Annotated in this window: 37 protein-coding genes and 1 pseudogene; 23 read left to right on the forward strand and 15 right to left on the reverse strand. The window is 71.1% G+C overall.

Annotated elements, in window-relative coordinates:
• The first annotated feature begins 188 nt into the window (after positions 1-188).
• The 8 genes from ND747_RS04545 (at position 189) to purH (ending at position 8,854) form a co-directional block, all read left to right on the forward strand.
• Positions 189-536 (forward strand): DUF4190 domain-containing protein, encoded by a 348-nt coding sequence (locus ND747_RS04545; RefSeq protein ID WP_251732020.1) that lies wholly within the window; start codon positions 189-191, stop codon positions 534-536.
• 459 nt (positions 537-995) lie between these two features.
• The gene (sucC, locus tag ND747_RS04550; RefSeq protein WP_251732021.1) at positions 996-2,162 is read left to right on the forward strand and encodes an ADP-forming succinate--CoA ligase subunit beta; all 1,167 of its coding nucleotides are present in this window, start codon (positions 996-998) and stop codon (positions 2,160-2,162) included.
• A gap of 24 nt (positions 2,163-2,186) precedes the next feature.
• Positions 2,187-3,059 (forward strand): succinate--CoA ligase subunit alpha, encoded by an 873-nt coding sequence (gene sucD / locus ND747_RS04555; RefSeq protein WP_251732023.1) that lies wholly within the window; start codon positions 2,187-2,189, stop codon positions 3,057-3,059.
• 183 nt (positions 3,060-3,242) lie between these two features.
• The gene (locus ND747_RS04560) at positions 3,243-4,160 is read left to right on the forward strand and encodes a hypothetical protein (RefSeq protein ID WP_251732025.1); all 918 of its coding nucleotides are present in this window, start codon (positions 3,243-3,245) and stop codon (positions 4,158-4,160) included.
• A gap of 110 nt (positions 4,161-4,270) precedes the next feature.
• Complete coding sequence (locus ND747_RS04565) at positions 4,271-5,593, forward strand: DUF6350 family protein (RefSeq protein WP_251732026.1); 1,323 nt, start codon at positions 4,271-4,273, stop codon at positions 5,591-5,593.
• Between the two features lie 118 nt (positions 5,594-5,711).
• Positions 5,712-6,218: a helix-turn-helix transcriptional regulator gene (locus tag ND747_RS04570; RefSeq protein ID WP_251732028.1), complete on the forward strand. Its 507-nt coding sequence runs from the start codon at positions 5,712-5,714 to the stop codon at positions 6,216-6,218.
• Between the two features lie 354 nt (positions 6,219-6,572).
• Positions 6,573-7,187, forward strand: coding sequence for a phosphoribosylglycinamide formyltransferase (gene purN / locus ND747_RS04575; RefSeq protein ID WP_251732029.1), 615 nt, complete (start codon positions 6,573-6,575; stop codon positions 7,185-7,187).
• Positions 7,184-8,854, forward strand: coding sequence for a bifunctional phosphoribosylaminoimidazolecarboxamide formyltransferase/IMP cyclohydrolase (purH, locus tag ND747_RS04580; protein ID WP_251732030.1), 1,671 nt, complete (start codon positions 7,184-7,186; stop codon positions 8,852-8,854). Before purN ends, purH begins: the two co-directional genes overlap by 4 nt.
• A 74-nt stretch (positions 8,855-8,928) precedes the next feature.
• On the opposite strand, the gene ND747_RS04585 is transcribed toward purH, so the two are convergent.
• From ND747_RS04585 to ND747_RS29180, 3 genes are all read right to left on the reverse strand, one after another.
• Positions 8,929-9,252, reverse strand: a complete 324-nt coding sequence (locus ND747_RS04585) for a hypothetical protein (RefSeq protein ID WP_251732032.1) — start codon at positions 9,250-9,252, stop codon at positions 8,929-8,931.
• 179 nt (positions 9,253-9,431) lie between these two features.
• The gene (locus tag ND747_RS04590) at positions 9,432-10,058 is read right to left on the reverse strand and encodes an FHA domain-containing protein (RefSeq protein WP_251732034.1); all 627 of its coding nucleotides are present in this window, start codon (positions 10,056-10,058) and stop codon (positions 9,432-9,434) included.
• 461 nt (positions 10,059-10,519) lie between these two features.
• Entirely contained in the window at positions 10,520-10,642 is a 123-nt protein-coding gene (locus ND747_RS29180) for a hypothetical protein (protein ID WP_285899987.1), read from the reverse strand.
• A gap of 69 nt (positions 10,643-10,711) precedes the next feature.
• Between ND747_RS29180 and ND747_RS04595 the strand changes: the two genes are divergently transcribed.
• The gene (locus ND747_RS04595) at positions 10,712-10,981 is read left to right on the forward strand and encodes a DUF3017 domain-containing protein (protein ID WP_251732036.1); all 270 of its coding nucleotides are present in this window, start codon (positions 10,712-10,714) and stop codon (positions 10,979-10,981) included.
• A gap of 52 nt (positions 10,982-11,033) precedes the next feature.
• Here ND747_RS04595 and ND747_RS04600 read toward each other — a convergent pair whose 3' ends face one another.
• Positions 11,034-12,275, reverse strand: a complete 1,242-nt coding sequence (locus tag ND747_RS04600) for a geranylgeranyl reductase family protein (protein WP_251732038.1) — start codon at positions 12,273-12,275, stop codon at positions 11,034-11,036.
• Positions 12,276-12,527: 252 nt separating this feature from the next.
• On the opposite strand from ND747_RS04600, the gene ND747_RS04605 reads away from it, so the two are divergent.
• Together ND747_RS04605 and ND747_RS04610 are read left to right on the forward strand one after the other, a co-directional pair.
• Positions 12,528-13,388 (forward strand): serine hydrolase domain-containing protein, encoded by an 861-nt coding sequence (locus tag ND747_RS04605; RefSeq protein WP_251732040.1) that lies wholly within the window; start codon positions 12,528-12,530, stop codon positions 13,386-13,388.
• A 303-nt stretch (positions 13,389-13,691) separates the two neighbouring features.
• Positions 13,692-14,390, forward strand: coding sequence for a 2'-5' RNA ligase family protein (locus ND747_RS04610; RefSeq protein ID WP_251732042.1), 699 nt, complete (start codon positions 13,692-13,694; stop codon positions 14,388-14,390).
• Positions 14,391-14,958: 568 nt separating this feature from the next.
• On the opposite strand, the gene ND747_RS04615 is transcribed toward ND747_RS04610, so the two are convergent.
• Together ND747_RS04615 and ND747_RS04620 are read right to left on the reverse strand one after the other, a co-directional pair.
• Positions 14,959-16,497 carry a D-alanyl-D-alanine carboxypeptidase family protein gene (locus ND747_RS04615; protein WP_251732043.1) on the reverse strand — a complete coding sequence of 513 codons (1,539 nt, stop codon included), beginning with the start codon at positions 16,495-16,497 and terminating at the stop codon, positions 14,959-14,961.
• Between the two features lie 167 nt (positions 16,498-16,664).
• Positions 16,665-17,648, reverse strand: a complete 984-nt coding sequence (locus ND747_RS04620; protein ID WP_251732045.1) for a DUF1003 domain-containing protein — start codon at positions 17,646-17,648, stop codon at positions 16,665-16,667.
• 814 nt (positions 17,649-18,462) lie between these two features.
• Here ND747_RS04620 and ND747_RS04625 point away from each other — a divergent pair.
• Positions 18,463-19,839, forward strand: a complete 1,377-nt coding sequence (locus tag ND747_RS04625; RefSeq protein WP_251732047.1) for a putative zinc-binding metallopeptidase — start codon at positions 18,463-18,465, stop codon at positions 19,837-19,839.
• Here ND747_RS04625 and ND747_RS04630 read toward each other — a convergent pair.
• Entirely contained in the window at positions 19,793-20,332 is a 540-nt protein-coding gene (locus ND747_RS04630; RefSeq protein WP_251732049.1) for a GNAT family N-acetyltransferase, read from the reverse strand. The genes ND747_RS04625 and ND747_RS04630 overlap by 47 nt on opposite strands.
• A gap of 187 nt (positions 20,333-20,519) precedes the next feature.
• Here ND747_RS04630 and ND747_RS04635 point away from each other — a divergent pair, with 187 nt between their 5' ends.
• Complete coding sequence (locus ND747_RS04635) at positions 20,520-21,095, forward strand: hypothetical protein (protein ID WP_251732051.1); 576 nt, start codon at positions 20,520-20,522, stop codon at positions 21,093-21,095.
• Positions 21,096-21,220: 125 nt separating this feature from the next.
• Here ND747_RS04635 and ND747_RS04640 read toward each other — a convergent pair whose 3' ends face one another.
• The 3 genes from ND747_RS04640 to ND747_RS04650 form a co-directional block, all read right to left on the reverse strand.
• Entirely contained in the window at positions 21,221-21,553 is a 333-nt protein-coding gene (locus tag ND747_RS04640) for an SCO4848 family membrane protein (RefSeq protein ID WP_251732076.1), read from the reverse strand.
• A gap of 311 nt (positions 21,554-21,864) precedes the next feature.
• Complete coding sequence (locus tag ND747_RS04645) at positions 21,865-23,841, reverse strand: serine/threonine-protein kinase (protein ID WP_251732053.1); 1,977 nt, start codon at positions 23,839-23,841, stop codon at positions 21,865-21,867.
• Between the two features lie 93 nt (positions 23,842-23,934).
• Positions 23,935-26,838, reverse strand: a complete 2,904-nt coding sequence (locus ND747_RS04650) for a serine/threonine-protein kinase (protein WP_251732054.1) — start codon at positions 26,836-26,838, stop codon at positions 23,935-23,937.
• Positions 26,839-26,971: 133 nt separating this feature from the next.
• Between ND747_RS04650 and ND747_RS04655 the strand changes: the two are divergent.
• From ND747_RS04655 to ND747_RS04670, 4 genes and pseudogenes are all read left to right on the forward strand, one after another.
• Positions 26,972-27,373, forward strand: a pseudogene (locus tag ND747_RS04655) (cytidine deaminase); the annotation flags it as partial.
• A 209-nt stretch (positions 27,374-27,582) separates the two neighbouring features.
• A complete protein-coding gene (locus ND747_RS04660; protein ID WP_251732058.1) occupies positions 27,583-28,890 on the forward strand; it encodes a thymidine phosphorylase in 1,308 nt (435 codons plus the stop codon).
• 909 nt (positions 28,891-29,799) lie between these two features.
• Positions 29,800-30,894 carry an adenosine deaminase gene (locus ND747_RS04665; protein ID WP_374216141.1) on the forward strand — a complete coding sequence of 365 codons (1,095 nt, stop codon included), beginning with the start codon at positions 29,800-29,802 and terminating at the stop codon, positions 30,892-30,894.
• Positions 30,891-31,472 carry a DNA-3-methyladenine glycosylase I gene (locus ND747_RS04670; protein WP_308204556.1) on the forward strand — a complete coding sequence of 194 codons (582 nt, stop codon included), beginning with the start codon at positions 30,891-30,893 and terminating at the stop codon, positions 31,470-31,472. Before ND747_RS04665 ends, ND747_RS04670 begins: the two co-directional genes overlap by 4 nt.
• Before the next feature lie 115 nt (positions 31,473-31,587).
• Here ND747_RS04670 and deoC read toward each other — a convergent pair whose 3' ends face one another.
• Positions 31,588-32,340: a deoxyribose-phosphate aldolase gene (gene deoC / locus ND747_RS04675; RefSeq protein ID WP_374216140.1), complete on the reverse strand. Its 753-nt coding sequence runs from the start codon at positions 32,338-32,340 to the stop codon at positions 31,588-31,590.
• 194 nt (positions 32,341-32,534) lie between these two features.
• Between deoC and upp the strand changes: the two genes are divergently transcribed.
• The gene (upp, locus tag ND747_RS04680; RefSeq protein ID WP_251732062.1) at positions 32,535-33,173 is read left to right on the forward strand and encodes a uracil phosphoribosyltransferase; all 639 of its coding nucleotides are present in this window, start codon (positions 32,535-32,537) and stop codon (positions 33,171-33,173) included.
• Positions 33,174-33,246: 73 nt separating this feature from the next.
• On the opposite strand, the gene ND747_RS29185 is transcribed toward upp, so the two are convergent.
• From ND747_RS29185 to ND747_RS04695, 3 genes are all read right to left on the reverse strand, one after another.
• Entirely contained in the window at positions 33,247-33,624 is a 378-nt protein-coding gene (locus ND747_RS29185; RefSeq protein ID WP_285899990.1) for a ClpX C4-type zinc finger protein, read from the reverse strand.
• A gap of 116 nt (positions 33,625-33,740) precedes the next feature.
• Positions 33,741-35,741: a phospho-sugar mutase gene (locus ND747_RS04690; protein ID WP_251732063.1), complete on the reverse strand. Its 2,001-nt coding sequence runs from the start codon at positions 35,739-35,741 to the stop codon at positions 33,741-33,743.
• Between the two features lie 415 nt (positions 35,742-36,156).
• Positions 36,157-36,921, reverse strand: a complete 765-nt coding sequence (locus ND747_RS04695; RefSeq protein WP_251732081.1) for a purine-nucleoside phosphorylase — start codon at positions 36,919-36,921, stop codon at positions 36,157-36,159.
• Between the two features lie 143 nt (positions 36,922-37,064).
• On the opposite strand from ND747_RS04695, the gene ND747_RS04700 reads away from it, so the two are divergent.
• The 4 genes from ND747_RS04700 to ND747_RS04715 all read left to right on the forward strand — a co-directional run bounded on the left by ND747_RS04700 (position 37,065) and on the right by ND747_RS04715 (position 42,352).
• Positions 37,065-37,454 (forward strand): hypothetical protein, encoded by a 390-nt coding sequence (locus tag ND747_RS04700; RefSeq protein WP_251732065.1) that lies wholly within the window; start codon positions 37,065-37,067, stop codon positions 37,452-37,454.
• Positions 37,455-37,718: 264 nt separating this feature from the next.
• Positions 37,719-39,596, forward strand: a complete 1,878-nt coding sequence (aspS, locus tag ND747_RS04705) for an aspartate--tRNA ligase (protein ID WP_251732067.1) — start codon at positions 37,719-37,721, stop codon at positions 39,594-39,596.
• A gap of 99 nt (positions 39,597-39,695) precedes the next feature.
• Positions 39,696-40,997: a glutamate--cysteine ligase gene (locus tag ND747_RS04710; RefSeq protein ID WP_251732069.1), complete on the forward strand. Its 1,302-nt coding sequence runs from the start codon at positions 39,696-39,698 to the stop codon at positions 40,995-40,997.
• A 137-nt stretch (positions 40,998-41,134) separates the two neighbouring features.
• The gene (locus ND747_RS04715; RefSeq protein ID WP_251732070.1) at positions 41,135-42,352 is read left to right on the forward strand and encodes an amidohydrolase; all 1,218 of its coding nucleotides are present in this window, start codon (positions 41,135-41,137) and stop codon (positions 42,350-42,352) included.
• Positions 42,353-42,369: 17 nt separating this feature from the next.
• Here ND747_RS04715 and ND747_RS04720 read toward each other — a convergent pair whose 3' ends face one another.
• Positions 42,370-42,810: a gamma-glutamylcyclotransferase gene (locus ND747_RS04720; RefSeq protein WP_251732072.1), complete on the reverse strand. Its 441-nt coding sequence runs from the start codon at positions 42,808-42,810 to the stop codon at positions 42,370-42,372.
• A gap of 191 nt (positions 42,811-43,001) precedes the next feature.
• On the opposite strand from ND747_RS04720, the gene ND747_RS04725 reads away from it, so the two are divergent.
• Positions 43,002-44,477, forward strand: coding sequence for an NAD(P)H-quinone dehydrogenase (locus ND747_RS04725; protein ID WP_251732074.1), 1,476 nt, complete (start codon positions 43,002-43,004; stop codon positions 44,475-44,477).
• The last annotated feature ends 500 nt before the right edge of the window (positions 44,478-44,977 follow it).

A 44,977-nucleotide genomic window follows, 5' to 3' on the forward strand; every position in this document is an offset into this window, starting at 1 on the left:
CCGCACCGCCGGGACCGTCAACGCGGCTGCCGGCCCGCGCGCCGACCCGGGCCCCGGCCCCGGCCCGAATCCCGCCACCGGGGGAGATTCGACCGGCGGCGTCGAGACCTGGCTTCGCCGCAGTTCCCAGGCCGGCCCCGCGACCGCTGCCGGCGCCCCCGGTCCGGGCGTCACTGCCGGCACCGTCGATGCCGCCAGCCGAGCCGGCTGCCCACCTCCGGGCCGGCGCGACGGCCGACCACGGCCTGGCCCGACCCGCCGCGGAGATCGCCGAGCCGGTGGCGCGACCGTTCCCGACGACGACGCCGGTCGAGCGGGGACTCAACGGCAGGGCTTTGCTGTCGGTGGTGCTGGGGCTTGGCTGGCTGTTCGGGGTGGGTAGTGTCGCCGCGGTCGTCCTCGGTCGGCTGGCGCGGACCCAGATCCGCCGGCACAACCAACGGGGCGAGCGGCTCGCCACCGTGGGGATCGGGCTGGGCTGGACCGGAATCGGGCTGACGGCAGCCAGTCTGCTGATCGTTCTCGCGTTGCGCTGAACTGCGATGCGGACCGGGATGAACGACCAGAAGGCCGACCACGATCGGTGTTGTTCTGCTGTGATTTCTGGCATACCCCGGGCCGAGATAGTCGTGATGTTGGACACCACAGATTGCCCTTACGGATCCAATGGTCACGCAGAGCTTCTCGATCTTGGTGTGGTGGCAGGTGCGGCGCGACGTCCGGACGGACCGCCGGAGCCGAACTGCCACCTCGTTTGTCCCGTATCGCCGGGCTTGACATGGCCTGGAGCTCGGCGGGGCCGTCCTGTCGGCCGGATGCCGACCGCCCGGACGGGCCAGCCGGCCAGGCCTTGTCGGGCCACCGGGGTGCCGGCGTCGGCGCAGCGCGTGACGCGCGCGGAAACCGGCTCGTCAGTAGGCTCTCAGGCGTTCTGTGCAGCCCCACGCAGCCCTACAAAACCCAACCCAGAACGACCGCATCCGACTGGACGGACCGTGGATCTCTTCGAATACCAGGCGAAGAAGTTGTTCGCCGAGCATGGCGTTCCGGTACCCACCGGGAAGACCGCGACCACTCCCGAGGAGGCACGTGCGATCGCCACCGAACTCGGTGGCAAGGTCGTCGTCAAGGCGCAGGTCAAGGCCGGCGGCCGAGGCAAGGCCGGCGGTGTCAAGGTGGCCGACGGACCGGACGACGCCTTCGCGAAGGCGACGGCGATCCTCGGGATGGACATCAAGGGCCACACGGTCCACTCGGTGCTCGTCGAGGAAGCCAGCAACATCGCGGAGGAGTACTACGCCTCCTTCCTGCTGGACCGGGCCAACCGGACCTTCCTCGCGATGGCCTCCCGTGAGGGTGGCATGGAGATCGAGGAGGTGGCCGCCACCAACCCGGAGGCGCTGGCCCGCATCCTCATCGACCCGCTGACCGGCGTGGACGCGGCCAAGGCGCGGGAGATCGCGGTGGCTGCCAAGCTGCCCGAGGCCGCGCTGGACGGCGCGACCGAGCTGCTGGCGAAGCTGTGGACCGTCTTCGTGAAGTCGGACGCCACCCTCGTCGAGGTCAACCCGCTGATCCTCACCGGGGACGGCAAGGTCATCGCCCTCGACGGCAAGGTGAGCCTCGACGAGAACGCCGACTTCCGTCACCCCGAGAACGAGGCGTTCGTCGACGTCTCCGCGGTCGACCCGCTCGAGCAGAAGGCCAAGGAGAAGGGCCTCAACTACGTCAAGCTCGAGGGCGAGGTCGGGATCATCGGAAACGGTGCCGGCCTGGTCATGTCGACGCTGGACGTGGTGACCTACGCCGGTGAGGAGTTCGGCGGCAAGCGGCCGGCGAACTTCCTCGACATCGGCGGCGGCGCGTCCGCCGAGGTGATGGCGAACGGGTTGTCGATCATCCTCGGTGACCCGTCGGTCAAGAGCGTCTTCGTCAACATCTTCGGTGGCATCACCGCCTGTGACGCGGTCGCCAACGGCATCATCCAGGCCCTCGACATCGTCGGGAACGTGACCACCCCGCTGGTGGTCCGCCTGGACGGCAACAACGCCGAGGAGGGTCGTCGCATCCTCGCCGAGGCGAACCTTCCGGTGGTCAAGCCGGTCGACACGATGGACGGCGCGGCGAAGCTCGCCGCCCAGCTCGCCGCGGCCGCGGCCTGACCTGCGCGAAGGGATTGCAAACCGATGGCTATCTGGCTTGACGAGAACAGCCGGATCGTGGTGCAGGGCATCACCGGCTCCGAGGGCACCAAGCACACCCGGCGGATGCTCGCGTCCGGCGCGAAGGTCGTCGCGGGCGTCAACGCCCGCAAGGCCGGCCAGAAGGTCGACGACGTGCCGGTGTTCGGCTCCGTCACCGACGCGATCGCGCAGACCGGCGCGAACGTCTCGGTGATCTTCGTTCCGCCGAGGTTCACCAAGGACGCGGCGATCGAGGCGGTCGACGCGGCGATCCCGCTCGCGGTGGTCATCACCGAGGGTGTGCCCGTCCACGACACCACCGAGTTCTTCGCGTACAGCAAGTCGAAGGGCACGACCCGGATCATCGGGCCGAACTGTCCGGGCATCGCGAGCCCGGGCGTGTCCAACGCCGGCATCATCCCGGCCGACATCACCCCCGGTGGGCGGATCGGTCTGGTCTCCAAGAGCGGCACGCTGACCTACCAGATGATGTACGAGCTGCGTGAGTTCGGCTTCTCGACCTGTGTCGGCATCGGCGGTGACCCGGTCATCGGGACCACCCACATCGATGCGCTCGACGCGTTCCAGGCCGACCCGGGCACCGACGCCATCGTCATGATCGGTGAGATCGGCGGTGACGCCGAGGAGCGCGCGGCGGCGCACATCGAGGCGCACGTGAGCAAGCCGGTCGTCGGCTACGTCGCCGGCTTCACCGCGCCCGAGGGCAAGACCATGGGCCACGCCGGCGCCATCGTGTCCGGTTCGTCCGGTACGGCGCAGGCCAAGAAGGAAGCCCTGGAGAAGGCCGGCGTGCGGGTGGGCAAGACCCCGTCCGAGACCGCCCGGCTGATGGCTGACATCATGCGGTCGTTGTAGTTCTGACCGTCTGATGGGTTCCGTGTGCGGCACCCGTCGTCGGACGGTCGTGGAGTCGCCAGGTTGTCGGGGATGAGGGACGCGCACCGCTTCCCTCATCCCCGCACTGCTGCGAGACTCCAGACCGGTGTGTCGGCGCGCTGCGTCCCACGCCGACCGACCTGACGAAGTGGGGTTTCCGCCGTGGCACGAATCGGCGGTCGCGAGATCGCGACCAACGACATCGGAGTGATCGCTGCCAGTGCGGTCATGTTCATCGTGAGCTTCCTGCCGTGGTACTCGGTGAAGTTCTCGTTCTTCGGTTCCGGCCGGACGGCGCACGAGAACGCATGGGGGCTCGGCTTCAACTCGTGGTTCCCCGTGCTGCTCGTGCTCGCGGTCGGCGGCGTGCTCGCGGCCCGGCTGTTCGCGGGGCTGCGCGTGCCCGACCTCGGCCCGGTGGCCGTGGTGTGGGTGCTGCCGGCCGTCTCGCTGCTGGCCTTCCTCCTGCTGCTGCTGCGGTGGATCCGCTTCCCGGACGTGCCCGCCGGGGTGGATGCCGGCCCCAGCGTCGGTTTCTTCCTGGCAATCGTGGCCAGCCTGGCACAGACGGTGTTCGGCGTGCTGGCGGCGCTCGCCAGCGGCGCCCCCCTGCCCTGGCGGCCCGGTGGCGGCGGGACCGGGCCTGGCGGCTCGGGCCAGTGGCAGCCGTCGGCCAACCAGCCGCCCTACGGTCAGCCCTACGGCCAGCAGCCGACTCCCGGTGGGTACGGCCAGCAGCCTGGTTACGGTCAGCCCGGCTATGGCCAGCCCCCGCAGGGCTACGGTCAGCCGCCGACCGGTGGTGGGTATGGCCAGCAGCCCCCGCCCGGCTACGGCCAGCAGCCCGGTTACGGTCAGCCGCCGGCCGGTGGTGGGTATGGTCAGCCGCCAGCCGGTGGTGGGTATGGTCAGCAGCCCCCGCCCGGCTACGGTCAGCAGCCCCAGCAGCCCGGTTACGGTCAGCCGCCGGCCGGTGGTGGGTATGGTCAGCAGCCTGCGCCCGGCTACGGCGGTCAGCAGCCCGGCTATGGCCAGCCGCCACAGGACGGCTACGGCCAGCAGTCCGCGCCGAATCGCTGAGTCCGACCTCCGGCTCCGGATCCGGACCAGCCGGGGCGAAGCGCATTTTGTCGGACCGAGGGACGGCGTGTTGGCTCGGCTGACGACTGACCGCATGCGAGCGTCCTGACGTGCCCGCCTTCCATCAGTCACGGTCCCTGCGACCGGATCTGGACCGTCTGTGGCAACGGGCCGGCCGGCCGGCGGTGGCCGCGATCGCGGCGTCGGCGGCCGGGCTGATCTTCATCGAGGTCGTCGTCCTGATCGTGTGGGGCGCCGACACCGGCTCCTCCACCAGCCCGGGTGCCGCGTTGCGGGTGGGGGCGGACCTCTGGCTCGTCGCCCATGGCGCCACGCTGCACCTGTCGGATGGCGTGATCGCCCTGCGCCCGCTCGGGTTGGCGCTGTTTCCGCTGATCGCAGCCCTGAGCGCCGCGCATCGGCACGCCGGTCTGGTCCCCTGGCCGGGGCCGGCGGGTGGTCCGGCGGCGGCTGTCGTCGCCGGACCGGTGCCCTGGCGCCGGGTGGCGGCGGATGCGGTGGAGGTCGTCACCGCCCAGACGCTGTTCGTCGTGCTGATCGCCCTGCTGGTGCAGTCCGGACCGGTGCGGCCGGCGCTGGGCTCGGCGGCGCTGGGCACGGTTGTCGTCGCCCTGCCGGCGGCGCTGCTGGGAGCGCTTGCCGGGCGCCACCGGCTGCGCGCCGCGTGGCGCCGGCTGCCCGGCTGGGTGCGGATCCCGCTGCGGTGCGGTCTGGCCGCCTTCGCGTCGCTGGTCGCGACCGCCGCCTTCGGCGTCGCCCTGGTCATCGCCGCGACGTTGCCCGAGGTGGCCGGCGCCGAACGGGAGCTCGACGTCGGCGTCCTCGGCGGGTTGGGGCTGGCGGTCGCCCAGCTCGCCGTCCTGCCCAACCTGGTGCTGTGGGCGCTGTCGTACGCCCTCGGCCCGGGTTTCCACGTCGGCTCCGGTCTGGTCCGCGCGGACACGGTGCAGGTCACCAACGTGCCGGACCTGCCGGTGCTCGCCTCGTTGCCGCCGAGTGCCCTGCCCCGGGTGGGCTGGCCGCTGCTGATCCTGGTGCCGCTTGTCGCCGGGCTGGTGTGCGCGCTGATGGCACACCGGGCGAGTGCTGGGCGGCGCTCGCGGGACCGGCTCGGCGTGGTGGGGCTGGCAGGGATCATCTGCGGACTGCTGTGCGCGCTGGCCTGCCAGGAGTCGCTCGGGCAGGTCGGCGAAGCCGGGCAGTACGGGCCGGCCGCCGCCTGGGTGTGTGGGCTGCTGGCCGGGGGCGAGATCGGGCTGGTCGGTCTGGTGCTGATCGGCGGCATCGACCTCGCCGCATGGCGGGCCGAGCGCCCGTTCCTGGCCAGGGACGCGGAGCCGTCCTTCTGGCGGCGGCGACTGGCCCCGGCGCGCTCCCGACCGGCGACGTGGACGTCGCGCCGGCCGGACTGACCTGGTGCGGTGCGCACTGATGCGGTGCCGGCCCGGCGCGGGTCGCGGCGGCACCCGAAAACTGTCGGTGCGCTCGGCTATCGTCCAGCGGTAGTGGATCACCGTCATGGAGGTCGTCGTGCCGGTCGCACTTGCCCACGTTCGCGCCGAAGCTCGCCGACTGCGGGTGCTCGGCTGGTCCTATCGTCGCATCGCGCTGCGCCTGCGGGCACGCCACGGCCTGCGCCCGCTGGCGGCCTTTCGCCTCGCCCGCGGGTGGACGCAGGAGGAGGCCGCCCGCCACTGGAACGAACGCTGGCCCGGCTCCGGCCCGGTCAAGACGGGCAAGGCCTGGTCGTACTGGGAAAACTGGCCGGGCCGAGGCGGTCGGGCGCCGTCGGCCGCCGTGCTGTGGCGGCTGGCCGAGCTCTATCAGTGTCGGCCCGGGGAGTTGCTGGACGGGCCGGATTTCGGCCGGTCGGATCCGGCTGCGGATGCGGCGGCCGAGCAGTCCGCGGCTGCCCTTGACGGGCTGCTGCCCGAGGTGGCTGTCCTGGGCGGTGCCACGCAGGACGAGCTGCCGTCGGCCGCGTCGATCGAGGCACTGTTGGCCGGGCTGCTCTCGGGTTGGGTGCCGGCCGCCTAGCCGGCGCCGGCGGCGGCCCTGATCGGTGCTGGCCATCGCGGCCCGGCGGCGCGGCTGCCGCGTGGCCAGCTGCGGAGGCGACCAGGTGCCAGGCGGGGCAGGCCACGCGATGCGGCGCGCGGGAGTGGCGGAAGTCAGTACAGTCGGACGGTCGCGGCATGTCATCGACGGTGGCGGCTGGGCATCCGGGAAGGTCCGTCCTGGTGGCGAGTCGAGGCTCGCGGTCGCGTGCGCCCGCGCGGTGCCCGCCAGGTTGTGGGCCGCTGACGGCTTTCGATGATCCGTGGGTTCCGCGACCCCTGGGTTCCGCGACCCGTGGGTTCCACTGGCCCTGTCTGCGTTACGGAGTGTGTTGTGGCTGCTCGCCTTGTCGTCCTCGCGTCCGGTGCGGGAACCACGCTGCAGGCGATCCTCGACGCGATCGCGCAGCCAGGGTTCGATGCGGCCGTCGTGGCAGTCGGAACCGACCGGCACGACACCGGCGCCCAGCGCCGGGCCGAGGCTGTCGGTGTGCCGGTGTTCACCGTTCGGCTCGAGGATCACGGCGACCGGGCGGCGTTCAACGCGGCCACCGCCGAACGTATCGCCGGGTTCGCCCCGGATCTGCTGGTGCTCGCCGGTTACATGAAGATTCTCGACCGGCAGGTCATCGCTCGCTTCCCGACGGTCAACACCCACCCGTCGCTGCTGCCGGCCTTTCCCGGCGCCCATGCCGTCCGGGATGCGCTCGCGGCCGGAGTGAAGGTGAGCGGTGTGACGGTGCACTGGGTCGACGAGGGGGTCGACACCGGTCCGATCATCGCTCAGCAGGCGGTGCCGGTGGAGCCGGCGGACACCGAGGCGACGCTGCGGGATCGGATCCAGGGGGTCGAACGCGGCCTGTTTGTCACGACGATCGGTGCGATCGTGCGTTCGGGAAACCTGTCGGGTGCTGCGGTGGCCGGGGTTCACGTCCAGGAGGAGTCATGACGTCATCGGGTGCCAGCGTGGCTGGCGGCAGCGGCGCGACCGGCGGGGCCGGGTCGGCCACGGGAGCGGGGACGGCCGAGGTGGTCCCCACCGGGCATCGGCCGTTGCGCCGGGCGCTGGTCAGCGTGTACGACAAGGTCGGGCTGGACGTGCTCGCCGAGGCGTTCCAGGCCGCCGGGGTCGAGGTCGTCTCCACCGGCTCGACGGCACAGGTGCTGGCCCGCCACGGGCTGGCGGTGACGCCGGTGAGCACGGTGACCGGCTTCCCCGAGGTACTCGGTGGGCGGGTGAAGACCCTGCACCCCAGGGTGCACGCCGGCCTGCTGGCGGACCTGCGTAACGCCGAGCACGCGGCCGCTCTGGCCGAACTCGACATCGAGCCGTTCGACCTGGTCGTGGTGAACCTGTATCCGTTCGCGGCCACGGTGGCCGGCGGGGCCACCGAGGACGAGGCGGTCGAGCAGATCGACATCGGCGGCCCGGCGATGATCCGGGCGGCTGCGAAGAACCATGCGTCGGTCGCCGTCGTCGTCTCCCCGGACGACTACGGCGCGCTGGCCGAGGCGGTCCGCGGCGGCGGTTACGACCTGGCGGCCCGCCGCCGGCTGGCGGCCCGCGCGTTCGCCCACACCGCCGCCTACGACGTCGCGGTGTCGTCGTGGTTCGCCAGCGTCGTCGCGCCCGACGAGGTCGCCCGCGAGACCGGCTGGCCCGACGTGCTCTCCGCCCAGTGGCAGCGCTCGGACGTGCTGCGTTACGGCGAGAACCCGCACCAGCGGGCAGCCCTGTACGTCGAGGCCGGCCACGAGGGGGGCGTCGGCGGTGGTCTGGCCGCGGCCCGCCAGCTGCACGGCAAGCAGATGTCGTACAACAACTACACCGACACCGATGCGGCCCGGCGCGCCGTGTACGACTTCACCGAGCCGGCCGTCGCCGTGATCAAGCATGCGAATCCCTGCGGCATCGCCGTCGGCGCCACGATCGCCGAGGCACATCGCAAGGCGCATGCCTGCGACCCGGTGTCCGCCTTCGGCGGGGTGATCGCCACGAACCGGCCGGTCACCGTCGACCTCGCCGAGCAGATCGCCGAGATCTTCACCGAGGTCGTCGTCGCCCCCGGCTACGAGCCCGGCGCGGTGGAGATCCTTGCCCGCAAACCGTCGATCCGGGTGCTGGAGTGCGCCGCTCCGCCGCACCAGCGTGGGGTGGAGCTGCGCCCGATCAGCGGCGGGCTGTTGCTGCAGTCGCGGGACGCGGTCGAGGAACCGGGTGACGAGCCCTCCGGGTGGACGTTGGAAGCCGGCACGCCCGCCGACGACGCGCTGCTCGCCGACCTGCGTTTCGCCTGGCGTGCGGTGCGCGCGGTGAAGTCGAACGCGATCCTGCTGGCCAGTGACGGCGCCACGGTCGGCGTCGGGATGGGCCAGGTCAACCGGGTTGATGCGGCCCGTCTCGCGGTGACCCGGGCGGCCGATCGGGCCAAGGGCGCGGTGGCCGCCAGCGACGCCTTCTTCCCGTTCCCCGACGGCTTCGAGGTGCTGGCCGAGGCCGGGGTGCGGGCGGTCGTCGAACCGGGCGGATCGGTGCGCGACGAACTGGTCATCGCGGCCGCGCGCGAGGCCGGCGTCACGCTCTACTTCAGCGGAGTGCGCCACTTCGCACACTGAGCTGCCGGCGGGAGGGGGCGTGGTGAACCCACCGCCCCCTCCGAACGTCGGCCGCCCAACGTCGCGGGTGCCGGTCAGACGCCGGCGTTCGCCTCGGCGGCGGCCGAACCCCGCCGGCCGCCCGTTCCGCTGCCGTTCGCGGTGGTCGCCGCCGGAGCGGTCGCCGCGGCGGCCCCACCCGGCGTGTCCGTCGTCGGCACGTAGCGCTGGGCGACCCAGTCGAGGGCGTCCCGCCAGCTCGCGCCGTACAGCACCGAGATGCGGTCGGCGGTCTGACGGGCCAGCGCCTGGACGAACACGCGGTCGTCGCTGTCCAGATGCCGGGCATCACCGAAGGTTTCCCAGGCTCGGAACATCAGTTCCTGCAGCTTCTTGCTGTGAGGTGATTCGTCTGCCACGTTGAGCTCCTCCCAAATGGGCACCGCGGCCGGAAGTCTGCCCTAAGCGTGCCGGGTGCCCTTAGGTGGGGGTACTCGTGGTTGTGTGCCCGATGGGTTCGCCTGGGTCAGTGAAAGGCCGGATTAGGGCCATGTGGTAGTGGCGCCACGTGCAGTGGCGGTTAGGAGCAGTGGTGAGGTCAGGGGGAGTCGACCGGCTCCGGGCGGACCAGACCCAGCCGCACCACCTCGTTGGCGAGCCGTCCACGCCGGTTCGATCCGGGGGCGATGTCGAACTTGCGGTACAGCCGCAACAGATGCTGCTTGACGGCACCCTCGGTGACGACCAGATCCTCGGCCATCTGCCGGGTGGACAACGGGATGACGAACGCACCCGGGGTGCCCGCCGGGCGGGACAGCGCTCGTAGCACGTCCCATTCCCGCCGGGTCAGGTCCGGGGGATCCGGCATGGCCAGCTCTGCGGTGTGGTCGCGGTCCCACGGCCCGGCCGCCGTCTCGATGGTGAACTCGATCAGCGCTCGGGCGTTCTGGATCCGCACGCCCGCAGAGCCGAACCGGACGACATCCCCGTCCTGCAGGATGTGCCGGCCGACCGGTCGACCGTTGACCTGGGTGCCGTTGCGGGACAGGCCCTGGTCCCACACATAAAGATGAGGGCCACGCCGGATGATCTCGGCGTGCAGTCGGGACACGCTGGGATCGTCAAGGAGCACGTCGACCCCCGGCCCACGGCCCACCGTGGTTACCTCTGGGCACAGCGCAATGACCTCACCGGTGACCTCGATCCGAACACTCGGCCCGTTCACGTTCTTCGACCTCGCTTCCGTCCGAACGCGATGGTGTTGTTCGCGGACTGCCTTCGACTGCAGATCCCCGGTCAGAGGTCGATAACACACCCGGCGCGTGGATCCGTGCAGGCCGTCCGGTCTGCTGGATCTGCGCCGGGTACGTCGCGAGACAGGGATACCTACCGGCTGCCCTCGCCATCAGTCATGCTGATTGGATAGGTTGCGCCGTCCAGCGACGTCGTGGGCCGGACACCACGTACTGACGTGGTCTGTTCGTCGTCCGGGCGCGTGACGGCATCTGCCGAGCAGGACCGGCGCCGGAGGTGGGTGCGGTGGATCCGGGTGGCCACGACCGCAGCGCTGGCGGTTACCGGGCCCCTGACGGCTCGTTCTCGCCCGGGCGGTCCTGGCCGCCTACCGTCCGCAATAGCCATGACGGTGATGACGGTGATGACGGCGCGACCGCACCGGTGCGCACCTCACGGCGTCGGCCCGCCGCCGGTCCGCCGAGCCCCGCGCAGCCGCCGGACGACCCGCGTGGTCACCGCGGTCCGGTCGGTCCCGGTGGCCAGCACGGCCAGGACGAGCCGGACGATCACCATGGTCCGACAGATCCGGGTGGCCACCGCGGATCCGGTGCTCGGCGGCGGCAGGGCCGTGGCTCCGGACTGGTGGCGTGGCTGCGCCGGGAGGCGGTCTTCGCCGCGGTGCTGGTCGGCGTTGCCGGCGGATTTCTGCTGGTCTCGCAGAACCGGTGGCGGCGCGGCCTGTTGCTGATCGGCATTGTTCTGGTGATGGCGGGCTGCGCCCGGTTGGCGTTGCCGGCTCGGCGGGTGGGACTGCTCGCCGTCCGGGGCCGTGTTTTCGACACCCTGCTGCTGGTGGCGCTTGGTGGGGCGGTGATCGGGCTCACCACCGCGGTGCCCTACCTCGGCCCCTGAGTAGCCCGGCCCTGAGCGGCCCGGCCCTGAGCAGCCCCGGGCCGCTGCCGGCTCAGCGCCGGCCGGCCATCGCACGCCGCACGGCCAGGCGGGTCAGGGTGCTCGCTGGGATCGTTCCGCGGCCCAACCCGAGCTCGACCAGCGAGTCGTACAGCTCGGTGCGGGTCCGGGCGGCCCGGGCGGCCGCGTCCATCATCGTGCTGCTGCGACCGACGAGCCCGGCGAGCAACGTGGTGTGTCGCAGATGGCGACCGAGTTCGGCGTCCAGCGAACGCCGGTACAGACGGCCCGCGCCGGCGGGTTGGGCCGCACCGACCGCGGCCTGCCCGGCGAGCAGGCCGGACAGCAGTGCGTAGTAGATCCCCTCACCGGTCAGCGGGTTGATCAGGGAGGCGGCGTCGCCGGCGAGCAGCACCGGGCCGGCCGGCTGGCGTGGCCGGTGGGTGGACAGCGGCAGGTGGTGGGCCCGCAGTGTGCCCGGTTCGGCCGGGGCGTGCGGGAGCATCCGTTCCAGGGTGCGGTGCAGCACGGTTTTCGCGCTGGCCCCGTCGTCCGCGGCGGCGAGCCGGGAGCGCAGCATGCCGTAGCCGATGTTCGCCCGTCCGTCGCCGATCGGGAACGACCAGGCGTAGGCCGGCCAGCCCTCGTCGGTCATGTGGATGAACAGCTCCGCCGGGGCGTCCGCGGCGGGCAGCGGGGCGTAGGCGCGCACGGCGATCGCCATCGACTCCGGCGGGTTGGCGGCCAGCCCCAGGCCGCGGCGCACCACCGAGTTCGCGCCGTCGGCACCGATGACGACCCGCGCGGCCAGCGAGCCGTTGACGACCACGACGGGTTCACGGCCCCGGCCGTCGGGCCGTGGCCGGTCGGCGAACTCCAGGGTGCGCACCCGTCGGCGGATCAACGCCGCGCCGCGTGCCCGGGCCGCGGCCATCAGCCGCGCGTCGAAGACCTGCCGGGGCACGACATAACTCGCCCGGCTCGACGGCGTGGCGACCTCGGCACCGCCCGGAGTGCGTAGACGCATCCGCTCCACCGGTCGGTAGCCGGCAACCGCGTCGGTCACACCCAGCTCACGCAGAACATCGAGGCCGTGCGGTGCGATGCCGTCCCCGCAGGTCTTGTCCCGGGGGAACGCGGCGGTGTCGGCCAGGACGACGCTTGCGCCGGGACGTTCCCGCAGGGCCGCCAGCGCTGCCGCGCATCCGGCCGGACCGCCGCCGACGATCAGCACGTCGACTGTGCCAGCCGGGACGTCCTCGGGTTCGTCGACGCGCACGATCGGCGTGGCCACGGTGATCGTATCGGCGTCCTTCGCCGGTCCGGCCGGTCCGGCCGGGCCCGTCGGACGGATCGCCGTTGCCTCGAACACATCAGGTGAAGCAGACGAACTGGGCGGGCTGGGCGGGCTCGGTGAGCCGGACGGGCTTGCCGGCGACGGCGGGATCTGCACGATCGCCAGTCTCGCAGCCGGCCCCGAGGTACACCGCGAGCGCCCCACGACACCCGCCCGGCGCCGGCCCGGAAACCTCGTACAGTGCGGGATGTGGACGCACTGGAACAGGTGACACGATGGCCGGTCGAGACGGCCGCGGTCTGCGTGCTGCGTCGCGAGCCTGACGGGGCCGGGGGAATCGGGGTTCGGGAGCTCGGGCAGGTGGGCCCGGCGGACCACCCCTTCCGGTTGGCCTCGGTGTCGAAACTGCTGGCCGCCTACGCGGTGCTCATCGCCGTGGAGGAGGGCGCGATCGGCCTGTCGGATCCGGCCGGGCCGCCATCGTCGACCGTGGCGCATCTGCTGGCGCACGCGTCCGGACTCGAGTTCGGCGGTGAACGGGTGTTCGCGGCGCCCGGGACCCGCCGCATCTACTCGAACACCGGGATCGAGCGGCTCGGCGACGTCGTCACCGCGGCCACCGGGATCACGTTCGCCGACTACCTGGCCGAGGCGGTGTTCGCCCCGTTGGGGATGGCCGGTGCCCGGCTGACCGGCTCGCCGGCCCACGGCGTGCGGGCAACCCTCGACGACCTGCGCCGGTTCGCCGCGGAGCTGTTGGTTCCCAGCCTGCTCTCGCCGGCGATGGTGGCCACCGCGACCTCCGTGGCCTTCCCCGGACTGTCCGGAGTGCTACCGGGCTTCGGTCGCCAGGATCCGAACGACTGGGGTCTCGGGTTCGAGATCCGCGGCCACAAGGATCCGCACTGGACCGGGCGCACCAACACGCCCGCGACGTTCGGTCACTTCGGCCAGGCCGGCTCCTTCCTGTGGGTGGATCCGGTGGCCGGCCTGAGCTGTGTTGCTCTGAGTGACCGAGATTTCGGGGAGTGGGCTCGCGACGCGTGGCCACCCCTGTCGGATGACATCGTCGCCGCAGGCCGTCCGTCGGTGGTGGATCCGGCGTTGTGACCGTCCGCGATGGCGGGTGGGGGGCGCCGTCCACCGGGGGACGTACGGGACGTCCGGTGCGTTCGGCCGTTTCAGGATGGACGTGTTGCCCGTTTTTCGGGTGTTCCGAGCGGGTCGGTTCCTCGGTCTGGCGGTCCGCGGGTGACGGAGCGCCTCGGTGGGCCATGATGTCGGCATGCAACCTTGCCGACACCGATCCCGACGGCCGGCCATCAATCCCAGGTCGACGCGCGTAGCTACACGGAGGGTGACGACCCTCGGGGGGCAACGTGGCGGGACCGACCGTGGCGTGCTGTCGGCCGCATGAACGGACACAGCGAGGGCGAACCGTCGTACGGCGCGGATGTGACGTTCGCCGGCCGACCGGCGATCAACGCCACCGTTCGGGCGGCGGACCCGTTCCGCACGTCCGAGGTGGCGGGCCTGGTCGACATCGGCGTGGCGATCGGCATCCCGGAGCCGTACCGAGCCCAGTTGCAGGGATGGCGTGAACAGCTCGGAGATCCCAACGCCGCGTTGATCGTCCCGCATGTGACGCTGCTCGGCCCGACCACGGTCCGCCTCGTCGACCTGCCGGCGATCGAAACCCATCTGGCCCGGGCCGCCGAGCCGCACGATCCGTTCACGATCCGGCTGTCCGGTTCGGGAACGTTCCGCCCGTTGTCGCCGGTGGTGTTCGTCGAGGTGGCCGTGGGTGCGGCGCGGTGCGCAGGCCTGGCGGCCGCGGTGCGGTCCGGCCCGCTGGAGCGACCGCTGGCCTTCGCCTACCATCCGCACGTCACGGTCGCGCACGACATCCCTGCGGAGGGGCTTGACCGCGCCTACGTGGCGCTCGCCGACTACCAGGCCCGGTTCGACGTCGGCGGGTTCGGCCTGTATCAGCGGGGAGCCGACCTGCGCTGGCGGGAGCTGCGCTTCTTCCCGTTCGGTGCGGCCGGGGCGCGACCGCGCGCCGCGGGGGACGGCGGTCGCACGGCCGAGCCGGCCACTCCTGGCAACTAGGGTGCCGTCCATGAACGTTTCCGGTTGTGGCCGAGGTACCGGGGTGGCGGGGTGCCGCGTGCCGGGGTGGCTGCGGGCGCACCATCCGGGGCCGGAGGCAGCCACCCGTCACCGATGACCAGCACTCGGCGACCGATATAACGCACCGTGATCAAAACGGCTCCGCAGGTCGGGACAATCTCGGGCGTGTCGATCTTTGTAGTCCTTCTACAGGGTTCGCGGCATCATTTTGTCCGTTTCATCCCTGTAGAAGGACCCACCCGCCCCGCCAGTCCGCCGACGTCGATAACGGCCGTGACGGCGGCGAGGTCGGCCGTCGGGACCAGACACCCGCGGAACCACATGACATCGGACGGTGCCCGGACAATCCCCGGAGAGCACCGACGGATCGTGGTGGACGCCAGCCAGCGACGGCCTGGCCAGCCAGCCATGACCATTGCCAGCCATGACCATCGGCCAGCCATGACCATTGCCAGCCACAGCCCGACGGCCACCGGTGCGCTGCCCGTGAACATGCACGGACAGCGCACCGGGGCCCTTTCCGCCGACGCCACCCATCGCGGTGCGTTCAGGTACGCCGGCGGGGAGGGACCTCGTAGGGCAGCTCGGGCGGGAGCTCGTAGTAGAGCTCGTCGGTGTAAGCGTCGACGCCCCGGTTGGAAGACCGGCCATACCCGTCGGCGTAGTCGTCGTCGACGAGGTCGGCATACGGCTGGCCGGCGGCCCGTTCCGGCCCGGGCCGCGGCGACCGCTCGGGCCAGTGGCGGGTTGTGTCCCGGCCGGGATCAGGGTGCGTGGGTAGCCGGCGGACCGGGGCGGTGACCGGCTCGGTCCGCCGGCCGGGCGAGGCGGGTCCGCTGCGGCGGTCCGCACTCGGGCGGGCAGCCCGGGACCCGGGCCGGGCCGGGCGCTGTTCGCGTACCGGTACTGGTTCCGGTCGGGCCGGCCGGTCGGCCCGACCGGGGCCCGTCCGGGTGAATCGGGTGCGCATCGCCGCGGATCGGACCGCCCGGGCCCGCCGGGCCCGCCGCCCCACCCGCCGGGTGACCACGGTGACCAGGCAGGCGGCAGCGGTCAGGCCCAGTGCGATCCAGGTGGTTGGGCCGATGCCGGTGAGGATGCCACCATGCTCGCCCACCCGGGGGGCTGGCAGGGCGGCGGCACTCGGCGCGGTGCGTCCCGCACTGGCCGGCGCCGCACCGTCCGCCGCGGTGGCGCCGTCCGCCCCCTGCCCGGCGGCGTTCGGCAGATAGCCCACCGGCGTGATCTGACCGTCGTGGGCGAAGCCCCAGTCGAGCAGGGCACGCGCGTCGCGGTCGAACTCGGGCGCCGTGCGCAGCAGCGCGACGACGAGGGTGCGGCCCGCGCGGGTGGCGGCGCCGACGAAGGTCGCCCCGGCGGCAACCGTGTAGCCGTTCTTCACACCGATGGTGCCGTCGTACCGGCCCAGCAGAAGATTGTGGTTCTGGATCTCGAAGCGCTGGTCCCCACGGCCGGGCAGGGACGCCCGCCGGATGGTCAGGTACTGGCGCACGTTCGGCTCGTGGATCGCGGCCCGTCCGAAGACGGCCAGGTCGTGCACGCTGGTCAGCTGGCCGGGGCTGTCCAGGCCGGTCGGGTCCCCGGCCACCGTGTCGCGAGCGCCGAGCGAGACGGCCAGGGCGTTCATCCGTTGCAGTACCGCCGCGGAGCCACCGCTGGCGTCGACGAGGGTCACCGTCGCGTCGTTGCCGCTGGCGATCAGCATCGCCGTGGCCAGGTCGCGTACCGGGTAGCCGACTCCCGGCACCAGGCCCACCTTCGTGCCATCCACGCGGGAGGCATCCTCGCCGACGGTCACGATCTGGCTCTGCGGAAGGCTCGGCAGAATCGTCAGCGCGGTCAGGATCTTCATGGTGCTGGCGGGCATGTCCTGGTCGTGCAGGTGCGACGCCGCGAGGATCGCCCCGGTGTCGGCATCCGCGACCACCCAGTCCTTGGCAGTCAGGTTGGCTGGCGGAGCAGCAGGCAGCGGAGTCGCCGCGGGTGCTGCCGGTGCCGGTGCGGCTCGAACCGGAGCGCCCCAGGCCAGGAGGATCAGCGCGCCGGCGGCGAACAACGCCAGCACGCGACGCCCCCGGATGCGGGCTCCACACAGCGCGCGGCCCGCCCTCGCCGCCAACGGCAGGGCAGGATGACACGACCGGCCGGCACGCACCTACTGAACGCTACTGGCATGAGCCGGCCCGCATCGGGCAGTTGGCTTTCGTGTCGCATCCGGGTGTCCGCCGGGGGCTAATCACCCTTTTTCGGATGTTCTGCGCCTCTGCGGGTGGCTCCGGCGTAGACCGCGGATCGGTGGTGTGCCCGTCCGGCCGAGGCGCGGGTGTTGGCGCGGCTGGCGACCCGGGCCGCCGGAACGGCATTGGAGTGCCCCGGGCGGGTGGCAGTACCGGGGGGCGTGCCGGGCGCCGGCCGGGGGTCGACCGGCGGGGGATCGTCGGTCGCCTCGTCGTCCGTCCGGGTGCCCCTGGCTGGTGGTACGGCGGCTCCACCGGCCGGCTGGGAGCCTGGCGCCACCCGTGGCTGGGCCGCCTCGGTCGCGCATCCGCCGGTGACGGACGGCGCGACAACGGACGGCGCGACAACGGACGGCGCGGCAGGGGAAGCGCCGGCCACGGCGGCGGCACGTGGCCCGAGGGGTCCGGTGACGGCGCCGGGCAGAGGCCCGGTGGCGAGGGCCGGCGCGGCCGGCAGGTGCGCTGCCAGCAGACGCTCGAGATCGCTGCGGAAGGCCTCGAACTGGCCGGCGAGCTCGCCCCGGACGTACTGCCGGGTGGCGGCCTCGCTCTGGGCCAGGCGCAGTGCCGCGACCTCGCGGGTGAGGAACTCGGTGTCGTCGCGCATCCGTCCGGCGACAGCGCGGTCCTCGGTCAGGGCGGCCCGGTCCCGGTCGTCCTGACGGTTCTGGGCCAGCAGAATGAGCGGCGCGGCGTAGGCGGCCTGGGTGGAGAAGGCCAGGTTGAGCAGGATGAACGGATACGGGTCCCAGCGCATGAGCGGTACCGCGACGTTCAGTGCGATCCAGACGATCACGATGCCCGTCTGGATCGCCAGATAGCGGCCGGTGCCGAGGAAGCGGGCGACCGTTTCCGCCACCCGGCTGGCATCCTCCCGATCCACCCGGGGCAGCAGTGTTGCCCGGCCGGTGCCGGGAAGATCGAGCCGGTCGGCCCGTGGCCGACGGCGGCCCGCGTTGCGCGATGCGGTGATGGCCATGACAGCTCCCCCTCCGCGCGCCGACGAAGATTGTCCGGGCGCGCGTTACTCGAGCAGGCCGCGCGCATGCTGGGCGCGATGCGGCGGCCTCAGGTCGACTCACGATGTTGATCGACCGCACCTGCTCGTGCCCTGCCTGGACCGGACGTCCGCCGCACCCGTCGCATGCCGCGGTGCATCCACCGTGAGCACGCGGATCCGCCCGTGGCGCCGCGGCGGGCAGGACGGACCGGCGTCCCGCCACCGGCGGCATCAGGTGACGGATCCGGATCGCGACCACGCGTGGATCACCAGGGTGAACGCAGAGAATGGCAGACCAGGACCGACAACCAGCCGGCCTTCCAGGCAGTGCCCCGGGGAGTCGTCACCCGGGTTTCGTGGACGTGGGCTGAGCTGCCGACCGGACACGCGGTGCCTGGCTCGGCCGAAGCCGCCCGGAGCCGAGGTCAGCCTCGGCGGTCGTCCACGAGCAGGAAGCGGCCGTTACTGGAGCACCCGCCAGAACTCACAGCGGCCACCTCCTCGCGCTGGTCCTCAATAGAGGAAGTTTCGGGGGCCTGTCAAGGATAACCGTCGGGTTGATGGCCGGAACTGCGGGGTCTTCGTGATCTCGGTCGCGAACGCACCAGGTCGGCGGGGGGAGCTGCCGAGGTGAGGCGTTGTCAACGTCGGTAGGGGTATGCACCGGTCCGGGCCGGTGGTGACCATCGGTGCGCAGTGCTCCGGGTGAGCAGACCACCGGGCTCGTGCCGTCGGACCGGGCACCGGCGTGGGAACCGCGAAAACCGAAGGATGCAGGGAGGCGACGGGGTCGATGAAGGTCAACGGATGTGCTCGGTGCGGGCAGCTGGTCTTCTTCGAGAACTCCGCGTGTCTGCGGTGTGGAGCGCCGCTCGGCTTCGATCCCGACCAGGGGCGGGTCATCACCCTCGTGACCGGCCGTGTGCGGCCGTCGTCGACGGCGCGGCCACGGTCGGCGCCGGTGTATCTGGAGCTGCCGCCGGTGGCGGTGGTCGCCGCGGCGATCGGTCAGGCTCCCCTCGGCGACGGCGGTCGCGGTGGTGTCCAGTCGGTGCACCAGGTGGCCTCGCCGACGCTCGTGCGTCGGGTGACGGCGACGGACCTGCTCGACCGGGCGATCGGTGCCGACCCGATCGCCGAGGATCTGCTCGACGCCGTCCCGCTGGACCGTCGGCGCTGGTTCTACCGGTGCGCGGCCAGCGAGCGGGCCGGCTGCAACTGGCTCGTCCCGGCGCCGGCCACCGCTGCCGACGCGGCGCGGGCGGACGCGGAGGTGTCGACCGGCGAGGGCACGCTGTGCCGGTGCTGCCGGCTGACCCGGACCCGGCCGGCGGACAGCGACCCGACCGGGCGGGACCGGTTCGTCCGCGCGGAGGCGGCCAAACGCCGGCTCGTCGCCCAGTTGCTGGAACTGGGCCTGCCCGTCGTCGCCCAGGTGGACGACCCGGCCGGTGGACTCGCGTTCGACCTGCTGAACAGCAGCGAGCACGCGGTGGTGACCGGACACAGCGAGGGTCTGATCACGCTGGACCTGGCCGAGTCCGACGACGCTCACCGCGAGCGGGTCCGCGTCCAGCTGGGGGAGCCATACCGCACCCTGCTCGGGCACTTCCGCCACGAGATCGGGCATTACTACTGGGAGATGCTGGTGGGAGCCGACCCGGCGCGGACCGCCCGGTTCCGGGACCTGTTCGGCGATCCGGACCTCGACTACGCGGCCGCCCTGGACCGTCACTACGCGCAGGGCCCGCCGTCCGACTGGCGCAACACCTTCGTCAGCGCCTACGCGACCATGCACCCATGGGAGGACTGGGCCGAGACCTTCGCCCACTACCTGCACATCCGCGACACTCTGCGGACGTCCGCGGAGTTCGGCCTGCATGTCGCGGGCCCCGACCTCGCCGCGTTCGGGGTGCCCGCGAACACCCTTGCCGCCGAGCCCGCGGACCTGCGCAACGCCGATGACGCGGCCGGACGGTCGCCGATCCGCGCGATCATCGACCAGTGGCTACCGCTGACCTATGCGCTCAACGCCATCAGCCGAAGCATGGGACGAGACGATCTCTATCCGTTCGTCCTGACCCCCGCCGTGCGGGCGAAACTCGGCTTCGCCCATGAGATGATCACCGTCGGGGCGCGGCCGGGTACAGCGTCCGCAGCATCGGGATGAAGGTGCGCACGAGCGGATCGGACGTCGTCGGCTCCGGTCCGCCCAGCACGACGAAGCCGTGCCGGGCGTACAGGCGCCGGGCCGCGAGGTTGCCGGGGGCCACCCACAGCTTCACCGCCTCGGCGCCGACCCGGTACGACCAGTCGAACGCCGCCGCCAGCAGCGTGTCGGCACCACCCTGACCGCGGACCTGCGGGGCGACCCACATCGAGGCCAGCTCCCGCAGCCAGGGCCGTCCGGGCGGAGTCAGTCCCTGGACCAGGCCGACGACCTCGTCGCCGCGCTGCGCGACCATGATCAGATCGGTGGACGAGTCCGCCGCGGCCCGGGCCCGCCGGGTCCACTCGGCCACCGGCCACGAGGTCAGGACCGCGGTGGTGTGCCAGAAGGCCATCGGCGCGTCGGCGACGGAGGCGAGCCGCAACCGGCGCAACAGCGCCCCCTCGTCCGCCGTGAGCGGCCGGACGGTGATGGCTTGTCGGTCGTGCCGCACGTCGAAAATGTCCCACGGTCGGCCCGCCGCGGACCACCGTACGGGGTGGATGTTGCGCGGGTGACGCCCGGTGTTGGGCGTAATCGGCGCGACCTTTAGCCCAAACGCCTCCCAGGGGGCCGGGGGAACGCGGATACTGATCCACACCGGCCGGGACGGCGGAGGAGTCGCGTGGTGGTGATCGAACGTGGGTAGGTCCGTCTCACTGATCGTGCGGCCGGATGGTGCCTCCTGGTCTGCCTGGTCACCGCAGTGCCCCGGGCTCGCCATGGTGCAACCGGCCGGGGCGGAGCTGCGCGATGTCCTGCCCGAGGTGCTCGGCTGGTACTTCGGGCAGGACACGGAGATCGAGCTCCAGGTGCACCACGAGCGGGAGCTGCACGGCGTCGTCCTGCGCATCGCCCAGGACGCGCAGCTCTACGAGCGGGAGCGCCTCGCCGGGCAGCTCGCCGAGGCGCTTGGCGAGGCGGGCCAGCGTGCGCGGATGCGTTCCGAGCCGGTCAGCGCCGGCGGCGAGGTCACCCTCGTGGGTGCCCTGCAGTCCGATCGGATCAGCTGGCTTGCCGCCCAGATGGACGACAACGACGTGCTCGTCGCCCTGCTGCCGGTCGCCGAGTCGATGCTGTGGGCCGTCCGGTTCGGCACCGGCACCGGTGCTGGTCAGGACGACGCGGTCATCCCCCTCGCCGCGTACTCCGGCGACGCCACGCTCGGCGAGGTCACCCGCACGTTCGCCGGCCCCCGCCAGCACCTGCGGATCTGAATCCAGCTCCGCGCTCGGGCCATCCGGCGGGCCGGGTCTGCTGCCAGGTCGCGGTGGAGCCGCGCGCCGCCGGGATGCGGGGACGAGCACAGGACGAGCACAGGACGAGCACGGGGTGAGTGACGCTACGGCTGTGTCTTCGAGGAACCGGAAGTCGCCGTGACCCGCTGCGGCTGACCGGTGCCACCGTCACCACCGATGTCACCTCCATCGGTGCGACGGCCACCACCGGTGCCGGTCCGGCTGGCTCGCACCCCGCGGATGCCGAGCCAGCCGACGGCGGAGCCGATGACGATCGACACGATCGTGAGGACGAGATGGACCGTGAAGAAGCCGGTCGGCCCGTTGTCCCAGGAGCGATCGTCTTTCCAGATGTTGCGCAGGAAGTTCGGCCAGATGGCCCACGTCCAGACACCAACCGCGATCAAGAACCAGGATGCGCGCTTAGACAGAGTCACCCGTCCAGCCTCGCACCCGCAGCCTTCGTGGCCTCTCTGCGGGCGCGCGATTTCAGCCACGCTGATCGCCATAGCGTGGGACAACGGCCGGAGTCGCGACGGGCAAGAAGATCGATGGAGGGTGCGGCGGCTGAACCAGAATTACGATGTCGCCATAACGGAGATGCCCCTGCCCTCGACGACCAACGTGCCGAGGCCGTCCGAGAGGCTGCCGCAGCTGACCGGATGAGCCCTGGCCTGGTCTATTCCCTGGCCGGGCCGCTGCGTCCGGTGGTCACGCCACCCGGCCAGGTGACCGTGCCGGACCGGGATCAGGCGGCGGGCGGCACTGAGCCGGTGGGGGTCGGCGCGGGTGCCGTCGGCGATGTGGGCGGGCGACTTGTGGCGGGCGGCGGTGTCGTCGGCGCGTTGCTGGGTGGGGAGGTCGTCACCGGCGTCGTCGGGGTGGACGTGGGCTGCTGGGTCTGCGGGGCACTGGTCTGCGGCGCGGAGGGGGTGGTCGCGGCTGGCGGTGGCGGCGTCGTGGTCCGTGGCCGGTAGCTGTAGCGCGGCGTCGATGGCACCACCACGGCCTGGGACGTGCCGCCGGACGGCTCCGCCGGGGCCGTCACCGAGCTGGGCACCAGGGTGGCGGGAGCATCGGTCGTCTGCTGGGCCGACACGTCGTTGTCGTTCGAGGAGTCACCGCCGGACAGCGTGAGGGCCAGCGCCACGGCCACCACGGCGACCGCCGCGACCGCGCCGGCCGCGATTGCCATGATCCGGCGTCGATGGGCCTGCTGGTTCTGGCCGCCCCGGCCGGCTCCGGCCGCGCCGGCGCCACCGGCCGCATCGGCACGCCGACGGGCGTCGTCGAGGTGCACCAGGCCGGCGGCCTCGTCATCGTCGAACAGGCCGAGTTCGGCCGCGGCGATCAGCGGGGCGGTGCCCACGCGGGTCTCGTCATCGGCGCCGCCGCGTACCGGGCCCGTCGGCGCGACCGCGCGCCCGATCCTGGTCGGCTCGTCGTGGTCGGCCTGGCCGCGGTTGCGTGCGGAGGCCGGGGGCGTGGCCGGGGTACGGCGCAGGCCACCGGTCGCCGGCGAGATGGCGGTCTCGTCCATCGGGATCGGGTCGGCGGTGATGTCGGTATCGGCGCCGACAGAGGCATCGGCCGCGGCCGTCCCACCCGCTCCTGGCCCGGTCGAACCGGACGGGGACGGCTCGTAGGACGGGGACGATCCTCCATAGGGAGCGATGTCCGGTGAGAGGGCCGAGGAGGCGGCACCGGACCGCGGTCCGGTGGTCCGGGTGCGACCGTCCGGTGCGGGCGGGGCCGACGGGTGGGAGTCGTCCAGGTTCTCCAGGCCGACGTCGGCGCTGCCTCGCCCGGGCGCGGCGTCCTCCTCGTCGCCCTTGGGCCGGGCGTGCATCACGGCTGCCGGGACGGGGGTGGCGTTGCGGGCCACCGGGATGAGCCGGCGGCGGATCTCGCTGACGTCCGGCCGCTCCTCGGCGGGGCGGTCCATCAGGTCGCTGAGCAGGTTGCGCAGCGGGCCGGCCAGGCGGAAGGCCCGGCGGCGCCCCTCGACGACGGCGGTGAGCACCGCGTACGTCTCCGGTCCCTCGAACGGCGGCTGGCCCTCGACCGCGGAGTACAGGGTCGCGCCGAGACCCCACAGGTCGCTGGCCGGGCTGCCGGACGAGCCCCGCACCCGTTCGGGAGCGATGTAGGCGGGTGAGCCGACGAGTGCGCCGGTCCCGGTAAGGGTGACGTCGCCCTCGGTGGCGGCGATGCCGAAGTCGGTGAGCCGGACCCGGCCGTCCCGCCCGAGCAGGACGTTGCCAGGCTTGACATCGCGGTGCAGCACGCCGGCGGAGTGCGCGGCGGCGAGTGCGTCGGTCAGCGCCAGACCGATGGCGGCCACCTGGTCGAACGGCAGCGGACCGTGGTTGCGGATCACATCGCCGAGGCTGTCCGCGTCGACGAGCTCCATGACGATCCAGTGGCGTTGGTGTTCCTCGACCACGTCGTACACGGACACGATGGCCGGGCTGTGCAGCCGGGCGAGGGCCCGCGCCTCCCGCAGCACCCGAGCCCGGATCGCGTCCCGCTCGTTCTGCGCGCCGGCCATCGGCACCAGGATTTCCTTGATGGCCACCGGTCGCTGGAGGAGCTCGTCCTCACCACGCCAGACGACACCGGCCCCACCACGCCCGATGGGCGTGTCGAGACGGTAGCGCTGGGCTACATACCGAGGCGTGCCATGCCGGTCCGTCTCCGGGGGCACGCTTACCGATTTAGCCATCGTGTCAAGTCTGACAGACGGAGGCATCCGCAGACCGGATGGTCTGCGTGTTTCCGATCGCCTTGACAGGCGCGAATCCGGCAGATGAGTACATCATGGGGCCGGCCGGAAGGTCCCGAAGAGGCTCGCCATCAGTGGTTGATCCTGCAACCAGTGATCCTCGCGGGTATGCCAGTAGAGGGCATATCCGTGGCTGTTGCGAATCGCGCCCCGGTTGAGCACATGCACCATGACCCCGTCCGACCTGCGGTACGCGAACTCCCAGTCGGCCTGGTTCGTGCCATCCCCACCGTCGCTGGGAGTCAGCCGTATGCGTCGGTAGTCCTGCACGGTCCGAACGAAACTGGCTTCAATACGCCGCCAGTCGCCGATCGCGGAGGTGTTTGCCTCTCTGACGCTACCCACTCGCAGGAACGAGCCGGTAGCCGGGTCCATGAAATCGACGTTACCGACCCCACCAGGACCCGGCTGGGACCGCCAGTCGGCGGGGTAGGCCAACGACCATCCGGCCGCCTGATCAGTATAGGAGGCCCAGCCCAGCGGCGGTACGGCAACCACGGAACTGGTCGCGAGCGGGTCGCTGACGGCCGGTGGCCCAGCGACCTCCGCGGTGCTCTGGGTGTTTTGGACGGCACCCTCCGTCCCGCCGCCGCGGCGGGCGGTACCAGCCGCAGCGGCGCCCGAGGTGGCTGCCCCGGGCCGAGGCGCGAGCGCGGCGCCACCGGACGAGTCATCCTGGCTGATCAGCAGCAGGATCGCGACGGTGGCGGCCGAGGCCAGGGCGGCAAGCACCAACACCAGGACGAGCAGGCGGGCGCGCCCGGGGCCAGGCGCCGCGGCCGGTAGGACCGAGACCAACGTGGCGGCGGCCGGTGTGTCCGGGCCCGGCGCGGGTGCGGGTGCGCCCAGTGCGGGTGAGCCCAGCGTGGGTGGACCCGGCCTGGGTGAGACAGACGGGCCGGAGCCCGACTCCGCGGCCCGCGTGCCTGCCGTGTCCATGCTCGACACTCGGGTACCTGGAGTCGGTGTCTCGGTAGTTGCCGTGGCTGACGCAGCCAGCGCAACCGTCTCGGCTGGCATGGCAGTCCGGGCTGGCATGGCAGTCTCGGCTGGCACGGCCGTCCCGGTCGGCTCGGCTGTCCCGGTCAGTGCCACAGGAACACCCGGTGCGGCGGTTTCGGTCGGTTCGACCGCCTGAACCAACGTGGATGCGGCCGGCGTCGAATGGTCACCGGCGCCGCGGCCGATCAGGCGGGCCCGGGCCGGAATGCCGCCGAGCGCGCGGGTGCGGTCGACCTGGCGTAGCCGCTCGACCGGTCGGGTGATCCGTGCCCGGGCCGCGGGCAGCGCCGTCCGGACCCGCGCGGCGTCCGGGGAGCGGCGGGTCGGCAACGTGGCCCGGGTCGGCGTCGCAGGGGTCGGTGCCTGGGCATCGTGCTTACTGTGCGCTTCGGTGCTCGGTGTGTCGGTGTCGGCATCCACCGGGTCGGTGCCTGTCGGGTCGGTGCCTCCGACCTGCGGCGCGGCCAGGGCTGCCGTGGCGGTGGCAATCGTGGTGGCCGCGGCGATCGTTGTGGCTGTGACGACTGTCGTGGCCGCGGCGACGGTCGCGACCGTGGTGAGGGCGGTTGTCATCCCAGCTTTGGCCACTTCGGCGAGCGGTTCGGCCGGAGCGGCCCGTTCGGTTGGATGGTCCGAGATGGATGAACTGTTCGGCTGGTCGGAACGTCCGGTCGCGGGTTGTCCGTCGGACCAACGGCCATGGTCGTCGCCGGGCTCTTCGGGGGCCCTTTCGACCTCGGACGGGTGGGAACGGCTCTGATCGTCGGATGGGTCGAGGGCTGCCCGGCGGCTTTCGTCGGAGCTGGGTGGGGGGATACCGGCGCACCTGTCGGCCGGTTGGTCCCGATTCACAGGTGACGGTGCATGGTCGCCAGCGGAAGGATTATCCGGCCGGGCCTGATCGTCGTCCGGTGGACCGGTCGACAGGTCCACGGCCGTCGTTGCAGCGAGATCCTCCGGGGGCGTCCCGGCACCGGAGGCCGAGACGGACACCGTTGCACCGATCGCGGTGGTGGCGGCGATCGTGGTGGTGGCGATCGTGGTGGTGGCGGGGCGGGCTGGGCGGTGCGTCCGACTTCCGGCGCGAGAAGAAACAGGATCACCAAAGGCCTGCAGGATGTCACGCAGCCGACGGCGGACGGCGGACAGCGGCGGGCGGCTGGCCTCGTGCGGGCTCATCAGGTCGTCGATCAGCGGGGCCAGTGGACCGGCGAGCCGGAAGGGCCGGCGGTCGCCGCGCATCACGGCGGACACCACCGAGATCGGGTCGCCACCGGTGTACGGCGGGCAGCCCTCGACCGTGGCGAACAGCGCCGCGCCCAGACCCCACCGGTCGCCGGCTGCGCTGCCGGTGCCGCCCCGGGCGCGTTCGGGCGGCAGGTAGGCCGGGGAGCCGAGCACCATGCCGGTGTTGGTCAGGCGGGAGTCGCCGTGGCTGACGGCGATCCCGAAGTCGGTGAGCCGGGCCTGTCCGTCCGCGGTGATGAGCACGTTGCTCGGTTTGACGTCGCGGTGCACGATGCCGAGCCGGTGCGCGGCCTCAAGGGCGTAGGCAAGACTGATGCCGATCTGGCAGGTCTCCTCCACCGGACGAGCACCGAGGTCGGTGATGATCCGGGCCAGTGACCGCCCGTCGACGTACTCCATCACGATCCACGGCAGGTCGCCGTCGTCGATGACATCGAGCACGGTGACCGCACCCGGATGATGCAGCCGACCCGCAGCGCGGGCCTCCCGCAGCACCCGCTGCCGGGCCCGGTCCCGTTCGGCTCCGTTCTCGGTGATGGGCAGCCGGATTTCCTTGACGGCCACCGGCCGCTGCAGCAGCTCGTCCGTGGCGCGGTGTACGACGCCGAAACCGCCCCGGCCGAGCACGCCGTCAAGCTGATAGCGTCCGCCGACCAGCACCGCCGGAGACTTGGACTCGCCTGCCATCCCTTCGTCCCTTCCAATCGCCAGTGAGGCTCGCGTCCATGGGATCACATCGTGGCCGGTCCACGACGGTGGGGCAGGCCGGCGGTCGGCGGTCCGATCACGGCCAGGCCCGAACGTGCAGGGTGGGGTGGGTGTGAACGACAAGGTGTGGCAGCGGCTGACCGATGCCGCGGTGCGTGTCGCCGCCCGGGCCTATGCGCCGTACTCCGGGCTGCGGGTGGGCGCGGCGGCTCTGGTGGTCGGGCGTGGGGCGGGTGAGCCATGGGTCGTCACCGGCTGCAATGTCGAGAACGCGTCCTACGGTCTGACGCTGTGCGCCGAGTGTGGGCTGGTCTCGGCGCTGCATGCCCGGGGCGGTGGCAAACTTGTGGCATTGGTCTGCGTCGATGCGTCCGGGCGACTGCTTGCGCCGTGCGGCCGGTGCCGGCAGGTGCTCTATGAACACGGTGGCCCGGAGCTGCTGATCGCCGGTGCGGACGGTGCGCGCCGCCTGGCCGATCTCCTTCCCGGCGCGTTCGGCCCCGTCGATCTGCCGGAGCCCGTCGATTCGGCGGAGCCCTTCGATTCGGCGGAGCCCGTCGATCTGCCGGAGCCCGTCGATCTGCCGGAGCCCGTCGATTCGGTGGAGCCCGTCGACCTGCCGGAGACCGCAGACCTGCCGGAGACCGCAAACCTGCCGGAAACCGTCGATCCGGGGCGACCGGCCGCCGTCCCGGGCGTGTTGGACGACCTGGGCGGGCGGCCATGAGCGAGGCGTTCGACGTCGTCGACCTCATCCGGGCCAAACGGGACGGCCGGCCGGTGTCGGCGGACGCCGTCGACTGGCTGATCGACGCCTACACCCACGGCCGGATCGCCGACGAACAGATGTCCGCGTACCTGATGGCGGTCGTGTGGCGCGGGATGGCCCCCGACGAGCTGCACCGCTGGACCACGGCGATGATCGACAGCGGTGAGCGGCTCGATCTCGCCGGCATCGGACGTCCCACCGTCGACAAGCACTCCACCGGCGGGGTCGGTGACAAGGTGTCCCTGGTGCTCGTGCCCCTGGTGGCGGCCTGCGGCGTCGCCGTCCCACAGCTGTCCGGACGTGGCCTTGGTCATACTGGTGGCACGCTGGACAAAATGGAGTCGATCGCCGGTTGGCAGGCCGAGCTGCCGCCCGGACGGATGCGCCGCCAGCTTGCCGACATCGGTGCGGTGATCTGCGCGGCCGGCGGTGGGCTCGCTCCGGCCGACCGGCGCCTCTACGCCCTGCGGGACGTGACGGGGACCGTCGAGTCGATCCCGTTGATCGCGTCGTCCATCATGAGCAAGAAGATCGCCGAGGGAACGTCGGCGCTGGTGCTGGACGTCAAGGTGGGCGCCGGCGCGTTCCTGCCTGCCATCGCCGACGCCCGCCTGCTCGCCCGGACCATGGTCGACCTCGGGACCGCCGCCGGGGTGCGTACCGAAGCCCTGCTCACGGCGATGGACGTCCCCCTGGGCCGCACGGCGGGCAACGCACTCGAGGTCGCGGAGGCCGTCGAGACCCTGCGCGGCGGCGGTCCCGCGGATCTGATCGAGATCACCGTCACCCTGGCCCGGATGATGATCGAACTCGCCGACTCCTCAGGGAATCAGGTCGATCGGGTCGATCCGGCGCAGGTGCTGGCGTCCGGCGCGGCCTATCCGGTGTGGCAGGCGATGGTCGCGGCGCAGGGCGGCGATCCGGCGGCGGTTCTGCCACATGCGTCCACCGTTGCGGTCCTGCCCGCGCCGGTCAGTGGCTACCTGACCAGGCTCGACGCCCGGGCGGTCGGGATTGCTGCCTGGCGGCTCGGGGCCGGGCGAGCCCGTAAGGAGGACCCGGTGTCTCCGGTCGCCGGCGTTCGGTGGCACGCCGGCCTCGGCGATCCGGTCGTGGCCGGCGAACCGTTGCTCGAGCTGCACACCGACGACCCCGCAGCCCTTGGCCGGGCCCGGGCAGCCCTCGCCGACGCGATCACCATCGCACCCGAGGTGCCCCCCGTCACCGTGCCCCCGCTGATCCTCGAACGCGTCCGCGCCTGACCCCGTCTGACCGTTCCGATCCCGTCTGGCCGTTCCGATACCGTCTGGCCGTTCCGATCCCGTCTGGCCGTTCCGATCCTGCCTGATCCAGCCTGACTGTTCTGATCCCTTATGACCGTTATAGCCCCGTCTGACCTGCGGTCTACCGGGTCTGTCGGTTGCCGTGTTCCGTCGCACTCGGCAGCTTCCGTGGATCACGGTGCTGGCACGGTCAGGGGGCGATCGGTGGTCGCTGGGCACGGTGATAACCGGGCTGAGCGACCACGAATCGGTGGGTGGCATCGGGCAGGGTGGCGATGGCGTCGCTAGATACGCAATCGGTCGTCTCATGGTTACTACTTGTAGATGGCGGCGCTGATCGAAGATCCACAGGAAACGGTCTGGTGGCCGCGTGTTGTCATGTGGGTGATATGCGCACTTTGTTGCGCGAGTGGGCTATACGGGTCGTCATAGGAGTACTCGTGTCCTTTCGGTCGACTACGACGACCTGGATGGGCGGATCTTGCGTGGCAGGGGATGGTTAATGTCCGGTTTATCGCCGTAGCCTCCACCGCTGGGGTTGCCGGCGGTGAAGGAATGGCGGAGCGTCGCTGGTCGATGTCGCCGACGCCCGGCCGGCGACGCCGCGCGGCAGGTCTGGTTCTGTCGGACCCGTGGCCTACCGTCGGGCTGGAGACGGAGGAGACGTTGCCGAGCATCAGCACACCGACCGCCGGGGCGCCGACCGCCGGGGCACCGACCGCCGGGGCACCGACCGCCGGGGCACCGATCGCCGGGGCACCGATCGCCGAGGCACCGACCGCCGAGGCACCGACTGGGACAACGACTGCCGGGTCACCAGCAGCCGGGACAGCAGCCAGAGCGGTGCGTAGTAACTCCACCATCGTCACCGTCGGTGCGGCGGAGTCCGTGGTGCTCGGCATCGAGGAGATTCGGCGGGTGCCCAAGGTGCTGCTGCACGATCATCTGGACGGTGGGCTGCGGCCGTCCACCGTGATCGAGCTCGCGCAGGAGGCCGGCTACCGGGAGCTGCCAACGGTGGATGTGGTCGAGCTCGACGGCTGGTTTCGCGGGGGAGCATACAGCGGTTCGCTGGTCCGGTACCTGGAGGCGTTTCGGCACACGGTCGCCGTGATGCAGACGCCGGAGGCGATCCGCCGCGTCGCCCGGGAGTGCGCCGAGGACCTCGCCGCCGACGGCATCGTCTACGCCGAGGTGCGCTTCGCCCCCGAGCTGCACGTCGAGCGGGGTCTGTCGCTGGACGGCGTGGTCGAGGCGGTGCTTGACGGGTTCCGTGCCGGCGCCGAGGGCACCCGGTTGCGAATCCGCGCGCTGCTCACGGCGATGCGCCACCAGGCACGGTCGCTGGAGATCGCGGAGCTGGCGGTGCGCTGGCGCGATGCCGGCGTGGCCGGGTTCGACATCGCCGGCGCCGAAGCCGGCTACCCACCCACCCGGCATCTGGACGCGTTCCAGTACATCGCACGGGCCAACGGGCACTTCACGATCCACGCCGGTGAGGCGTTCGGGCTGCCGTCCATCTGGGAGGCGGTGCAGTGGTGCAACGCCGATCGGCTTGGGCACGGGGTGCGCATCGTCGACGACATCACCGTCGATCCGGACGGCAGGGCGATCCTCGGCGACCTTGCCGCCTATGTGCGGGACGTGCGGGTGCCGCTGGAGATGTGCCCCTCGTCGAACGTGCACACGGGTGCGGCCCCGAGCATCGAGCGTCATCCGATCGCCCTGCTGCGTCGGCTGCACTTCCGGGTCACGGTGAACACCGACAACCGGCTGATGAGCGGGGTGTCGCTGTCGAGTGAGTTCGCGACTCTCGCACAGGTACATGGCTACGGCTGGTCGGATGTCCGCTGGCTCACCCTCAACGCGATGAAGTCGGCGTTCCTGCCGTTCGACGAGCGGCTCGACCTCATCAACACCGTCATCAAACCCGGTTTCGCGCCGTACGCGGCGCCAGATGCGCAGGAGGAGTACGCCCGGTGAGCGAGGGTGCGGTGGTCGGCGCGGACGGACAGGCCCGGTGCCCCTGGGGTCTGTCCGCGCCCGAGTACATCGAGTATCACGACAGCGAGTGGGGTCGGCCGGTACGGGACACGGTCGGGCTGTTCGAGCGGATCACGCTGGAGGCGTTCCAGTCCGGGCTGTCGTGGCTCACGATCCTGCGCAAACGGCCCGCGTTCCGGGCCGCCTTCGCCGAGTTCGACCCGGCCGTCGTCGCCGACTACGGTCCGCATGACGTCGAGCGGCTGCTCGGTGATGCCGGCATCGTCCGCAACCGGCGCAAGATCGAGGCCACGATCGTCAATGCCCGGGCCGTACTCAACCTTGACGTGCCACTCGGCGATCTGGTCTGGGCCCACCAGCCGCCCGCGGCTCCCCGCCCGCGCAGCCTCGCCGACGTCCCGGCGACGACACCCGTCTCGGTGGCGCTGGCCAAGGCGCTGCGGGCAGCTGGGTTCGTCTTCATCGGCCCGACCACCGCCTACGCGCTCATGCAGGCCTGCGGCCTGGTGGACGACCACCTCGCCACCTGCTGGGTGCCGCGTGCCCCCGCCGACTAGGCGCCCGGCCGCCGGGCGCCTACCGCAGGATCGCCCGCCGGCCGGCGGCCCTGCGTCCGGCTGCCCTCCGGTGAGCGGCTCTCCGCTTGGTCGCCCGTCGCCGGGCCGAGGCGGCCTAGGCGGGGAAACCGGCCAGGACGTCGGCGGAGGCGGACAGGCCAAGCCGGGTCGCGCCGGCCTCAAGCAGGGTCGTGGCCTGCTCGGCGGTCCGGATGCCGCCCGAGGCCTTGATCCCCAGTCGGCCGCCGACGGCACCTGCCATCGAGCGCACCGCCCGCACGCTCGCCCCGCCGGCGGGATGGAACCCCGTCGAGGTCTTGACGTACTCCGCCCCGCCGGCCTCGGCGGCCCGACAGGCGGAGACGATGTTCGCGTCGGGCAGCAGCGCCGTCTCCAGGATCACCTTGAGCACCACGTGCGGCGGCACGGACAGCCGCACCTCGCTGATCTCGGTCTCGATCGCGCGCCAGTTCTCGTCCATGGCGTTCGCGATGTCGATCACCATGTCGATCTCGGTGGCGCCGTCCGCCACGGCCCGGCGGGCCTCCTCGGCCTTGATCACCGTCAGGTGGTTGCCGTGCGGAAACCCGACCACCGAGGCGACGGCAAAGGCCGGCTGCTCAGGCTGCCCGTCCCGGCGGGCACTGGCCGCGGCCAGGTACACATGGGTCGGGGCGACGCAGACCGCGCCGACGCCGAGCTTCGCCGCCTCGGCGCACAGTGTCAGCACCTCCTCGCCGGTTGCGGCCGGTGCCAGCAGCGTGTGGTCGATGATGCGGGCAACCTCCGCCCGCCGCAGCCCCATCGCGGCCGGGGGGTTCCCGGACTCCCTGGTTGGACGATCGGGGCTGGCGGGAACGTCTGTCATACGTTGCATCATTGCCGACCGACCGGCCCATTGCCGATCGACCGCGGCACTGCCCATCGGCCGCGCTACCGGTCATCGGCCGCGCTACCGGTCATCGGCCGCGTTACCGGTCATCAGCCGCGTCGCCGCTCGCCGGCCGCACCACGGCCCACTGTCCGCACCTTCGCCGCTTCGTTCGCCCGAGGAGTCAGTCCGTGCACCTGTACGTCGTCGACCATCCGCTGGTCGCCTCGTCACTGACCGTCCTGCGCGACGAGCGCACCTCCCGGGCCCGCTTCCGGCCGGTCCTACACGAGCTCGCCACCATGCTGGTCTACGAGGCGACCCGCACCCTGCCCACCATGCCGGTGACGGTGACGACCCCGCTGGCAACCACCGCCGGGGTGCGCCTGGCCGCCGAGCCGGTGGTCGCACCCGTGCTGCGCGCCGGCCTCGGCATGCTGCCCGCCGCACTCGCGCTGCTGCCCGAAGCCCACACGGCGTTCCTCGGCCTGTCCCGGGACGAGACCACCCACCAGCCGAGGGTCTATCTCGAGGCCCTGCCCGACGAGCTGACCGGCCGGCCGGTACTGCTGCTCGACCCGATGCTCGCCACCGGCGGCTCGGCCCTGCACTGCCTGCGCCTGCTGCACCACCACGGCGCGCGGGCAGTGACGCTCGTGTCCGTCGTGGCTGCGCCCGAAGGGCTGGCCGCGCTGGAATCCGGCCTGCCGGCCGAAGCCGCGGCGGACCTCACCGTCGTCGTGGCCGCCGTCGACGAACGCCTCAACGACATCGCCTACATCGTCCCCGGTCTCGGCGATGCCGGCGACCGCATCTACGGCGTCTTCTGACCCCTGGCGAGCGCTCTTCGCTCGGCGCCACCGACCTGGACGGGTCGATGAGAAGGCGCCCCGGGGCAACCGGTCAGTCCTCGCCGGAGAACCGTTCCCAGGCCGCCTGCTTGGACACGCCGAGTGCCGCTCCGATCCGAGTCCAGCTGATGCTCCGGCGGCGCAGGACGTCCACGTAGTCGTGGACTGCGGCATCGGCCTGGGCAGCCACCGCCTGAACCTTGGCGAGGCCGGTCAGTAGGTCGTCATCCGGTCGCTCGTCCCAGGAGCCGAACCCGGGCGTGGGCTCCTCGGCAATGATCAGATTGCACAGGTCCACGCACTCGTTACAGATGTAGACACCCGGGCCGGCCACCAGCTTGCCCACTGCGGCCTTGTCCTTGGTGCAGAACGAGCAGCGCAACGTCTCCAGCCGGCCCTCACCTGGAACCGGGTTCCGTGTGCTCGCCATTGCGTCAGGCTATCCTTGACGACTTTGTTTCGTCAAGGTTGCCTTGACGCGCCTGGGTCCGTCGGCGCGTCGCCTTGAGCTCATGCATCATCCGGGACGGAAACCGTCCTCGTGCGTCATCCGGGACGGAGACCGTCGTCGAGTTCGGTCAGCAACTCGTTGACGGCTGAGACCAGGGCGGTCAGGCGGGTCTGCGCGCGCGCACGGGCCGGGCCGACGGCGGCCGGCGTCGCGCCCGGCACCGGCTCGACGACCTCGAGATAGGCCTTGAGCTTCGGTTCGGTTCCGCTTGGGCGGAAGATCACCCGATCGGTGCCGAGGAACAGCATCAGCACGTCCGCCGGGGGCAGCTCCGCCTCCGCCTCCGCCTCCGCCTCCGCCTCCGCCTCCGCGCCCAGGCTCGGTCGTCCGGGACAGAGCAGGTCGCGCCGTCCGGTCACCGGCAGGCCGTCCAGATGGGACGGCGGGGTGGCGCGCAGTCGGTGCATCACGGCGGCGATCCGGTCGGGGGCGGCGAAGCGGACCGAGTGCTGCGCGGTGATGTGTACGCCGAGGCGGGCGGCCAGGTCGTCGAGCAGATCTAGCAGGGTCCGGCCACGCTGCCGTGTCGCGGCGGCGAGCAGGACGACGGCCAGGGCCGCGGTGATCCCGTCCTTGTCGCGGACGAGGTCCGGGGCGAGCGCGTAGCCGAGAGCCTCCTCGTAGCCGAAGGCCAGCCGCGGGTCAGCTCGCATGATCCACTTGAAGCCGGTGAGGGTCTCGTGGTGCGGCGTGCCCCGCTCGTCGGCCAGGGCGTGCAGGCTGCGGGAGCTGACCACCGTCGTCGCCACCGGTCCCGGCCGGTTGGCCAGCACCAGGTCGGCCAGCAGCAGCCCGATCTCGTCTCCGGTCAGCAGCCGGCCGCCGACCGCGACGGCACACCGGTCCGCATCCGGATCGGTGGCGATCACCAGGTCGGCGTTGACCCGGTCGGCGAGGGCCAGCGCCCGGTCCAGCGCGCCGGGCTCCTCCGGGTTCGGCCAGCGGACGGTCGGAAAATCCGGATCGGGCTCGGCCTGCTCCTCGACGACGATCGGGGCGGCGGCCCCGGCGGCCGCGAACACCTCGGCCAGCACCCGTCCACCTACTCCGTGCAGGGGCGTGTAGACGACGACAAGCTGATCATCGTCATCGTCGTCGACTTGGACGCTGGCGACTTGGACGCTGGTGGTCTGGGCGCTGGTGGTCTGGGTGTCGGTGACGGGGGAGCCGGTGGCTCGGGAACCGGCCGGGACCGCCGGATCGCGGGTCGTGGAAGCCGCCAGGGCGAGCGCGGCGGCCGCGGCGGCGTGGATGTACTGCGTGACGATGCCCTGGTCGAGACGTCGCCAGTGGTCGCTGAGGGGGAGGGCGGCGGCCGGGCCGGCCTGGGCGATGCGGCGTTCGATCTCCTGATCGGCCGGAGTGACCAGCTGCGCACCCCAACCCGGGTCGTCCGCGGTTCTGCCCCCACCGAGATACACCTTGTAACCGTTGTCGCCGGCCGGGTTGTGACTTGCCGTGATCATGATGCCGGCATGGGCGCGCAGCCGCCGCACGGCGAACGCCAGCACCGGGGTCGGCAGCGCCTCGGGCAGCACCAGTACCCGCAGCCCCGCCCCGGCGACCACCCGTGCGGCGTCGAGCGCGAACGCCGCACTGCGATGCCGCGCGTCATACCCGACGACGACCAGCGGCACGTCCGGACCATCGCTTCGACCGTCGTCCGACGGTGGGCCCTTGTCCGTCAGCGGGCCCTTGTCCGACGGTGGGTCACCGTCCGACGGTGGGCCATCGTCCGACAGAAGCCAGGCGGTGAGGCCTGCGGTGGCCCGTCGAACGACGGCCGTGTTCATCCCCGCGGGTCCCGGCCGTAGCGGACCGCGCAGACCGGCCGTGCCGAACTGCAGCGGAGCCCGGAAGCATGCCGCCAGCCGGTCGAGTGCTGCGGGGTCGCTACTGGCAGCGATGCGCAGCCGGGCCAGCTCCTGCCGGTCGTCCGCGTCGGGGTCGGCCGCCAGCCATGTCTGGACCGCCTCGGCGAGTGCCAACGGCAGTTCCGCTGGCGGCACGATGCCCACCTCCTCGGATCTGGACAACTTCGCACCAGGCCTGGCCCAGCTCGGCGCTGTGCACGGATCCCGTGCCGACCTTGGCCCGTGCCGACCTTGGCCCGTGCCGTCAGATGACAGTGTCGCGCGACGTGCCGCCCCGACGTTTTGCTGTAGTCGGATGATCGCTCAAACGTGCCGAGGCTTGGAGAAGGATTGTCTCCTCGGATTCTTCACCAAGCCTCGGCAGGATCGCGATCTTGTGAAGCTCGCTCGGTCTTGTGGTCCGTCGACACGGGATTCGCTGCATCGGGCATTGGCATGGATACGGAAGGTTTTCGCCCGAAGCCGAAGCCGAAGCCGAAGCCGAAGCCGAAGCCGGTGTCGGTGCCAGGGCCGAAGCCGAGGCCAGGGCCGAAGTCGAGGCCGAGAGCAGGGTCGGTGGCGACGTGGCGACGTGGCGTCAGAGGCGGGTGGCGAGGCTTGCGAGCAGCTGGCCCATGCGTTCGGCTGAGGCCGCGCCGGCGGTGAGGACCTCCCGGTGATCCAGTGGGGCGTCGGTCAGGCCGGCGGCGAGGTTCGTCACCAGGGAGAGGCCGAGAACCTGCGCGCCCTGCGCCCGGGCGGCGATCGTCTCGTGCACGGTGGACATGCCGACCAGGTCGGCGCCCAGCGTGCGCAGCATGCGGATCTCTGCTGGTGTCTCGTAGTTAGGCCCGGGCAGGCCGGCGTAGACCCCTTCGGCGAGCGAGGGGTCGACCCCACGGGCGAGGGCACGCAGCCGCGGCGCGTAGGCGTCGGTCAGATCGGTGAACCTGGGCCCGACCAGCGGGGAGCGGCCGGTGAGGTTCAGATGGTCGGCGATGAGCACGGGCTGGCCGATCTGCAGGCCGGCGCGCAGTCCGCCGGCGGCGTTCGTGAGCACGACCGTGGTGGCACCGGCCGCACAGGACAGTCGTACGGCGTGCACCACCCTGGACAGGTCATGGCCCTCGTAGGCGTGCACCCGGCCGAGGAAGACGAGCAGCCGGCGTGCACCGAAGCGCATCGACCGCGCCGAGGGCTGGTGGCCAGCCACGGTCGTTCCGGTCGGGAAGCCACCGAGCTGCGCGAATGTCACATCGACGACGTCGTCCGCCTGGCCTGCCAGAACATCGGCCGCAGAGCGCCAGCCGGAACCCAGCATGATCGCCACTTCATGTCCCGCGGCACCGGTCAGTTCCGCCAGACGGGATGCCGACCGCGCCGCGTCTGGTGGCTGTTCCGGCGGTGTTGGGTGACCCGCTTGGACTACCCGTTCTGGCTGCTCCGTGTGCTGCGACTGGTCCTGCACGCGGCGACTGTACGGGTCGGTGGGGGAGACTGGCACCCGTGCCTCTGTTGCCGTCCCATCGCCGTCTGCCGGACATCCCGCTCGAACCGGGCGAGTTCACCGAGGTGGTGCTGCGCGGCCGGCTGACCGACCCTGAGGGTGCCGGTCGGTTCACGGCGAAGGCGGAGGCCTTTGTCGGACGTCGCGTCGGTGCGTCCCGCTGGATCGTGCTGACCGATCGACGGCTGCTGGTCGTCGCGCCCTTTCCCCGCGAAGGGGACTGGTTTGACGTCGTGTTCGACCGTCGTGAGGTGGCGGCGTCCCGTGGGGTCCGGCATGGGGATGTCATCACGGTGGAGCTGAGCTCACCGCGTGGCCCGCAGGTGCTACGGGTACCGACGCGGCTGCGTTCTGAGGTCGTCCGGTTCATCCGGGCACTGCGTCGCTAGGAAGCCCGTCGCTAGGAAGCCCGTCGCCAGGAAGTCCGGCGTCGCCAGGAAGTCCGTCCCCACGAAGCTTGCCGTCCCCACGAAGGTCGGCCGGAGGTGCCGGTTGAGCGGGCGGCGCGGGACTGGCCGGTGTTAAGCGGGGCGGCCCGCCGGCGGCCTGGACGGACCGTCACCGGGCGGCGGCCGATAGGGTCGGCGTGGAACCCACGGCGGGCGTCCGCGGCGCGGTGGGCCGAACCGAACAGCGATGGGAACGACGGACCGATGACTTCAACCCAGCCGGCCACCGGCGAGCTACCGACTGCGGGACGGGAGAACATCCCGGCTGCCGGGCGGCGCACCGCCATGCGCACACACCTGTGCGGTGACCTGCGGGCCAATCAGGTCGGCCAGACGGTGTCCGTCTGCGGCTGGGTGGCGCATCGCCGCCAGCACGGTGCGGCGCTGACTTTCGTCGACCTGCGCGACCACTCCGGGCTCGTCCAGGTCGTCGTCGACGGCTCGGTCGACGTCCGCTCGGAGTACGTGCTGCGGATCACCGGCACGGTGGTGATCAGGCCCGAGGGAACGTCGAACCCGGGGCTTGCCACCGGCGAGATCGAGCTGCGCGACTGCACGGTGGAGATCCTGTCCACCGCCACGCCGCCGCCGTTCCCCCTGGACGACCGGGCCGACGCGGTGGACGAGTCCACCCGGCTGGCCTACCGCTACCTCGACCTTCGGCGTGAGCGGATGCAGCGCAACCTGCGTACCCGCTCGGCGGTGCTGGGTGCGATGCGGGCAGCGCTGGCGCCGCTGGACTTCGTCGAGGTCGAGACGCCGCTGCTCATGCCGTCCACGCCGGAGGGGGCACGGGAGTTCATCGTCCCGTCCCGGCAGTTCCCGGGCAGTTTCTACGCACTGCCGCAGTCGCCGCAGCTGTTCAAGCAGCTGCTCATGGTCGGCGGCACCGACCGGTACTTCCAGTTCGCCCGCTGCCTGCGCGACGAGGACCTGCGTGCCGACCGGCAGTACGAGTTCACCCAGCTCGACATCGAGATGAGCTTCGTCGACCAGGACGACATCCTGGACGTGATCAGCGCGGCGGTGCTCGCCGCCGCCCGCACCGTCGTGGGTGGCGAGGTGCCGGCAATCGAGCGGATCACCTGGCACGAGGCGATGAACCGGTTCGGCGTGGACAAGCCCGACCTGCGCTTCGGCCTGGAACTCGTCGAGCTCACCGCGATCTTCGCCGACAGCGGTTTCAAGGCGTTCGCCGGCGCGGCCGCGATCAAGGGCATCCGGGTGCCCGGCGGGTCGGCCGGCCACAACCGGCGGAAACTGGACGACCTCACCGACCGGGCCAAGTCGCTGGGCGCCAAGGGCCTGGTCTGGATGCGGGTCGGCGCGGACGGCGCGCTCGAGTCGCCGGTACGCAAGTTCCTCTCGGACACCGAGGCCGCGGGCATCGTTGCCGCGACGTCGGCGGTCGAGGGCGACCTGCTGCTGCTCGTCGCAGACGAGTGGGCGACCGCCTGCGAGGTGCTCGGGCAGCTGCGCAACGACCTTGGCCGGCCCCCCGCGGGCCAGGGGCCGCTGCGGTTCGTCTGGGTGGTCGACTTCCCGCTGTTCGTCGGAATCGACACGGTGACCGGACGGCCCAAACCCGGCCATCACCCGTTCACCCGGCCGCATCCCGACGACCTGGAAAAGATGGAGTCCGACCCGCTCTCGGTACGTAGTCGGGCCTATGACCTGGTGCTCAACGGGTGGGAGCTCGGTTCCGGTTCGATCCGAATCCACGAGAGCGAGCTGCAGCAGCGCATCTTTGGTCTGCTGGGCATCACGCCCGAGGAGGCGAACGCCCGCTTCGGTTTCTTCCTCACCCCGTTCGGCTACGGCGCCCCGCCGCATGGTGGCTTCGCCGTCGGCATCGACCGGCTGGTGGCGATCCTCGCCGGGGAGGAGAACATCCGCGAGGTGATCGCTTTCCCGAAGACCCAGTCGGGCCTGGACCCGCTCACCGGCGCGCCGACGCCGGTCGCCGACCGCCAGCTGCGCGAGCTCGGGGTTAGGGTCGTGGCCGCAGCTGCTTCGGCCGGGTCCGGTACTGCCGCGGGATCTGGATCTTCGGCTGGTTCTGGGGCGAAGTCGGGCGGGTAACCGTCGGTCGAAAGGGTAGTCACCTCGTGCGGTCCGCATGCGTGGCGGATTGGCGACGGCTGCCCGAGGCCGATACCGGCCCCGATCCGAGGAGCCCGCGTGCGGATTCCCTTCTCATCGTCCACCAGCTCGAGCCTTGGTATCGAGTGGGAGCTGCAGCTGGTCGATTACCGGACCCGGCAGTTGCGCGGCGATGCGAGTGCGATCCTCGACGAGCTGCGTACCAAGATCGGGGAACAGGACGCGGCGAAGGCCAAGCACGAGCTGTTCGACTCCACGATCGAGGTGATCACGGGCGTCTGCGGGTCGGTGGGTGAGGCCACCGCCGATCTCGCCGGCACCATGTCCGTCCTGCGCGATCTGGCGGAACGGCGTGGCCTCGGACTCATGTGCAGCGGCACCCATCCGATCAGCGACTACGCCAGCCAGCGGATCACGGAGGACGACCGGTATGCCAAGCTCGTCTCGCAGATGCAGTGGATGGCCCGGCGCCTGCTGATCTTCGGAGTGCATGTGCATGTCGGCGTCCGGTCGCCGGACAAGGCCATGCCCATCATGAACGCGCTGATGGCGTACATCCCGCACTTTCTCGCCCTGTCCGCCTCCTCGCCCTACTGGCTGGGTGACGACACCGGACTGGCCTCCTCCCGGTCGCAGGTGTTCGCCAGCCTGCCGACCGCCGGGCTGCCGTACCCGTTGGACGACTGGCCCGGGTTCGAGGCGTTCATGGGGACGCTCATCGCCTCTGGAACCATTGAGACGATTCGCGAGATCTGGTGGGATATCCGGCCACATCCGAACTTCGGCACCGTCGAGCTGCGGATCTGTGACGGTCTGCCCACCCTGATGGAGGTCGGCGCAGTCGCCGCCCTCGCCCAGTGTCTCGTGGACCGGATGAACACCCAGATCGATCGCGGCTACCGCCTGCCCACGCCGAAGCGCTGGCTCGTCCAGGAGAACAAGTGGCGCGCGGCACGCTACGGCCTCGACGCGCACATCATGATCGACGGCCAGGGCGCGGTCCGGTCGGTCCGGGATGACATCATCGATCTGGTGGAGGATCTCCTTCCGGTTGCGCACCGGCTTGGCTGCGCCGGGGAGCTGGCGGACGTCCTGTCCATAGTCGAGGTCGGGGGAAGTTCCACCCGCCAGCGAGAGGTTGCCCGGCGGGCCGGTGGGGATCTTTTCCCGGTCGTCGATACCCTGCTGGCGGAGATGGAGGCCGGTCGTCCGATCGTGGACGGTCCGTTCCCCTCCGCTGCGGTCCCGTCGTCCTCATCCCCGGCGGGGCCGGTGTCGGGGCCGGTGTCGGAGGCGGCGGGATCGGCGGGAGCAGACGGATCGGTATCGCACCCGTCGTCGGTACCGCCACTGGCGTCGCGGCCGTTCTCGTCGGCGTGAGCGTGCCGTGGGCAAGATGGTCAGCCCGCGGTGGACAGGCGTCCGGGCCCGCCTGGGTGTCCTGGTTTTGGTCCCGGAGCTGGCCTGGTCCTGGGTCCGCAGCGAGTGGGGGTAGTAGAGAGGTGCCCGGCCGGGCTATGGAGGCGCACGAAACCGTCGCGGTCACAAGGTGGCTGGCCGCCCACGAATCCGAGCTGATCGCGCTGCGTCGCGATCTGCACTCCCATCCGGAGCTCGGCCGCCAGGAACGCCGCACCACGGGCCAGCTGGAGGTGAGGCTGCAAGCTGCCGGACTGAACCCCCAGCGACTTCCGGACGTCCCCGGCCTGTGGTGTGACATCGGTGCCGAGGCGGACGGCGATCCCGCGGTTCCCGTCGTCCTGGTACGGGCGGACATGGATGCTCTACCGTTGCCGGACGCCAAGGATGTGCCCTACCGGTCGACGGTGCCCGGTGTCACCCATGCCTGCGGTCATGACGTGCACACGGTAATCACTCTTGGTGTCGGTCTCGCGCTCGCCGAGTATGCGCGGACCGTATCGCTGCCTGGAACCGTGCGACTCGTGTTCCAACCCGCGGAGGAACTGATGCCGGGCGGTGCGCTCGACGTGATCGACGCTGGCGTGCTCAAACCGGTGTCCGCCGCGATCGCCGTGCACTGTGATCCGGCTTTGGACGTGGGGACCATCGGTCTGCGAGCCGGTCCAATCACCTCTGCCGCGGACGCTCTTGAGATCACTATGGCAGGCCCCGGCGGCCACACGTCGCGCCCGCAGAACACGGTGGATCTGATTTACGCGATGGTGCGCCTGGCTGCGGACCTACCAGCCGCATTGGGACGTCTGGTCGATCCGCGTTCAGCCCTGTCCCTGGTGTGGGGCCAGATCCAGGCCGGAACCGTGGCCAATGCCATCCCACGCTCCGGCCAGCTACGCGGCACCCTGCGCACCCTGTCTCGGGAGACCTGGGACGCCGTTCCAGCGCTGGTGACTCGGCTCGCGGAGGAGCTCGTCGCGCCGTACGGTGCGCAGATCGTGGTCGACTACCGCCGTGGAGTGCCCCCGGTGGTGAACAACGCCGAGGTTGTCGACGTCTTCCAACAGGTCGTCGATGCCGCACTGGGACACGGCGCGTCGGCCACAGTCGCGCAGTCTCTCGGCGGCGAGGACTTCGGCTGGTACCTCAACCACGTGCCCGGAGCCCTGGCCCGGCTCGGAACCCGCGTCCCCGGTGGATCCATCCACGATCTGCACCAGGGCACCTTCGACGTGGACGAGCGGGCCATCGGCGTGGGAATACGCTTCCTGGCCGGCTCCGCTCTCGAGCTGTTGCGGCGACCACCGGCCATCGACTGAGTGGCCATCAATTCACGCTATGCAGTTGGACGGGAACGCAACTCGTTAACGTAGTCTGCTGGCGCGCCGGCCTTTTCGGCCGAGTCCGCGATCATATTGAGATACCAGCGAGACGGCAGCCCGCCTTCATAGGAGTTCAGCACGTAGGTCCAGGCAAGGGCCTCTCCGTCGAGAGTGTGTACGCGGACGCGGATCCGGGTGTACAGCCCGGTGTCCGCTCCCTCCCAGATGTCGAGTCGCTCCAGATCGTAGCGATCAAGATCGTAGAGAAGGGCGTAGGCATGCGCGCCCGGCGCCTCGACGATCGTCGCGAGTGCGCCGTCCCACCCGACATCTTCTCCGCCGAAGGTCAACCGCCACCCGTTGATCCATCCGGTGCCGGTGACGGGCGAGTGGGGCGTCCGTTCCTTCATCTGAGCCGGGTCGAGGTTGCCGGCGTATGCCGCGTACAAGGTCATGATGGTCTCTCGGGGTGACGGTGCGTTGCCAGGGCTACAGGTTGCTGGTCGGTACTGGAACCTTCGCGATCTACGGCACCCTCCCCACGGAGACTCCGCCTGCGATCCTACGGAGCTGTCAGTACCGGGAGGAGCGACGCCATCCGGGAGGGGGAAAATACAGGTAGGAGTGGTCGGGATCGGGAGGGCTTGTGACACGCATCGTCATTCTCGGTGGAGGTCCAGGAGGCTACGAGGCGGCACTGGTCGCGGCAGCCCTGGGCGCCTCGGTAACAGTCGTGGACTCGGACGGCGTCGGTGGTGCCTGTGTGCTCACGGACTGCGTTCCTTCGAAGGCGCTGATCGCAACGTCGGAGACCATGACGAATCTCGCGCTTGCTCCGGGACTGGGCATCCGCCCACACAGCCCTGGTGTGATAATCGACACGTCGACCTCGGCGGTTGCCTGGGGGATGCCTGGGGATCCGAACGTCCCTGCTCTCACGCCCCCAGAGGTCGTCGGAGTAGACCCGGTGCAGGTCTACGAGCGGGTCCGTGATCTTGCCAAGGCGCAGTCCCTCGACATCGAGCAGCGGCTCGAGCGGGAGAAGGTCGAAGTCGTGCACGCGACCGGCCGACTCGTCGGCCCGCACGCGGTTGAGGCAAGTAACGGTGAGACCTTCGTCGGCGATGTCGTTCTCATCGCGACGGGTGCCGCACCCCGGATCTTGCCCACCGCGCAGCCTGACGGTGAACGGATCCTGACATGGCGTCATCTGTACGACCTCAAGGAAATTCCGGAGCATCTTGTCGTCGTCGGTTCGGGCGTGACGGGAGCCGAGTTCGCCAGTGCGTACCGGGCTCTGGGCGCCGAGGTGACCCTGGTTTCCTCCCGTGATCGGGTTCTGCCAGGTGAGGATCTTGACGCGGCCCGGGTCGTCGAAGAGGTGTTTGTTCGCAGAGGGATTGAGGTGCTCAACCGCTCACGAGCCTCCTCTGTTCGGCGGATAGGTGACGGGGTGATAGTCGAGCTGTCTGACGGTCGAACGGTCACCGGCAGCCACGCCCTCATGGCCGTTGGCTCGGTGCCGAGAACGCGGGATCTCGGGCTTACTGACGTTGGGGTTCGTCTCGGACCGGGTGGCTATGTCAATGTCGACCGGATGTCGCGCACATCGGTACCCGGCGTCTACGCGGCAGGAGACTGCACCGGAGTTCTGCCGTTGGCCTCGGTCGCAGCCATGCAGGGCCGTATTGCGATGTGGCACGCGCTCGGTGAAGCGGTTAGCCCGCTGCGGCTGGGCACCGTCTCCTCCAACATCTTCACCGAGCCCGAGATCGCAACCGTCGGCATGACGCAGGTTATGAAGGATGCCGGGGCGGTAGCTTCCGAGGTTACCACTGTGCCGCTTTCGAGGAACCCTCGTGCCAAGATGATGGGAATTCAAGACGGTTTTGTCAAGCTGTTCTGCCGGCCGGGGAGTGGCAGTGTTCTTGGCGGTGTCATCGTCGCACCACGAGCATCCGAACTAATTCTTTCCGTCTCGCTTGCGGTCGAACACGGGCTGACCGTGGACCAGATCGCCCATACGTTCTCCATCTACCCCTCGCTCTCCGGCTCGATCACCGAGGCGGCCCGGGTCCTGCGACCACGCGACTTCTTCGCCGGCTTCGACAATCCCTCTTGATCCTCTGAGCTGTGCCTGAGCCGTCCGTGCTGTGAGTGGCTCAGGTCTACGCGTTGCGATTACCGCCGTCGGCCGACGTGGTGGCCCGTGCGGCGCACGATTCTCTGATCTTGACGGCGGCCTCAGCATAGGCCGGATGCGGCGCCGGATCTACTGCCGGATCGGATCAAATTTTTCTCGGCCTTATGGTCGTAGCCCCTTGAGTCCGTTCTTGCCGCCGGGTTGGCAGCTTTTCCGTGCTTCTTTCTTGGTGTTGTGGTCGTGGTTTTCGGTGGGTTGATGTCTGTTTCTTCGAGGGTGTGGTGGGGGGTTGCCGGCGAGCGCCTCCTGGTCTACTCTTCGAATGCACGTTCGAGCATGGTAGGTGGGTCCGGTGGTTCCTTCTGCCGGCTGGCATCTGCTGTCTCTGTGGTCGGTCGTGTTCTTCGGTTCTTTTTTCTGTCGGCTTTTTCTTGTCGGGAAGGGGGTGCTGGTGATGGCGGTGGGTGTCGAGGCGATGT

It is taken from the genome of Frankia sp. R82 (assembly GCF_023716925.1).
Classification (GTDB): Bacteria; Actinomycetota; Actinomycetes; order Frankiales; family Frankiaceae; genus Frankia.

What these genes read in the sequence shown, in the direction of transcription:
- ND747_RS04650 (WP_251732054.1), bottom strand. Translation starts at nt 26,838, where the DNA reads ATGGCAGGCGAGTCCAAGTCTCCGGCGGTGCTGGTCGGCGGACGCTAT.
- ND747_RS04645 (WP_251732053.1), bottom strand. Translation starts at nt 23,841, where the DNA reads ATGGCTAAATCGGTAAGCGTGCCCCCGGAGACGGACCGGCATGGCACG.
- ND747_RS04715 (WP_251732070.1), top strand. Translation starts at nt 41,135, where the DNA reads ATGGAGGCGCACGAAACCGTCGCGGTCACAAGGTGGCTGGCCGCCCAC.
- ND747_RS29180 (WP_285899987.1), bottom strand. Translation starts at nt 10,642, where the DNA reads ATGGTGATCGTCCGGCTCGTCCTGGCCGTGCTGGCCACCGGGACCGAC.
- ND747_RS04620 (WP_251732045.1), bottom strand. Translation starts at nt 17,648, where the DNA reads ATGGCCATCACCGCATCGCGCAACGCGGGCCGCCGTCGGCCACGGGCC.
- ND747_RS04545 (WP_251732020.1), top strand. Translation starts at nt 189, where the DNA reads ATGCCGCCAGCCGAGCCGGCTGCCCACCTCCGGGCCGGCGCGACGGCC.
- sucD (WP_251732023.1), top strand. Translation starts at nt 2,187, where the DNA reads ATGGCTATCTGGCTTGACGAGAACAGCCGGATCGTGGTGCAGGGCATC.
- ND747_RS04625 (WP_251732047.1), top strand. Translation starts at nt 18,463, where the DNA reads ATGAAGGTCAACGGATGTGCTCGGTGCGGGCAGCTGGTCTTCTTCGAG.
- purH (WP_251732030.1), top strand. Translation starts at nt 7,184, where the DNA reads ATGACGTCATCGGGTGCCAGCGTGGCTGGCGGCAGCGGCGCGACCGGC.
- ND747_RS04610 (WP_251732042.1), top strand. Translation starts at nt 13,692, where the DNA reads ATGAACGGACACAGCGAGGGCGAACCGTCGTACGGCGCGGATGTGACG.
- ND747_RS04660 (WP_251732058.1), top strand. Translation starts at nt 27,583, where the DNA reads ATGAGCGAGGCGTTCGACGTCGTCGACCTCATCCGGGCCAAACGGGAC.
- ND747_RS04720 (WP_251732072.1), bottom strand. Translation starts at nt 42,810, where the DNA reads ATGACCTTGTACGCGGCATACGCCGGCAACCTCGACCCGGCTCAGATG.
- ND747_RS29185 (WP_285899990.1), bottom strand. Translation starts at nt 33,624, where the DNA reads ATGGCGAGCACACGGAACCCGGTTCCAGGTGAGGGCCGGCTGGAGACG.
- deoC (WP_374216140.1), bottom strand. Translation starts at nt 32,340, where the DNA reads ATGACAGACGTTCCCGCCAGCCCCGATCGTCCAACCAGGGAGTCCGGG.
- aspS (WP_251732067.1), top strand. Translation starts at nt 37,719, where the DNA reads ATGACTTCAACCCAGCCGGCCACCGGCGAGCTACCGACTGCGGGACGG.